The 48,152-nt window shown below is 48.1% G+C and carries 48 protein-coding genes; 43 read left to right on the top strand and 5 right to left on the bottom strand.

The window, feature by feature from the left end:
* Positions 1-70: 70 nt before the first annotated feature.
* The 3 genes from thyA to SPD80_RS06785 form a co-directional block, all read right to left on the bottom strand.
* Positions 71-919, bottom strand: coding sequence for a thymidylate synthase (gene thyA / locus SPD80_RS06795; protein ID WP_320606214.1), 849 nt, complete (start codon positions 917-919; stop codon positions 71-73).
* Positions 920-1,033: 114 nt separating this feature from the next.
* Positions 1,034-1,393, bottom strand: coding sequence for a hypothetical protein (locus SPD80_RS06790; RefSeq protein WP_320606213.1), 360 nt, complete (start codon positions 1,391-1,393; stop codon positions 1,034-1,036).
* Positions 1,394-1,450: 57 nt separating this feature from the next.
* Positions 1,451-1,864 carry a (deoxy)nucleoside triphosphate pyrophosphohydrolase gene (locus SPD80_RS06785; protein WP_320606212.1) on the bottom strand — a complete coding sequence of 138 codons (414 nt, stop codon included), beginning with the start codon at positions 1,862-1,864 and terminating at the stop codon, positions 1,451-1,453.
* Between the two features lie 228 nt (positions 1,865-2,092).
* On the opposite strand from SPD80_RS06785, the gene SPD80_RS06780 reads away from it, so the two are divergent.
* Genes SPD80_RS06780 through SPD80_RS06765 form a run of 4 tightly spaced genes read left to right on the top strand, consistent with a single transcriptional unit; the run spans position 2,093 to position 5,926 of the window.
* Positions 2,093-2,887 (top strand): metallophosphoesterase family protein, encoded by a 795-nt coding sequence (locus SPD80_RS06780; protein WP_320829072.1) that lies wholly within the window; start codon positions 2,093-2,095, stop codon positions 2,885-2,887.
* Complete coding sequence (locus tag SPD80_RS06775) at positions 2,874-3,404, top strand: DNA-deoxyinosine glycosylase (protein WP_320829071.1); 531 nt, start codon at positions 2,874-2,876, stop codon at positions 3,402-3,404. The genes SPD80_RS06780 and SPD80_RS06775 overlap by 14 nt, the downstream gene beginning before the upstream one ends.
* Positions 3,397-4,635: an SGNH/GDSL hydrolase family protein gene (locus SPD80_RS06770; protein WP_320604651.1), complete on the top strand. Its 1,239-nt coding sequence runs from the start codon at positions 3,397-3,399 to the stop codon at positions 4,633-4,635. The genes SPD80_RS06775 and SPD80_RS06770 overlap by 8 nt, the downstream gene beginning before the upstream one ends.
* Before the next feature lie 55 nt (positions 4,636-4,690).
* Positions 4,691-5,926 (top strand): deoxyguanosinetriphosphate triphosphohydrolase family protein, encoded by a 1,236-nt coding sequence (locus SPD80_RS06765; protein WP_320829069.1) that lies wholly within the window; start codon positions 4,691-4,693, stop codon positions 5,924-5,926.
* Between the two features lie 70 nt (positions 5,927-5,996).
* Here SPD80_RS06765 and SPD80_RS06760 read toward each other — a convergent pair whose 3' ends face one another.
* Complete coding sequence (locus SPD80_RS06760; RefSeq protein ID WP_320829067.1) at positions 5,997-7,688, bottom strand: OPT/YSL family transporter; 1,692 nt, start codon at positions 7,686-7,688, stop codon at positions 5,997-5,999.
* A 100-nt stretch (positions 7,689-7,788) separates the two neighbouring features.
* Complete coding sequence (locus SPD80_RS06755; RefSeq protein WP_320604643.1) at positions 7,789-8,538, bottom strand: gamma-glutamyl-gamma-aminobutyrate hydrolase family protein; 750 nt, start codon at positions 8,536-8,538, stop codon at positions 7,789-7,791.
* Between the two features lie 186 nt (positions 8,539-8,724).
* Between SPD80_RS06755 and SPD80_RS06750 the strand changes: the two genes are divergently transcribed.
* The 39 genes from SPD80_RS06750 (at position 8,725) to SPD80_RS06560 (ending at position 47,986) form a co-directional block, all read left to right on the top strand.
* The gene (locus tag SPD80_RS06750) at positions 8,725-10,056 is read left to right on the top strand and encodes a replication-associated recombination protein A (RefSeq protein WP_320829066.1); all 1,332 of its coding nucleotides are present in this window, start codon (positions 8,725-8,727) and stop codon (positions 10,054-10,056) included.
* A 60-nt stretch (positions 10,057-10,116) separates the two neighbouring features.
* Complete coding sequence (locus SPD80_RS06745; protein WP_320604640.1) at positions 10,117-10,770, top strand: DUF948 domain-containing protein; 654 nt, start codon at positions 10,117-10,119, stop codon at positions 10,768-10,770.
* Between the two features lie 59 nt (positions 10,771-10,829).
* A complete protein-coding gene (locus SPD80_RS06740) occupies positions 10,830-11,201 on the top strand; it encodes an ATP-binding protein (RefSeq protein ID WP_320604638.1) in 372 nt (123 codons plus the stop codon).
* Complete coding sequence (locus SPD80_RS06735; protein ID WP_320604636.1) at positions 11,191-11,979, top strand: SigB/SigF/SigG family RNA polymerase sigma factor; 789 nt, start codon at positions 11,191-11,193, stop codon at positions 11,977-11,979. Before SPD80_RS06740 ends, SPD80_RS06735 begins: the two co-directional genes overlap by 11 nt.
* A gap of 12 nt (positions 11,980-11,991) precedes the next feature.
* Complete coding sequence (locus SPD80_RS06730; RefSeq protein ID WP_320829065.1) at positions 11,992-13,449, top strand: AI-2E family transporter; 1,458 nt, start codon at positions 11,992-11,994, stop codon at positions 13,447-13,449.
* The gene (alaS, locus tag SPD80_RS06725; protein ID WP_414429703.1) at positions 13,442-16,087 is read left to right on the top strand and encodes an alanine--tRNA ligase; all 2,646 of its coding nucleotides are present in this window, start codon (positions 13,442-13,444) and stop codon (positions 16,085-16,087) included. Before SPD80_RS06730 ends, alaS begins: the two co-directional genes overlap by 8 nt.
* A complete protein-coding gene (ruvX, locus tag SPD80_RS06720; RefSeq protein WP_320829062.1) occupies positions 16,088-16,507 on the top strand; it encodes a Holliday junction resolvase RuvX in 420 nt (139 codons plus the stop codon). It abuts the gene before it with no gap.
* 11 nt (positions 16,508-16,518) lie between these two features.
* Positions 16,519-17,697, top strand: coding sequence for an endolytic transglycosylase MltG (gene mltG, locus SPD80_RS06715; RefSeq protein ID WP_320829061.1), 1,179 nt, complete (start codon positions 16,519-16,521; stop codon positions 17,695-17,697).
* Positions 17,698-17,724: 27 nt separating this feature from the next.
* Positions 17,725-18,237, top strand: a complete 513-nt coding sequence (locus SPD80_RS06710) for a YqeG family HAD IIIA-type phosphatase (protein ID WP_320829059.1) — start codon at positions 17,725-17,727, stop codon at positions 18,235-18,237.
* Positions 18,237-18,647 carry a prepilin peptidase gene (locus SPD80_RS06705; protein WP_320604653.1) on the top strand — a complete coding sequence of 137 codons (411 nt, stop codon included), beginning with the start codon at positions 18,237-18,239 and terminating at the stop codon, positions 18,645-18,647. The genes SPD80_RS06710 and SPD80_RS06705 overlap by 1 nt, the downstream gene beginning before the upstream one ends.
* Positions 18,648-18,775: 128 nt before the next feature.
* A complete protein-coding gene (locus SPD80_RS06700; protein WP_320829058.1) occupies positions 18,776-19,324 on the top strand; it encodes a shikimate kinase in 549 nt (182 codons plus the stop codon).
* Complete coding sequence (locus tag SPD80_RS06695; protein WP_320829057.1) at positions 19,321-20,448, top strand: hypothetical protein; 1,128 nt, start codon at positions 19,321-19,323, stop codon at positions 20,446-20,448. Before SPD80_RS06700 ends, SPD80_RS06695 begins: the two co-directional genes overlap by 4 nt.
* A 71-nt stretch (positions 20,449-20,519) precedes the next feature.
* Entirely contained in the window at positions 20,520-21,644 is a 1,125-nt protein-coding gene (locus SPD80_RS06690) for an aminopeptidase P family protein (protein ID WP_320829056.1), read from the top strand.
* A 103-nt stretch (positions 21,645-21,747) separates the two neighbouring features.
* Positions 21,748-22,311: an elongation factor P gene (gene efp, locus SPD80_RS06685; RefSeq protein ID WP_320604618.1), complete on the top strand. Its 564-nt coding sequence runs from the start codon at positions 21,748-21,750 to the stop codon at positions 22,309-22,311.
* Positions 22,312-22,361: 50 nt separating this feature from the next.
* Positions 22,362-22,724: an Asp23/Gls24 family envelope stress response protein gene (locus tag SPD80_RS06680; protein ID WP_320604617.1), complete on the top strand. Its 363-nt coding sequence runs from the start codon at positions 22,362-22,364 to the stop codon at positions 22,722-22,724.
* Positions 22,725-22,726: 2 nt separating this feature from the next.
* Positions 22,727-23,248: a transcription antitermination factor NusB gene (gene nusB, locus SPD80_RS06675; protein ID WP_320604616.1), complete on the top strand. Its 522-nt coding sequence runs from the start codon at positions 22,727-22,729 to the stop codon at positions 23,246-23,248.
* Positions 23,249-23,250: 2 nt separating this feature from the next.
* Positions 23,251-23,583 (top strand): exodeoxyribonuclease VII small subunit, encoded by a 333-nt coding sequence (locus SPD80_RS06670; protein ID WP_320829054.1) that lies wholly within the window; start codon positions 23,251-23,253, stop codon positions 23,581-23,583.
* A 5-nt stretch (positions 23,584-23,588) separates the two neighbouring features.
* Positions 23,589-24,374 (top strand): TlyA family RNA methyltransferase, encoded by a 786-nt coding sequence (locus tag SPD80_RS06665; protein WP_320829052.1) that lies wholly within the window; start codon positions 23,589-23,591, stop codon positions 24,372-24,374.
* A gap of 51 nt (positions 24,375-24,425) precedes the next feature.
* The gene (locus SPD80_RS06660; protein WP_320829051.1) at positions 24,426-25,280 is read left to right on the top strand and encodes an NAD(+)/NADH kinase; all 855 of its coding nucleotides are present in this window, start codon (positions 24,426-24,428) and stop codon (positions 25,278-25,280) included.
* Positions 25,281-26,918: a DNA repair protein RecN gene (gene recN / locus SPD80_RS06655; RefSeq protein WP_320829050.1), complete on the top strand. Its 1,638-nt coding sequence runs from the start codon at positions 25,281-25,283 to the stop codon at positions 26,916-26,918.
* Positions 26,919-27,076: 158 nt separating this feature from the next.
* On the top strand, positions 27,077-28,738 hold the full coding sequence (locus SPD80_RS06650; RefSeq protein WP_320829048.1) for a CTP synthase: 1,662 nt from the start codon (positions 27,077-27,079) through the stop codon (positions 28,736-28,738).
* 94 nt (positions 28,739-28,832) lie between these two features.
* A complete protein-coding gene (gene xerD / locus SPD80_RS06645; RefSeq protein ID WP_320829047.1) occupies positions 28,833-29,741 on the top strand; it encodes a site-specific tyrosine recombinase XerD in 909 nt (302 codons plus the stop codon).
* A gap of 357 nt (positions 29,742-30,098) precedes the next feature.
* Positions 30,099-30,530 carry an MraZ family transcriptional regulator gene (locus SPD80_RS06640; RefSeq protein ID WP_320604602.1) on the top strand — a complete coding sequence of 144 codons (432 nt, stop codon included), beginning with the start codon at positions 30,099-30,101 and terminating at the stop codon, positions 30,528-30,530.
* A gap of 14 nt (positions 30,531-30,544) precedes the next feature.
* Complete coding sequence (gene rsmH, locus SPD80_RS06635; RefSeq protein ID WP_320604600.1) at positions 30,545-31,519, top strand: 16S rRNA (cytosine(1402)-N(4))-methyltransferase RsmH; 975 nt, start codon at positions 30,545-30,547, stop codon at positions 31,517-31,519.
* Positions 31,520-31,577: 58 nt separating this feature from the next.
* Positions 31,578-32,141 (top strand): hypothetical protein, encoded by a 564-nt coding sequence (locus SPD80_RS06630; RefSeq protein WP_320829046.1) that lies wholly within the window; start codon positions 31,578-31,580, stop codon positions 32,139-32,141.
* 75 nt (positions 32,142-32,216) lie between these two features.
* Positions 32,217-33,935 carry a penicillin-binding protein 2 gene (locus tag SPD80_RS06625; RefSeq protein ID WP_320829045.1) on the top strand — a complete coding sequence of 573 codons (1,719 nt, stop codon included), beginning with the start codon at positions 32,217-32,219 and terminating at the stop codon, positions 33,933-33,935.
* Positions 33,936-33,951: 16 nt separating this feature from the next.
* Positions 33,952-35,400 carry a UDP-N-acetylmuramoyl-tripeptide--D-alanyl-D-alanine ligase gene (locus SPD80_RS06620; protein ID WP_320829044.1) on the top strand — a complete coding sequence of 483 codons (1,449 nt, stop codon included), beginning with the start codon at positions 33,952-33,954 and terminating at the stop codon, positions 35,398-35,400.
* The gene (gene mraY, locus SPD80_RS06615; protein WP_320829042.1) at positions 35,400-36,431 is read left to right on the top strand and encodes a phospho-N-acetylmuramoyl-pentapeptide-transferase; all 1,032 of its coding nucleotides are present in this window, start codon (positions 35,400-35,402) and stop codon (positions 36,429-36,431) included. Before SPD80_RS06620 ends, mraY begins: the two co-directional genes overlap by 1 nt.
* 58 nt (positions 36,432-36,489) lie before the next feature.
* Positions 36,490-37,908, top strand: a complete 1,419-nt coding sequence (gene murD, locus SPD80_RS06610; protein ID WP_320829041.1) for a UDP-N-acetylmuramoyl-L-alanine--D-glutamate ligase — start codon at positions 36,490-36,492, stop codon at positions 37,906-37,908.
* Positions 37,905-39,497 (top strand): putative lipid II flippase FtsW, encoded by a 1,593-nt coding sequence (gene ftsW, locus SPD80_RS06605; RefSeq protein ID WP_320829039.1) that lies wholly within the window; start codon positions 37,905-37,907, stop codon positions 39,495-39,497. Before murD ends, ftsW begins: the two co-directional genes overlap by 4 nt.
* Positions 39,498-39,502: 5 nt before the next feature.
* On the top strand, positions 39,503-40,642 hold the full coding sequence (murG, locus tag SPD80_RS06600) for an undecaprenyldiphospho-muramoylpentapeptide beta-N-acetylglucosaminyltransferase (protein ID WP_320604586.1): 1,140 nt from the start codon (positions 39,503-39,505) through the stop codon (positions 40,640-40,642).
* Between the two features lie 64 nt (positions 40,643-40,706).
* Positions 40,707-42,128 (top strand): UDP-N-acetylmuramate--L-alanine ligase, encoded by a 1,422-nt coding sequence (gene murC / locus SPD80_RS06595; protein WP_320604585.1) that lies wholly within the window; start codon positions 40,707-40,709, stop codon positions 42,126-42,128.
* A gap of 30 nt (positions 42,129-42,158) precedes the next feature.
* Entirely contained in the window at positions 42,159-43,349 is a 1,191-nt protein-coding gene (locus SPD80_RS06590; protein ID WP_320604583.1) for a cell division protein FtsQ/DivIB, read from the top strand.
* Positions 43,350-43,598: 249 nt separating this feature from the next.
* Complete coding sequence (ftsZ, locus tag SPD80_RS06585) at positions 43,599-44,729, top strand: cell division protein FtsZ (RefSeq protein ID WP_320604581.1); 1,131 nt, start codon at positions 43,599-43,601, stop codon at positions 44,727-44,729.
* Between the two features lie 10 nt (positions 44,730-44,739).
* Complete coding sequence (locus SPD80_RS06580) at positions 44,740-45,546, top strand: polyphenol oxidase family protein (protein WP_320829037.1); 807 nt, start codon at positions 44,740-44,742, stop codon at positions 45,544-45,546.
* Positions 45,547-45,593: 47 nt separating this feature from the next.
* A complete protein-coding gene (locus tag SPD80_RS06575) occupies positions 45,594-46,349 on the top strand; it encodes a YggS family pyridoxal phosphate-dependent enzyme (RefSeq protein WP_320604577.1) in 756 nt (251 codons plus the stop codon).
* On the top strand, positions 46,346-46,975 hold the full coding sequence (gene sepF, locus SPD80_RS06570; protein ID WP_320604575.1) for a cell division protein SepF: 630 nt from the start codon (positions 46,346-46,348) through the stop codon (positions 46,973-46,975). Before SPD80_RS06575 ends, sepF begins: the two co-directional genes overlap by 4 nt.
* 5 nt (positions 46,976-46,980) lie before the next feature.
* Entirely contained in the window at positions 46,981-47,244 is a 264-nt protein-coding gene (locus tag SPD80_RS06565) for a YggT family protein (protein WP_320604574.1), read from the top strand.
* Positions 47,245-47,305: 61 nt separating this feature from the next.
* On the top strand, positions 47,306-47,986 hold the full coding sequence (locus tag SPD80_RS06560) for a DivIVA domain-containing protein (protein ID WP_320829036.1): 681 nt from the start codon (positions 47,306-47,308) through the stop codon (positions 47,984-47,986).
* Positions 47,987-48,152: the final 166 nt, after the last annotated feature.

Below are 48,152 nucleotides of genomic sequence, written 5' to 3'. Positions count from 1 at the left end.
TTGGAAATAAGCAAGCGGCCTTTACAGCCAATGGCCCAGTTGCTTGTAACGGCTACGATTGCGCGCATGATTACACCGCAATAGGAATATTTTTGACCTGTGGGCCGTGCTGGTAGTTCTCCACAATCAAATCGTCCGTGGTGAAGTCATAAAAATTGGTGACGTCAGGGTTAAGACGAACGCTTGGTGCGGGATACGTGGGACGAGAAATAAGCTCTTTGATAATGTCCACATGGCGGTCATAAATATGAGCGTCACTGATGATATGCACTAACTCGCCTGCGAACATGTTAACGGATTGTGCAACCATCATAAGGAGAATGGCATACTGGCAGATATTCCAGTTGTTAGCTGCCAGAATATCTTGACTGCGTTGCATAAGTAACATGTTAAGCGTGGGTTTCTCATCACCTGCGCGATGGGTTACGTTATAGGTGACCGAATAGGCACACGGATAGAGATTCATCTCGGACAAATCTGCAAAGGTGTACATATTAGTCATGATGCGGCGGGAGTAGGGTGTGTGCTTGAGGTCGTACAACACCTTATCCATTTGATCCATATCACCCTGAGGGTAGTGACTCTTTTGCGCAATTTGGTAACCGTAAGCTTTGCCAATAGAGCCGTCCTCATTGGCCCATTCATCCCAAATATGGGAATTGAGGTCATTGATGTTATTGGATTTACGCTGGTAAATCCAGAGAACCTCGTCCATAGCGCTCTTAAGGGCTGTTCTGCGCAGCGTAAGTGCGGGGAACTCGTCGCGTAGATTGTAGCGATTACATACACCAAACTGCTTGATGGTATAGGCAGGTGTGCCGTCTTCCCAATGAGGGCGTACGAGTTGGCCTTCTGTTGTGGTACCGTTTTCTATGATGTTAGAGCACATAGAGATAAACAGATCATCTGCTTTGCTCATGTGAGCTCCTTTCGCATAAGGCATGTAAGTTGTTGTGATTTGCTGTGACTGTCGTAGGACGACTCTGTGCTTAGGTGAGTTACAGGACAGTTGATACCATACTACAGTTGAAAATTAGGTCAGTTGGTAGGAAGTGGTGCTTACATCACTGTCATCCAAGTACTTATCGATAGTCTCGCGATCAAGATAGCTGTTGTAATTGTCTGTATTGGTGTAGCGATGCCTTTTAAGCTTTCTGTTAAGGTTGGCAATGTCTTCCTCAGAAAGGTGATGGCTGACAAAGTATTGGAAATCAAATGCCAGTTTTTCTGCCACGTGGCTTGCGCCAAAGAAAAGCGCAATTACTAGTGCAATAAAAATAAAGTAGACGGTAGGACCAGCGGGTTTTTTTGCATTAGAAGTAGTGGCACTTGCAGATTCAATAACGTTGTCATTCAGGTCTTGAGACTGAACGGTATCTGGTTGCTTAATCATAACGTTTATCCTTGCGCCTGTGGCTGATACGTAGTTAATTCATTCCATTATAGATGCTTATAAATGCTCCGCCCAAAAGAGTTGTTCCCACATAACTCCTAAACCGCGGATAAGTTCTGTGTCTGCAGCAAGCCATGGCACATCCAATAGTTCATTGCGAGAAAGCCAGCGAAGCTCGGAATGGACGCGTGCTGTTGGCGTTTGATTGGTGCCAAGCTGGCAGATAAACACATCCATACTTAGATGAAAATCAGGGTAGTCATACTCAACGGTATCATAGTAAAAAATAGAACCAAGCTCGACATCTAGTTCTTCTTTGACTTCGCGCAGGCATGTTTGCTCGGGTTTCTCATCAGGCTTTACTTTGCCACCCGGAAACTCCCAGCCACTCATGTGTTCATCAGAGCGCTTGCACGCTAGTATTGCATCACCATTATGGATAATAGCTGCGGAAACGTGGACAGTTTTCATATATCCTCCTGCATTTTTCTTTACACAAGACTAGCAGTTTTGTTTGTGTTGGGTCGTTGTATTTGGCTCTCTATACGAGGCTTAATAAAAATCTCAGAGGAGGGATACGAGGGGCGCCTGTGGCAGTGTTTTAGTTTGTATCCGCGCTACGTCAGACGCAAAAACAGGAGCTTTGTGGTAGTCTTTTGCTACATAATTGGTGTTTGTGCAGGATAGGCGGGCAGTGTGATGGCAACATATGTCTTGAGCGACATTCATGGTCGTCTAGCACCGCTAGACCGTGTACTTAACCGCATTTCTCCGTCTGAGGATGATACCTTTTTTGTGTTAGGCGATATGGTTGATCGTGGTCCACATCCAGTGGGTGTTATGCAGCTGTGTCGCACATTGCCTCATGTACAGGTAATTATGGGTAATCATGAGCGGCTTATGCTTGATGCGCTTTATTTTCCTGAGGATGCTACGGCTGCATATAACTGGGGCGCAAATGGTGGAGAGTCCACGCGTGCAGAACTTGCGGCAATGGAGCTTGAGCCTCGGATTGAGATTGTAGAGTGGGTTGCTAACTTGCCTTTGTATGCACATACGTTTGTGGGAGAGCAGCTGTATTTCTTTGTACATGCGGGTATTCGTACGGGTACCGTAGCTGTGCCACATACGTGGACGCATGAGTCTATAGAAGCCTATTTACATGCGCAAAATCCCGATGATTTGCTCTGGATTCGTGAGGATTTTTGGGGCACTCAGACAAATCTTGCAGACAGCAAGGGTGTAGCGCCACGCATTGTTGCAGGGCATACTCCTACGCCTATTGCCTATACCTTGGTGGACGTTGCTGCAAACGAACCGCTTACACCAGAAGGCAAAGCGCTTCTGATGGCGTGCGGCAACACGAATCCTCAGTATGCGGACCGTTTTGCTATTGATTGTGCATGCGCTGCTGGTTCAGAAATGGGACAGGTGCTGGTGTGGCGCTTAGATGATAATCAAACATTCTATGAAGCTGTACATGATGGAGAGTAAGCACGTTCAGTCATTTGACCCCATCATTGACGCTCAGTGTCGCGTGCTTGTGTTAGGCACCATTCCTAGTCCAAAGTCCCGTGATGTACAGCTCAATTATGGTAATCCTCGTAATCGATTTTGGCCTGTTATAGCGCGGCTTTTTGAGGAACCGCTTCCTGCTTCAAATGAAGAGAAAATTGCGTTGGCGCTCCGTCATCATATTGCACTATGGGACGTGTTGAAATGCTGTGACATTGTGGGAGCTCGTGATGCTTCTATTGCTCATCCAGTTCCCAACAATATAAGCTCTGTGCTCGAACAAGCTCCTATTCATACTATTTTTTGTACGGGTTCTACGGCAGCACGCTTATACAAAAAACTTTGTGAACCTGCCTGTGGTATATCGGCTACAGCTCTTCCTTCTACAAGCCCTGCTAATGCTCGATGGAGTTTTGAGCAGCTGGTAGAAGCATATAAGCCAGTACGATGTGCCGCCCAGTCTACCAGCTGTTTAACAGGTGAAACGTATGAGTAGTAATTGGATGTTTGCTCCAGCAGATGTATTTTTGCACGGCTGCCTGAGTATAGAAAAACATGCAGATGGATGGGTTTCTCCACAGCGCTTTTTGCCTGAGCAACGTGCTGTTTTGGAAAGTTGCTTGGCTTGGCATCCTGGGTTATACAAACAAATGGCTGCCTGTACGTCTGGTGTAATCCTTGAGTTTTTAACCGATGCTACCTTAGTTACTATTGACTTACGTTTTGGAGAAGAGCCTGCAGGGACGGCAAGTTCACGTGAGTTAGTAGAAAGGCATATGCTTCAGGACGGTTGCCTAGACCAGGCTCAAGATCAAGCCCAAGCTCAGAATCAGTTGCACATACGTAAGAACTCCCAGGTATTTGATGGCGTATCGTATGAGGTAAATGGTCATCATAAGGGTATGCTTTTTGCTGCCATGCAAGATGGCCAGACAACACAAGTACATATTGCATTGCCTGAGTCAAAAGCTTCCCCTGCTTGTTTGTTTGAGGTAAAGAAGCCAACACGGGTTCGTGTCTATTTGCCAGCTTTGCGTGCTTGTGAGGTGCGCACCATTGGTTGCAATGGAACACTACTTGAACCAAGAAAGAAAAAAGAGTCGCTGCTTGTTTTGGGTGATTCCATCACGCAAGGTTTTGTATGTAGTAATCCAGCGCACGCATGGGCATGTCAGTTGGCACGTCATAAAAAGCTTGATTTGATAAACCAAGGTATTGGTGGACAAGTCTTTTTGCCACAAAGCTTGCAGGGATTCTTTGCATATCCTGAGCTGGTGCCACATACAGTTGTGGTGGCCTTAGGCATTAATTATCGCTATGAGTCATGTAGGGCCCAACAGGTATACGCAGATATTCAGCAGTATTTTGCAACAATTTGTAAACTGTGGCCTACAACACCAATCTATGCGCTTACGCCAGTATGGCATCAAGATGGTCCGTATCCTACGCATAAGAACAGCTGTTTTGAGCAGGTTTCTGAGTTTATACAGCGTGCGGTTGCACCGTATTCCAACATAACGTTGGTGGATGGTGCTACCTTGTTAGATGGTGATACAAGACTTTTGGCAGATGGATTTGAGCATCCTAACAAAGCCGGGCATACTCAGATTGCCGAGCGCTTAGTGGGGTATATGCAGCCTCATAGACATTCTCATAAGCTGCGTCCATCAACCGTGCCTACACTTGAGGTACCTGCGTCTATAGGGCAAATGAGCTTTGATTTGTAATTGTGTCTGAGCGCCATTGTATGCTGGGTGCATACAATCAGACGAAAGGCTTAGTATGAAAACAACGCAACATAACCCCCTTGCTCCACACCTAAAGCTGGAGCTTTCTGCGGCTGATGCTGCACTGGTACAGCAGTACCAAACAGGCGCATTGGTTAACTCGTACCGCTGCAACAATGAGGACGTTATTCGTCGTGAGCAAACGGATCGTGACTCGGCTTCCGTGATGCGTTCATCGTTTGTTCGCGATACAGAAAAAATCATGCATTTGCAGGCGTATAACCGTCTAGCTGGCAAAACGCAGGTATTCTCGTTTAGAGAGCATGATGACCTTACACGTCGTGGCTTGCATGTACAGCTGGTAGCTCGTGTTGCGCGCAACATTGGTCGTGCTTTAGGTCTTAATGAAGACCTGATTGAGGCAATTGCGCTTGGTCATGATATTGGTCACACGCCCTTTGGTCATGCAGGGGAGCGCTTTCTTAATGAGGAATATCATGCGCGCACAACCAAGTATTTCTTCCACAATGTTATGAGTGTGCGTGTGCTAGATACGTTGTATGGCCGCAATCTTAGCCTGCAAATGCTTGATGGCGCTCTTTGCCATAACGGTGAGTTTGAGCAGCAAGTGCTTGAATTAAGCACGCTGTCAAACTTTGCAGAGTTTGATGCCACGGTTCAGAGTTGCTGGGATGATGCACATAATATTATTGGACACCTGCGCCCTATGACGCTTGAAGGCTGCGTAGTGCGCATTTCGGACATCATTGCGTATCTTGGCAAAGATCGTCAGGATGCCATTCGTGCAGGTATTGCTACTGAGAAAACCTTTGATGATGGTATGGGAGGCGCCTACAATGCATGGGCGTTGTCCGCGTTTACAACAGATATTGTGTCTCATAGCCTTGGATCTTCTCGCATTGCTATGAGCGAGGAAAGTTTTGAAGAGCTGCGTCGTGCTAAGCGTGAAAACTACCAAAAGATTTATTTGGCAAGTGAGGTAGCAGAGGATTTTTCTCAAAACATTGCTCAAATGTTTGCCATGGTATATGCCACCTGCCTTGAATGGATGCAGTCTGGTGACGTAACTACGCCCATTTTTACTCATCATATTTTGCCGCTTAAGCGTTCGCTTTCTTACTATGGCAAGCACTATGATTGGCGGCAGGATTTTGATTTGACGGTAGTAGATTACATTTCTGCTATGACGGATGATTACTTTGCCGCGCTTTGCCAGCACATAGATCCTTCTACAGCACTGTTTTTCCCGCAGTATAGTTACTTTGCATAGGCTTGCTGTGCTCTATGAGCGCTACGCACCCTTTGGTATGCGGCATTTCAGATGAACCTAACTGCTGCACTTAACGTATGAATGAGAAAAGCGCAAAAAGGGCAATGAGTACTCCTACAAGGCTTTCTCCGCCTAAGATGCCAGAAACTATACTGTCTGCCCTAGAACCGTGTAGCTTGTTTGTCTTATCCAAAATAAGCTTGATGGCTGCACCAAGTGCGGCGCCACAAGACATAAAGAAGGGCAGATAAACGCCTAAGCCAAGCGTCATAACAGGAAGCCCACCGGCAGCCAAAATGCCTCCTAGGGCAAGGCCAGCCATAAAGGCGGGAATGTGGGAAATGCCACCAGCCATTGCCGCAACGTTAGCGGCTTGTACTGCAACAAAGGTACCCTGAGGACCAAACGCATTGCCACCATATACCTGGTACATGCCCATAAGCAGCAAAGAGGACACAAGTACACCAACAAATGCTCCAACAATCATGCCAATCATTTGTTCTTGAGGGTTGGTGTTAAGACGATCGCCCGCCTTAAGGTCGTTCATAACATCACCGCCAATGCCGCAGGCAACAGCAACCATAGCAGCAATCAAAAAGAGAAGCTTCATACTGGTGATTCTAAACAGGGCTTGAACCAGTAAAAGAACGAGCATGCCAAAGACTTCCATGGGGTTAATGCCGGTGGTGCCGGTAAGCCAGGCAGATAGGTAGATGCAAAACCAGGTTGCAAGAACAACAACCGTAGAGCTCAGAATGCTCAGTTTGCATACCGCACAAATAAGCGCTACTACGATGGCACAAACAAGTGCAATAATGCGGAGGTTTGTACTAAGGCGCCTGGATTGCTCGTCAGGATTATTGGTGTTGGAGGCAACAGAGGTATCTGCTGTTGTAGCTACAGTGGGACTAGATGCATCCTTGGGAGCCATAGCGTCGTCCTTGCTCATTTTTTTATTACGAAGGACAGAGGCAGCAATAGTGCCTGCACCAGAACCGAGCATAAGGCCAAGACCTAAGCTTATGCGGATATCCAAAGCAGTGGCTGTTTCAATAATGCCAGCTGCAGGAAGCATGCCAACAATGCCCAAATGGCCAAGAACAGCGCCAATAAACCAAACAGCTGTAGGAACCACACCTACGGCAAAGCCTATGGCAATACTCATAGGAGAGTTGTACATGCCCAGTGCCACACCAGGAATTGCATTGGATGCAAACAAAACGCTAGGGATAAGATGCAAGACGTCACGCACGGCTGCATAGGCGCCAGATAGGCCGAGTCCCCAAAACAGGGCAGGCGCATCTTGTGCGCCGTTATTTCCTACAGCAGTGAGGGTGTCTGCCGCAGCAGTACCAATGGGGTAAGCCAATTGTTTCTCGCGAATAAAATATGGCTGGAAAGCGGCACAAGCAATCAGACCAATAAGAGTTCCAGCAAATGCGGCGATAAGTACTTCGTAGATGGTCAAATCTTGCCCTAAGCCCATAATCCACAAACCGGGGATGGTAAAGGCAAGACCACCTGCAATCATGGAACCAGCACTCATGGCTGCGTGCATAACATTTGCCTCATGAAGGTTATGGGACTTAAACAATTTAAGTGCTAACACACTAGCGATAGCTGCAAAAGAGATGGGCCAAGGAAGCATGCCCATGCGCAGGGCAATAAACAAGGAGCTTGCCGTAAGAACTGAAGATCCAAGTGCTCCAATGACTAATGCGCGAACGGTCAGTGCTGTGCTTTGTGAATTGCTGGAATGCATGAAGTGCCTTTCGGTATACCTTGCTACCTATGCAAGATAAAAGATGTGTGTACCTGTAAGAAAACGACTGTGACGATAAGACATGTCTGCAAAATGAGGGTTACTTTTTCTTATAGTTAGTTGCAGCGGTAATAAAAGCTTCAAACAGTTCTGGTTGTGTTCCCAAAATCTCTGGATGCCATTGCACACCAACTACAAAGTCCTTCTCGGCACATTCCAATGCTTCTGGCGTGCCATCAGTTGCCCATCCTACAAAACTCACGCCCTTACCAGGCGTGCTAATTGCCTGATGGTGATAGGAGTTTACTCCCAGCAGCGTTGAGCTATAAATATGGGCCAGTTTGCTGTTTGCATCCAAATCAACCGTATGGCATGGCATGTCAAAAGGGGGAGCAACATGTGTTTGGGAACTGGCCACAATATTTGGCTGCTCAGAAACATCACGCACCATACGACCACCGCGAGAAATATTAAGCAGTTGCATACCACGGCAGATTGCCAAGGTGGGAAGGTTACGCTCCCATGCCTCTGCACACAGAGCTTCTTCCATGTTGTCACGGATAGGGTCTGTAAAAAAGATTTCTGCCGTAGCGTACGGCTCGTATACCTTGCCATTAAAGGACTCAGCAGCAATGTCTCCACCACCAGTGAGCAACAGGCCATCTACGAGGTCAAGCAGGCGAGAAACCATAGCGGGACCTTGGGGCGCTAAGGGAAGTACAACAGGAATACCACCTGCGGCAATAATACAATCTGCATATCTCTGATTTATCCAGGTATGTCCATCTTCACCTGGACGAGATGTGATGCCAATAAGAGGTGCCGAGTTGTATGCGGTATCCAATGCCACTCCCTTCTGCTTGTACCTTTAATGCGCCGTCGCTTTTGTCGTGTGCGAAACTTCAATCATAGGGTAAAACGTAGCTCAATGTGCGAAAAATACCGTAAGTTAACGACTTCTTATAGTTATTACGTAAAACTATCGCGTATGGTAGCTGGTGAGAAAACCATTGTTTTGCTGCGCTAAAATGAAACCATGGATACTTTGTTTAGCAGCGCTCAGCGCAGTATTAAAATTAATAATGCTCCGATGGCAGTCAGAATGCGGCCTACTACCTTGGATGAATTTGCTGGCCAAACGGCGGCAGTTGGTCCCAACTCATGGCTGCGTCGTGCCATAGAACATGACGTCGTGTCTTCTATTATTTTGTATGGACCAGCAGGTACCGGTAAAACAACTTTAGCGCGCATTATTGCAAACTCTACTAACGCTGAGTTTGTAGAGGTCTCTGCTATTACGGGTACCGTTAAGGACGTACGTCGAGAAATTGAAGGAGCAGAATCGCGCCTGCTTACTGCTGGCCGCAGGACCATTTTGTTTGTGGACGAGATTCATCGCTTTAATCGCTCTCAGCAAGATGCGTTGCTTCATGCTGTAGAAGACCGCACCGTTGTGCTCATCGGTGCCACAACAGAAAATCCCTACTTTGAAGTTAATCAGGCACTCATCTCGCGTTCGCGCGTGGTGGAACTAACAGCCCTTTCTGACGAGGACATCAGCGCTATTATCAACCGAGCTCTTACGTCTGCTCACGGGCTGGATGGTGCGTTTACACTCACAGATGAGGCACGGGCAGAAATTGTACTTCTGTCTGGCGGAGATGCACGCTGCGCTTTGACCACCTTAGAGTTAGCCAGTCAGCTTGCAACACCGCTTACGTCTGATGAGTCTGCGGGCTCTACAGACCAGCTTGTCATTACACAAAAGCACGTTGTTGATGCTACGCCACACCGCGGTCTGCCGTATGACAAGTCTGGTGATATGCACTATGACATTATTTCTGCGTTTATTAAATCTATGCGCGGCTCAGATCCTGATGCTACCTTGTACTGGCTTGCGCGCATGATTGATGCAGGTGAAGATCCCAAGTTTATTGCACGTCGCATTATGATTGCAGCTTCTGAGGATATTGGCAATGCAGACCCTCAGGCGTTGCTGGTGGCAGAGGCTGCCTTTAAAGCAACCGAGGTTATTGGCTATCCAGAATGTCGCATCAATTTGGCGCAGGCAGCGGTGTACAATGCTTTGGCTCCAAAATCAAACGCCAGTTATGCTGGTCTTAATGCTGCTATGACAGAGATTCATACCGGTCCTTTACGAGAAGTGCCATCGCATTTGCGCGATCGTCATCGACCGGGGGCAGAGAAGTACCAAGACTATTTGTATCCGCATGATAGTGCAAAGGGATGGGTTTCTCAGCAGTATTTGCCTGACGGGCTTTCTAGGGGTGTATTTTTTACGCCGTCTGAGCGGGGCTGGGAAGCATGGCGTTATGAAGCGGCAAATCGTGATCATATGGACGTGTAGCCATGTGGTTCAAAAGGGTAGAATTAAACGGATGTCATGACGTAAGGGAAGGTTGACGCGATGTCACCAATGGAGATTGCACTTATTGTTTTGGTAATAGCTGGTATTTGGGCAGCTATCGAGCTTGCGTTGACCTTGCGCTCTTCGCGCAAGTCCTTGGCAGAGCTTACCAATACCGTTAATGATACCGTGGCAGAAGTTAAACCAGTCGTGCAAAAACTGGATGGTGTGGTGGATGAGTTGCAGCAGTCTTCTAAGCAGCTTGAGCCGCTTTTAGAGAAGACCTCGGTAGCAGTAGATGCTATTACGGTTGATTTGATTCGTGTAGATGACATCTTATCGGATGTGTCTACTGTTACGTCTACAGGTGCAAACCTTTCTAGCGCAGTAAGCAAAGTTACTGCTGGTGCAGCAGATAGCGTAGCTGGTATTGTAGGCAAGCTCACCACTACGGCGAGCAAAACCGTTAGCTCAAAGCTAGGTTTTTCTGTTTCAGAGGCAGCGGCTGCATTGCAGGATGCTGTTCGTAATACGGATGATGAAGCTCAGAGCTCTGGTACATCTGATGAATACAGCAACACAGCTGCAGCACATCAAGACAGTGCAAAACCTCGTAAGCACACAAAGACTGTGTACTTTACGTATCCAGACGCAGTCACTCAGTCTACTAATACAGCTCAGACAGATTCTGATTCAGAGGATGATACTAACTAAGCCGTGCTGCCATGTCGGGTTACTCGGCAGGCTCACTATTGGTACGTAAAAGGAGAGATATGTCCCAACAAGTTGTTTCATTGAGTGTTCCTGCTCAGCCGTTATTTGCTCGTTCAGTGCGCATGATGGCTGCTAATTTAGCCGTAGTGAGCAATATGGACGTGGATGACGTAGAAGACTTGCGTATGGCAGCAGAAGAAGGTTTTGTATATGCCTGTGCAACCAAGCCTGCTGTGTGTGACATTGTGTTTGAACTACATGAGTCGAGCATTGTCATGACCTTTACCTTGGGTGACACTATCTCAGCTGATGATGATGCGTTGCAATATGCCAACCTGCTCCTTTCTGCTATTTGTGATGAGTATGATGCTGATCATGCGAGCAAGACGCTTCGCTTGGTAAAGTTTGCGGATGGTGCAAATGCCAACTAGTACACGACGTTCTTCGGGCAAGCTCGCGTGGGATAAGCAGCGCACTCACGAGCTTTTTCGTAACTATAAAGAGAAGGGCGATGAGGAGGCTCGAGAGCAACTCATTGTTAATCACCTTAATTTAGTGCGCTTCTTAGCTGCTAAGTTTAAAAATCGTGGCGAGCCTTTGGATGACCTCATTCAAGTTGGCACCGTAGGCCTTATCAAGGCAATTGATCGCTTTGATATTGAACGCGGTTTGGAGTTTACTACCTTTGCTACGCCTACCATTTTGGGTGAAATTAAGCGTCACTTCCGTGATAAAGGCTGGTCAGTACGTGTGCCTCGCCGCCTACAAGAACTTTCTGCCAAAGTTAACCAAGCTACAGACACCTTGACGGAGCAGCTTCAGCGAAGCCCTTCCGTAGAAGAAATTGCTGAATATCTGAATACTTCTGTGGATGAGGTTTTGGAGGCTATGGAGTCTTCCAGTGCGTATAGCTCAGTTCCCCTAGAGGGAGGTTCGTCAGATGACGAAGAGGCGCCTTCCGTTATTGATAAATACGCCAGCGAGGATACGGCGCTTTCTACTGCAGATGACCGCATGGTTATTGAAGAGACTATCCGTGATTTTTCTCCGCGGGAGCAAGAGGTTATTCGCATGCGTTTTGTGGAGGGTTTAACACAGGTAGAAATTGCCGATAAACTCGGTGTATCGCAGGTACAGGTTTCTAGATTGCTGCGTCGTACGCTTAAGAAAATTCAAGAAAAGATTGACCCCGAATCTATAACGCACTAGGAAGGTGTCTGGGTGAGCACGTCTTTTAATCAGCAACAAGAGAGCGAGCAAGTAGCATACAGCCGTCGCATGCTTATTAAGGTGTGGGCGGCTATTGGCTGTATCGTACTGCTGTTTTTTGCTCTTCAAGTGTTGGGTAAAGTCTGGCCAGCAGTTCAGCTTATGCTGTGGGGTGTTGTTATTGGTTTTATCTGCAGCCCCATTACAAACTGGTTGGAAGATCATAAAGTTCCTCGCAGTCTTGCAGCATTTTTGTCGTTGCTTTGTATGTTGGGCGTTGTGGCGCTGGTCTTTACCTTATTGTTGCCGCCATTTATTGAGCAAACGCTTAATCTGTTGCGCAGTGTACCAAGTTATATTACGTCTTTACAGGGCGTATTTTCCCAGTTTATGCAGGAGCATCAAACCATTGCGGGTGCAGATGTACAAGCCATCGTATCATCGAGCATAAACTCAGTCTCGGACCTCTTAAGCCGTTTGGCAACGGACATGGCGGGCAAGCTTTCTGGTGGTATTGTCGTTAACATTATGGGCACGCTTTCAGATTTGTTTACCATGTTTTTAGGTTTAGTCATGGCGTATTGGCTTGCCAAGGACTATCCCGTTATTATTCGTGAAATTGCTATTTTGGTTGGCCCTCAACATCGCGAGGGTATGACTATGCTGTTTGCGGTTATGAGTCGTTCTATGGGCGGCTACATGCGCGGTATTGTTATTACCTCGTTTGTTGGCGGCATACTCAGCTATATTGGCTTTACCTGTATTGGTCATCCCTATGCGGGCCTTATGAGCATTACCGTGGGCGTCCTCCACTTTATTCCTGTGATCGGTCCGTGGATTGCGGCTGGGCTTGCTATGTTGTTGGCGTTGTTTACCAGTCCAGCCTTAGCGCTTTTCTCGCTTATTGTGTCTGTGATTGCACAAAACGTTACGGATAATGTGGTTTCGCCTTTGGTCATGCAATCTGCTGTTAAGGTGCATCCTATTATGTCGCTTACAGCAATTATTGTGGGCAATGCTTTGGGCGGTGTGTTGGGCATGGTATTGGCCATTCCTCTTTCCGCAGCGCTTAAGGGCATTTTTGTATATGACTTTGAGACGCGTACCGGTAGGCAAATTGTGTCCTATGAAGGTGCCATTTTTAAATCGACGCCCTTTCATGACAATGAAGGAAACATCCTTCCGTCCTTTGATGCCTTGGATGATGACCGCTTTTTTGAGTACACCAGGCTTGTGCCCCGTGTAAAGAACGTGAATGTTACGGCAGAAACACCCCCAGATTCCGTTCGTCCCACTATCGCAGACGTCGTTCGCAGGTACAATGAGCAACTTGGAACAACAGCGTTTCATATTGGATTGTCGCGCGATGCAAACAACAGTGCACACAATTCAGATGAGACAACCAAAACAAAGCACGTGACATCAGATACACCTACTACCAGCACCGAGGAGCACCATGACAATGTCTGATTACAAGACAATGACCACCGCAGAGATTCGTGAGCATTACCTACGCTTCTTTGAGGCTAAAGGCTGCAAGCTGTACCCCAGCTCATCGCTTATTCCTGACGATCCTTCTTTGCTGTTGGCAAATGCTGGTATGAACCAGTTTAAAGAGTATTACCAAGGCACCAAGACCATGCGAGAGATTGGCGCAACGTCTTGCCAGAAATGCCTGCGTACTAACGATATTGACAATATCGGCGATGCCCGTCACCTCTCGTTCTTTGAGATGTTAGGCAACTTTTCTTTTGGCGGTTACTCTAAGGCAGATGCTATTGCTTGGGCGTATGAGTTTATTACAAGCCCTGAGCACCTTGGTCTTCCTAAGGACCGTCTGTATATGACCGTCTTTGAGGATGATGATGAGGCCATTGAGCTGTGGCATGAGCAAGGCGTAGCGTACGACCACATCTCTCGTTTGGGTGAAGAGGATAACTTCTGGGCTGCTGGTCCCACCGGTCCTTGTGGTCCTTGCTCCGAGATTTATTTTGACCAAGGCCCTGAGTTTGAGGGCGAGAAACCCGGCGATGATGGTGACCGCTACCTTGAGTTTTGGAACCTCGTCTTTACGCAGTATGACCGCCAGGAAGACGGTTCTATGCCCGATTTACCTCACCGCAACATCGATACTGGCATGGGTTTGGAGCGTATTGCTGCCATTATGCAGCATGAGGGCTCCAACTATGAGGGTGATGTATTGCGCTCTCTCATCCATGTAGGCGAGAAGCTTGCTGGCGTTACATATCACAGCTCTGAGGCAGTAGATAAGTCTTTGCGCATCTTGGCAGACCACGCTCGTGCCGTATCTTTTATGATTGGTGACGGCATTCTTCCTTCCAATGAAGGTAGGGGCTATGTTTTGCGTCGTTTGTTGCGTCGCGCTGTCTATCACGGTCGTTTGATGGGTATTAAGGACGCTTTTCTTAACACGTACTTCCATGAGGTACAGGCGCTGTTAGGTGATGTCTACACTGCTCTTATCGACAACCAGGCGCTTATCGAGGGCATTATTGCTGCGGAGGAAGAGCGTTTCTCTGCTACGTTGGATGCGGGCGAGAAAAGCCTCACTGCTGAGTTGGCGTCTTTGGCTGAGGGCGCTGTGCTTCCTGGTAAGGTGGCCTTTAAGCTACATGATACCTATGGTTTCCCCATTGATTTAACGCGTGAAATTGCCGAGAATGCAGGTCACTCCGTAGACATGGATACCTTTGACAAGGAAATGGCTGCTCAGCGTAATCGCGCTCGTGCAGGTGCCCATCGTGATGCCTGGGGTCAGGCAAACAATGTATGGGTTGCTCTTTCTGATGAGCACAAGGCTACGCGTTTTGAGGGCTATACCTCTGATGTGGTAGAGAATGCTAAGGTTGTTGCCTTAGTTATTGATGGCCAGATTGTTGAGTCGGCTCCCGTAGACAGCCAGGTAGAGGTTGTTTTGGATGCCACGCCATTTTATGCAGAGATGGGTGGCCAGGTGGGGGATACTGGCATTATTGCTGGTCCTGCCCTCAGCATTGAGGTATGCGATACCAAGAGCCGTGGTGATGGTCTTATCGCCCATGTAGGTATTGTCCGCGAGGGTACAGTTGGTGTTGGTGCTACCGTTACTGCAACGATTGACCATAATCGTCGCGAGCTTATTCGCCGCAACCATACTGCAACCCATTTGTTGGATGCTGCTCTTAAGCTGGTGCTGGGAGAGCATGTAAGCCAAGCTGGTTCTTTAGTAACTCCTGATCGTTTGCGTTTTGACTTTACTCATTTTGAGGCCCTTACCGCCGATGAAATTGCACGTATTGAAGGCCTTATCAATGCAGAAATCTTTGCCGCTGAGCCTATGGTTACCAACGTAATGAGCTTGGATGAGGCAAAGGCCTCGGGTGCCGTGGCGCTTTTTGGCGAGAAGTACGGCGATACGGTACGTGTTGTCTCTACGGGCGCTTCCGAGAAGCCCTTCTCACGTGAGCTTTGTGGTGGTACACACGCACGCAATACGGCTGACCTTGGCTTCTTTAAGATTGTTTCCGAGGGTTCTGTTGGTTCCAATGCCCGTCGTATTGAGGCTGTTACCAGTGCTGGCGCTCTTGAGTATGTGGACGAGCACCTTCTTGAGCTTGCAGAACTTGCGTCTGAGCTCAAATGTCGTCCGCTTGAGCTTAGGTCTCGCATAGCTCAGTTGCAGCAAGAGCTTCGTGATACCAAGAAGCGCGTAAGTGAGCTTATGAGTGGTGCTGCGTCTGATGTGGTAAGTGATGCCCTGAAGCATGCGGTGGATGCAGGTGGCTATAGCTGTGCACTCGTCAAGCTTGATGGTGTTTCTGCTAAGGAGCTTCGTGGCGTTTGGGATGGTATCCGTGACGGCGCTCATGGTAAGCCTATTGCTTGCGTCTTAGCCTCAGTCACGCCTGAGGGTCAGGTTGGTCTTCTTGCCGCAGGTACGGATGCTGCTGTTGCGGCAGGCTTTGCTGCTGGTGATATTGTGCGCGTCTTGGCTCAAAAACTTGGTGGCCGTGGTGGCGGTCGTCCTAACATGGCTCAGGCTGGCGGTAAAGATGTTGCTGGTATTGATGATGCTTTAGCAGCTGCACGCCAGATGATTGGTGCATAAGTGCGTGCACTTGCCCTTGATATTGGAGAGGTCCGTATAGGTATTGCTGTTTCCGATGCCACAGGGACCGTCGCGTCGCCCGTTAAGGTACTGCCTGCTCAGGAAGTGCTGTTGGGCGCGCGCTCTTTTCGCTATATTTTGGAAGACTATGAACCAGATGTATTGGTATGTGGTCGCCCTAAGACTATGACCGGCGAGGATGGTCCACAGGCGCAGCGCGTGATGGATCAGGCTCAACAGATTGCAAAGGCATGTGGCTTGCCTCTTGAGTTTGCTGACGAGCGCTTATCGTCCAGTGAGGCCAAGCGTATCTTGCGTGAAAAAGGGCTTTCCGAGAAAGACATGCGTGGCAAGGTAGACATGGTTGCTGCTTCGCTCTTTTTGCAATCGTGGCTCGATGCTCAATCTGCAAAGCATTAAAGGAGAAGCTCATGGCTACCCCTCAAAGATCAAACGTGTCTCAACAGGCTTCGCGCGGTGCACATTTTGCTGGTGCGCAAACGACACGCGTGCAAGGGCCTCGTTCGTATAGGCAGTCCAGCCCCCGTACCCCTTCTGGTCCTCCGATAAAAATCATTGCTTTTGCTCTTGCCTTGATAGCGGTGGTGATTGCTGGTTTTGTTATTCATGGCTGTGTAAGTGCAAAGCAAAATGGTGGCTCTGCGGTAGCTACTGGTAAGGAAGTTACCGTAAGTATTGCAGAAGGTTCTGGTGCTCAGGCAGTTGCCAAGTCTTTATTAGATGCTGGTGTCATAACAAGCAGCGAAGACTTTTTAAAGGAACTGACGCTTAAAAAGGCAGATTCCAATCTTAAGCCGGGCACGTATTCGTTTACAACGGGCATGTCTGTAGAGGCTGTTGTTCAGCAGCTGGTAAAGGGCCCTAATACAACAGCAAATAAGCTTTCAATTCCCGAAGGCCTGACGCTTAAGAAAACTGCTGCTTTGGTAGAGAAATCCTTAGGCATTAAGGCTGATGATTTTCTCGCTCAGGCAAAGGCCTCTAACTATGTAAACGAGTTTCCTTTCTTGCAAGGGGTAGCCGATGATTCGCTTGAGGGCTTTATGTGCCCCAAGACCTATGACTTTAGCGGTAAGGAAATAAGTGCCGATAGTGTTATTCGCGCTTTGCTTAACCAATACAAAGCAGAGCATGGCAGCCTTGATTTTGAGTCTGCTCGCGCCAACATTCAAAGCACCTATGGCATCACTATGAGTGACTATCAGATTTTAACGTTGGCTTCCATTATTGAGCGCGAAGCAGTGACGCAAGATGATCGTCCGCTTGTCTCTTCTGTTTTTTATAACCGTCTTAAGCAGGGGATGGCACTTCAGTCAGATGCAACCATGGGATATGTGTTGGACCGAGAGGTTACCGCAGATGACCTTAAAACGCAAAGTCCCTACAATACATACCTTAATAAGGGTTTGACGCCAACTCCCATTTGTACGCCGAGCATTGCCTCGCTTAAGGCTGCAATGGAGCCTGCAAAGACGGACTACCTGTATTTCTTTATTGTAGAAAACGGCAGCTATTCCAATCATAGTTTCTCTAAGACGTATGAAGAGCATCAGCAGGTAATTGAGGCAGCTAAAAAGGCTCAATCGTAGCGTTGTGTTTGCGGTGTAGTGATAACTATGGCTTTGCTACAGGCATCAAAATATGTGGCATCGTTGCCGCTGGTAGATATAGATGAGCTTGTATGCACGGGCGTGCGCTGTGTATTGCTTGATCGCGACAATACCTGCGTACCAAAAGATACAAAGCGTCTACCGCAGGACGTTGTCGCATGGGTTGAGCGAGCAAAACAGGCAGGTCTGCAAATCTGTTTGGTGTCTAATAATTTTTTTGCAACTGAAGTAGAGACAACAGCGCGCCAGCTTGCGGTGTCTAAGATAGATCACGCTATGAAGCCGGCGCCTTTTGCGGTATGGGCCGCTCTTAAACGTATGGGCGTGCAACGCAGCCAAGCGGTGTTAATTGGTGATCAAGTGTTTACTGATGTGCTTGCAGGCAATTTAGCAGGCATTGCCACCATTCTTGTTAGACCGCAGTCAGTCACCGATTTGTTCTATACCAAGTTGTTACGCAGGGTGGAACATAGAGTCCTACGCAGTATTAGATTTGAAGGAGACGATCTGCAACTGTGATGGTGGCTTTTCTTATATCGTTGGCGGCTTCGGTTCAGGATATAAGAACGCGCTCCATTGCAAATGCAGCTTCGTTAGCGCTTGCTCTTTTAGGAGCAGGCTGGCGCTGTATGCATGCACCACAAACACTTGTGTACTATACGGGCTTCTCGGTAGCGATATGTTTGCTTATGGTAGTGGGGGAGCTGCTGTTTCGTAGGGTAAGCGGGCGCATGGCTATTGGTATGGGTGATATTAAGTTTATAGCAGCTTGGAGCCTATGGCTGGGACCTGCTGTGATATTCGGTGTTGGCATAGGTTGCGCGTTTGCAGCGTTGTTTGGGATTATTGCCAAACAAAAAACCATAGCGCTTGTGCCTTGGCTTACAGCAGGTTTTGTGCTTACTGGGGTGGTGTGTCGGTTTATGTAGGACGATTACGTACTGCCGTGACCTGCCATAGGATGATAAAATCTAAAAATTAAAGACTTGTATAAACGGTATGAGTGAAGTATTCGTAACGCTTAGATGCGCCATATGCTATGTCTGCGAGGAGTGTTGTGCAAAAGCTGGAACACGGATATGTTGTACATGAGGGGTGTGACCACGTCTTCTTTGTGGGGTTCCTCGGTGCTGGCAAGTCCACGTTGGCGCGCAACATAGGCCATTTGTTTGGTCGTCCTTTTACCGATACAGATCGTATTGTTGAGCGCATGTATCACTGCTCATTAGCACAAATATATGCAGATGGCGGTGAGCAAGCCATGCGCGTGGCAGAAACCAGCGCACTTCAAAGTTTACAGTCGCAAAAAAGTCTCCTGGTAAGTTGCGGTGGCGGTATTGTAGAAAGTGAGCTTAACTGCCAACTTATGCATGAAATGGGCACTATTGTGTATTTGGAAGGCGAGCTGTCTGACTCACTTAAGCAGATACAGCGTACTGATCGCAGGCCAGATTTGGATTTGTGTTCAAGCCCCGAAGAATTATTTGCACGGCGTCGCCCGCTGTATCAAAAAGTATCTGACTACTCGGTTAGTATTACTAACAAAACATTTGACGAGGTTGCACAAATTACTGCGCAGCTCTTGTGGGAGAAAGGCCTGCTATGAGTCAGGAAGAAGCTCAGCAAACGGTTATTCGTCAGTCAATTACTGTGCCTGGCGGTTCCTGTGATATGCGCATAGGAAACGATGTCCTCTATAACATGGGGCGTGAGCTTCGCCTTTTGGTGGGCAAACCTCGTAAAGCTGCGCTTATCTGCGGAACAGAGGTTTCTGATGCTTTAACAGAAGAGTTGCGCCGCCAGCTGGCAGACGGTGGTTTTTCTGTCGCAGAAGCACGCATTACCAATCAAGACTGTATAACAACAGTAGATATTGCTCATGAATTGTGTATCTTTTTGAGCGATGAAGGCATTACCGCAGATGATGTATTGGTTTTTGCGGGTAATGAGCAGGTAGCGGGTTTGGCTTCGTATCTTGCAAACAGCTGGTGTGGCGGAGTGGAGTATGCGTTTATCCCCACCAGTTCTCTTGCAGCTGTACAGGGCATTACCACCCCTCCTGCTTTGCGTACTACGGCAACTTCTACACCGCTCATAGCTACGAAAGCTCGTCCCCGCATGGCATTTTGTGATTTGAACTTTATGAATCTTTATGAGGGGGAGCAGTTTCAAACTGCATTGGTATACGCCGTTTCTACTGCCGTTTGTGATAACACAGATGCGTTTGGTCGTCTTGCCGAGAAAACCCAGAAGCTTATGGAACACGATGAGCAGACTATCGTAGATCAGTTGGTTGATACCATTAAATGCCGTGGTCGTATTGAGGCTTCTACTTCATTGGCAATTCGTCAGGGTAATTCCTATGGCTTTATCTTTGAGGCTGCGTTAGACCGTTTGTTTGATGGCATTCCGCGAGCCCTTAAAATTGCAGAAGGCTTACGGGTAAATGCTCGTCTTGCTGTTGGTCTTGAAGAAGCGGATATGGATTTGATGTACAGTCAAGACGCACTTCTCGCAAGCCTTGGTATTGGTCAGATTGCCTGTGATGTACAAGCGCACGAGTTTATAGATGCTCTTAAGTCCGTATGCTTTGCGCGTACAAATCGTTTTTTGTTGCCTCTTCCTTTGGCACTTGGTCGTGTGCGCTATACGGCAGTGCCAGATGAGTTACTCCAAGAGCATTTGCAGGCCTGGTGTACGTTGCATAAGCAGTTGCTCGTGCATGAGTAGGCATTATAAGAAGCATATCAAGTATGTCATTGAGTATATGAGTGGTATATCATCGGAAAGGATGTTTAAATATGGCAGATGCACAGGCATGCGCAGCACGTGTTGACCGCTTGCGTGAGGTAATGGCTCAGCGTGGTTATGATGCTGTCATTTTAAGAAATAACGCGGACTTGCGTTGGCTTACCGGCTCTGAGCGCACGTTTGATGATGAGATTACTCATACGGCGTTTATTACGGCTACTGGTCAGTGGTTGCATACGGATTCCCGTTACTACAACACGTTTATAACGCGCATGGGTACTAATACCGCTTGGGTTATAGATATGGAGCTGGTAGACCCTGCAATGTGGGCAGCTCAACGTATTGCTCAGACACACAGTCGTATGGTTGCTCTTGAGGATACCTGTGATTTAGCCTTCTATGATGATCTTAAAGCTTGCATACACCAATGTTCTGGTGCTTGTCTGCTGCCACGCTTACATGGAGATATTGCTTCTTTGCGCATGGTGAAGGATGCAGAAGAGTTGGAGCTTATGCAGCATGCTCAAGATATTACCGATGCTGCCTTTGAGTACATCTGTACCTATATTAAGCCCGGTCTTACGGAGCAGGATATCCGTGTAGAACTAGAAAACTATATGCTTACGCATGGTGCTGATGCCCTGTCGTTTGACACAATCATTGCAACTGGAGCAAACGGTGCAAATCCCCATGCACAGCCTGGTTCTACCGTAGTGCAGCAGGGAGATTTTATCGTTATGGATTATGGTGCTGGGTACCATGACTATCACTCTGATATGACTCGCACGGTGTGCGTAGGTACACCTTCTGAAGAACAAAAAAAGGTGTATGACATTGTTCGCTTAGCACATGAGACCTGTGCGCAGTATGCAAAACCTGGTGTGATTGGCAAGGATGTTCATAACCTTGCAGTTAAGGTTATTACGGATGCAGGCTATGGTGAGTATTTCATGCATGGATTAGGCCACGGTGTTGGTTTGGAGATTCACGAGAAGCCCAACTTTGGTCGTCTGTATGACCTTCCTATTCCCGAGGGTTCAGTGGTCACTATTGAGCCTGGTATTTATTTGCCTGGTAAGTTTGGCGTTCGTTTGGAAGATTTTGGTGTGGTTACCGCAGATGGGTATAAGCCATTTACTCAGTCTTCCCATGAACTTGTTTGTATCTCCTGTTAAGTCTGCATGGCTTTTCTCGTTATATGGGCATACAACGGTATACTAGAATGCATCTGTGAATACTTTGCCTATCTGGCAGAGGTCAAATAGAAAGTGAGTTGTTGTGGCAAGCATTAGCACCGCAGATTTTAAGAACGGCATGGGTCTTAAGATTGATAACAAGTATTACACCATCGTAGAGTTCCAGCATGTAAAACCTGGTAAGGGCGGCGCATTTGTTCGCTACAAGATTAAGGATTTGCGTGATGGCCGCACCATTGATCAGACTTGCAACGCTGGTTCTAAGTTTGAGAGCGTACAGCTGATTACCAAAGAGATGCAGTATCTTTATAACGATGGTGACGCGTACAACTTCATGGATATGGAGACCTACGATCAGATTCCTGTATCCGATGACTACATTGGCGATAACGCCAAGTGGCTCAAAGAGAATGATATATGCCAGCTGCTCTATGCGGATACTGAGCTGTTGGGTGTTAATCCTCCTATGTTTATTGAGGTAGAGGTTACAGAGACTGACCCTGGTTTTAAGGGTGATACCGTACAGGGTGGCACCAAGCCTGCTGTTATTGAGACGGGCGCAACCATTCAGGTTCCTATGTATCTTAACCAAGGCGAGCGCGTAAAGGTTGACACCCGCACCGGTAAGTTTGTGCAGCGCGTCTAGAAGCGCGTTGTCTGCATGTGAGTGTGGCTCGTAGCGTGAAAGGAACTCCTATGGAACAGACCGAGATTTTAATCTCTGGCATTGGCATTTCTAAGAGTGTTATTGGCACCGTTGTTACGTCTGCCGTAAATAAGGTAGAGGGCGTTGCTCGTGTAGGTGGCAACGATATTACGTCGAGCCTCATCTCTGTATTTACGAGCAAGACTGTGCAGTCTGGTCGTGCGGTAGAGTGCGAGTCTGACGAGAATGGCCTGATTGTGACGGTTCATTTGGCAGTCTTCTTTGGCTATACCTTTACTAAGTTGGCTGAACAAGTCCGCATTGCCGCATCTCAGGCTATTACAGAGCAAATTGGTGTCAAAGTAAGTGCTGTTAATGTTTGCATTGATAGCCTCGTATTTCCCAAGGAGTAAGTTTGAGCACTCCCGCGTATCAAACTCGTAGACTTGCGCGTAGTCAGGCACTGCAAATTTTATTTCAAGCTGAGGCCACTGGTCGCAGTGTTGAAGATGTGCTGTCGGGTGACTATGCCTTATCTGATGGCCCTCTTAATCCGTATGCAGAGACACTCGCTTTAGCAACAAGCAATAAGATTCCTGCGCTTGATGGTATTATTACTCGCTTTTCTAAGCGCTGGGAAGTTATGCGCATGCCTGCCGTAGATCGCAATCTCTTGCGTCTGAGTATTTGTGAAATGCTCTGTCTTAATGAAGCAGATCCTGCTGTTTGCATCAATGAATCGGTGGAGCTTGCACGTGCCTATGGCACCGATGAGTCTTCTCGTTTTATTAACGGCGTTCTTGGTGCAATTATTACGGCTACCCAAGCAGGTGAGGATTTGTTTGATACAACGCAGCCGCTTGAAGTAGCTGCTCAAGGAGCCGTTCATAAGGCTGCTTCTGGAGCGCAATCTGATGTAGAGGCGGCAGGGGAATAGCCATGGCACGAGTAGATACCTCTGCATATACATCTTTTGATGACATTGTTGGTCGTCTTGATGAGATTGTGGGTGTTGTACGCGATAAAGACACCTCGCTTGAGCGTTCTTTGGATTTGTTTGAAGAGGCCATTGGTTTGGGGTCTAAAGCGGTAGACATGGTAGACAAAGTAGACTTTACGGCTCATGAGTTAGCTCGTATGGAAGAGGCTCAGGCTCAGTCTGAGGCTCATGAGGCTGCTCAAGAACAGCCAGTACAACCTGAGGATGCTACGCCTACTGAGGATACAGCTTCCAAAAACGTCACCGAGTCTGTATCATCTGAGTCTGAGTAGTACGTATGGCTCGCGTTCGTCTTGATGTAGAGCTGGTAAATCAAGGTTTTTTTGCTACTACCAGCGATGCCATGCGTGCTGTTATGGCGGGCAATGTATCTACCACTAATCGCAAGCTTACCAGCGCAGGTGAACAAGTTAAACCAGGAATAGAACTTCATGTTCGTGGGGGCAATCCCTATGTAAGCCGCGGCGGGTTAAAACTCGAGCGCGGCTTATCTGCCTGTAACGTGAATCCTCGTGGCTGTGCCTGTGTGGATGTAGGGTGTTCTACGGGCGGTTTTACCGACTGTTTGTTACGCCATGGTGCTACGTCGGTTTTATCGGTAGATGTGGGATATGCGCAGTTTGATTGGTCTTTACGTAACGATACACGCGTCACGCTGTTAGAGCGTACCAATATTGTAGATGTTGCAACGCCTGAGCGTAGAGGCACCATAGATTTGGCCGTGTGCGATGTCTCTTTTACCTCGGTCACTACCGTAGCTGGTGCAGTTTGGGATTTGCTTCGCGAGAAGGGCCTGTTTCTTACCTTGGTAAAGCCTCAGTTTGAGGCTGCTCGTGACCAGGTGGGCGAGGGCGGTATAGTGCGAGACCCTGCCGTGTGGCTTGCTTGTTTGGAAATGGTTAGCAAAGACCTTTCGCACAAAGGGTTTGCTGTGCGTGATGTGTGTGCGAGTCCTCTTGTGGGGCATAAAGGAAATCATGAGTTTTTGCTGCTGGCGTCCAAAGGTGGCAGGTCAGCTGCTGTAGATTTTTCCAAGGCGATTGCTCAAATTACCACTTCGTAGTGCGCGGTGATACACTTTTTACAATCTATCGTGTAGCTGAGGAGGAGCCTTATGAAGGTCCTTTTGGTACCAAATTATTCTCGTCCTGTTGCCGTAGAAGCCGCTACGGAACTATCTCAGTGGCTGGAAATGCAAGATGTAGAGGTTGTATGGGCTCACGATAAGAAAAAGTATCCCAACAAGCTTACCTCTGCAAAAGGAAGCAGCTTAGTGGTTTCACTTGGTGGAGACGGCACCCTGTTACGTGCGGCAAAGATTGTTGGATATACAGAGATTCCGCTGCTTGGTCTGTCTTTTGGGCACCTTGGATTTTTAACAGCTGGTGATTCAGAGCAGGTGGTGGGCAGTGTTGCTTCTGCTTTAGCTGGAGAAATGCACGTTTCTCGCCGTACATCCTTAGATGTTGAGCTCCATATGACAGATAAAGAAACCAATCAACCTGAAGTAGCACATCATTTTGCTTTGAATGAACTTGCGGTTACTCGTGGTGCCGATGGAGACATGATTGAGTTTGATGTGGGGGTTTCTGGCAATCATATTGATCGCTTGCGTGGTGATGGCGTCGTTGTTTCTACTGCTACGGGATCTACGGGCTATGCTCTTGCCGCAGGGGGACCTATTGTACATCCAGACTTTAAAGGCATGCTTATAACTCCCATTGCACCTCATACTATTTCGGCTCGTTCCTTTATGACAGGTGCTTCTGATGTGGTAGAGATTGCTACGTCATATGACCGCCCAGCAGACCGTTCTGCTTTTGTAGATGGTCAACTGGTAAGTAGGGATAAGACAGTGGAGCTTGCCTGTGTGCGTCGTGGGCTTGGTGATATAGTTTTGTTGGACGGCGGTCCTTCAAGTTTTTACAATTCTGTCTCCCGTGTGTTTTACGGAAGGGCAAGGCACTAGATGATTGATCAGCTCCACGTTCAAAATGTGGCACTTATTAAAGAGGCAACTCTTGAGTTTTCCGAAGGCCTTACGGTGCTTACGGGAGAGACGGGTACGGGTAAAACAGCCTTATTGAGTGCGCTTAAGTTGCTTATTGGTGAGCGTGCAGATAGTTCTTCCGTGCGTGAAGGTGCCAATGAACTGCTGGTAGAAGGTCAGTTTTTCTCGTCAGATACTCCTGATGAGCATGTAATCCGTCGTCGTGTGAACACATCAGGTCGTGGTCGTATAGACATTGATGGACACATGGCCTCCGTTCGTGAACTGGCAGAAGGCATTGGCGCCACCGTAGATTTGTGTGGTCAGCACGAGCACCAACAGCTTCTTTCTTTAGCAGCTCATATGGAATTGTTGGATGGATGGGCAGCGCAGAGCATCAATCCAGCTAAAGAGCGGTTTTGCGAGGCATTGGTTGCGACGCGTAAAGCTGCACAGGAGCTTGAGCGCGTGCAAACAGCGTTGCAAGAAAGTGCGAGCCGTTTGGATGAGGCACAATTTGTATTGACTCGTATTGATGAAGTGGCACCTCAAGACGGCGAGCTTAATCAGCTGCAGGCTACGTTGGATATTGCTGAGCATGCAGAGTCTTTGTTTACAAACGTAGAAGCTGCCTATGAGAAGCTTTCTGGTGATGATGCGGCGCTTGATTTGCTGGCAGAAGCTCTTACCAGTTTGGAAGCGGCTGCGCGTTATGACACATCTTTAACAAGTAAGATTGCCGTCATTAAAAGTTCCCTTTTGGACCTAGAGGATAGCGCTCATGATTTGCGCGAGTATCGTTCATCCATGGAGTTTGATCCAGCGCAGCTTAATGCTATGCAGATGCGCATGGCTCGCCTGCAGGGTTTGCTGCGCAGCTATGGTCCTAGCATGGAGCAAGTGTTTGAGCGTCGCGCGTGGGCCGCAGGAATTGTTGAAGCTTCCGGCGATGGTGGCCAAGCACTCAAAGATGCTCAGGACACCCTTACTGCTGCCGAGAAAGCCCTTGCACTTGCAGCAGATGAGCTGGACGCGGTACGTAAGGCTGCGGCTCCTGTATTAGCTGCACGTATTACAGAGCAGATGCATCGTTTAGAAATGGGAACAGCAGAGCTACACATTGACGTAACGCGTCTTGAACGCGGCCAGTGGACCAGTGCGGGTCCCAGTAGGGTGGAGTTGTTGTATAAGCCCGCTGCAACTATGAGTGCTCGTCCCTTGCGTCGTATTGCTTCTGGCGGTGAAGTGAGCCGTGTTATGCTTGCCTGTAAAGTGGTCTTGGGTGAAGCAGACGCGGTAGATACCCTTGTCTTTGATGAGGTAGATGCAGGTGTTGGTGGCGCTACGGCAGTGGCTTTGGCGACGGTGTTATCAGATTTGGCGCGCACTCATCAGGTGATAGTAGTTACTCACTTGGCACAGGTTGCTGTTGCGGCTACACGTCATTATGTGGTGCGCAAGACTGAGGGCAATGCGCAGGATGGCGTTCCACAAACTCATATTGATGAAGTTGTGGGAGAAGACCGTGTAGCAGAAGTAGCTCGTTTACTATCTGGAGATATGAGCACTCCTTCCTTGGAGCATGCGCGTGCCTTGCTTGATGGGGTTTCTGGATAAGGGATGCTGTGGGGGGCGTATGCGGCGCCAAGCTGAGCAAGATACGTCCAATAAAATGTTTTGCTCATGTGAAGTTAGCGGTTTTGCTTACAAAGAGCTCCTTGATAGGATTACTATTAAATCCCGTAGAAATGTTTTGCATGAATACGGGAGGCCTTATGACCAAGCACATTTTTGTTACTGGCGGCGTTGTTTCTTCACTGGGAAAGGGCATTACAGCCGCAGCGCTTGGTCGGTTGCTTAAATCACGTGGTTACAAAGTAATGATGCAAAAGGCAGATCCCTATCTGAATGTGGATCCTGGCACCATGAGTCCTTTCCAACATGGTGAGGTTTTTGTTACAGAAGACGGTAAAGAAACCGACCTTGACCTGGGCCATTACGAACGCTTTATCGACGAGAATCTTACGCGTAATTCTAATTTCACTACGGGCGCAATTTATCAGTCGCTTATTACGCGTGAGCGTGCGGGTGATTTTCTTGGTGGCACCGTGCAGGTTATTCCTCATGTAACCAATGCTATTAAGGATCGCTTTTTGCGCATTGAGGAGCAGACGGGCGTCGATGTGGTTATCACGGAGCTGGGCGGCACCATTGGTGATATTGAGAGCCAGCCGTTTGTAGAAGCTATTCGCCAATTCCGTAAAGAGAAGGGTGCAGGAAACACGCTGCTTATCCACGTGAGTTTGGTGCCCTATATTGCTGCTGCTCACGAGGTTAAAACCAAGCCCACTCAACACTCCGTTAAAGAGCTGCGTTCTATGGGTCTTCAGCCTGATTTTATTGTGTGTCGCTCTGACCACGAGGTGCCGGCAGATATTCGTGACAAAATTGCATCGTTTTGCGATGTGGACAATGATTGCGTGTTTGAAAATTCAGATTGTAAGTCTATTTATGACGTGCCTGAACACCTTGCTCAACAGGGCTTTGATCAAAAGGCATGTGAAAAACTTGGTTTGGAGCCCCGCTGTTCTGATATGAAGCGCTGGTACTCGTTTACCAAACTCATGCATGAGTCCAATGCGCGCGAGGATGTGGTTACCATTGCAGTAGTGGGTAAGTACACGCAACTGCCTGATGCCTACCTATCAGTCATTGAGGCACTGCATCACTCTGGCGTGTATTTTGGCCGCAACGTAAACATCGAGCTTATCGATGGTGAAGCACTTAACGAGAATAACGTGGATGACGTATTAGCCAACGCAGATGGCATTTTGGTGCCTGGCGGTTTTGGCTTGCGTGGTATTGAGGGCAAGATTAGCGCTATTTATCGTGCTCGTACGCATAAGATTCCGTTTTTGGGTATTTGTTTGGGCATGCAGGTGGCTGTCTGTGAATTTGCGCGCAACGTGGGCAACATTGTGGATGCACACTCTGCTGAGTTTATGCCAGATTGCGAGAATCCCGTTATCCATATCATGCCTGATCAGGAGGATATTACCGATAAGGGTGGTACTATGCGCTTGGGTGCTTACCCCTGCAAGGTAGCTCAGGATACCTTGGCTTATGAGGCATATGGCGAGGAGCTGGTCTATGAGCGCCATCGCCACCGCTTTGAGGTTAATAACGCCTATCGTGACCGTTTAGCAGACAAGGGCTTGGTTTTCTCGGGTGTATCGCCAGATAATCGCTTAGTAGAAATGATTGAGTTGCCTCAATCCATACATCCGTGGTTTGTAGCTGCTCAGTTCCATCCTGAGTTTAAGAGTCGTCCCACCAATCCGCAGCCCTTGTTCCGCGAGTTTGTGCGTGCCGCAATTGCTGCACATGAAGGCGTCAAACGTCATGAGGTACAATCTGCATTGGAAGACGTGCTGTAGTAGCCTGCAAGACGCTGCTAAAATGCAGCGCGTTGCATTGTGCGCACCTAGGCATAGGCTATAACCAAGCACTTGGTTCAATAAGGATAAACAGATGGATCTTGCTCGTGCCCTCAAAGAGTATGTAGCCTACCTTGCGGTGGAGCGGGGAAGCGCCGCCAATACCGTGGAGGCGTACGGGCGAGATCTTGCGCGCTATACTACGTATTTAGCCCAACAAGGCATTACACAACCAGCACAGGTAACGCGTGCAGATATTGAGCAATACCTCCAGGCGCTGAGCTCTATAGAGCTGGCGTCCTCGTCTATTGAGCGTGCTACCTCTGCTATTAAAGGCTTTCATCGCTTTATGGTCGCTGAGCATCTGTGTACGTCTCACCCTGCGCTCGATATTCCACTGCCTAAAAAGCTCGATCGTTTACCTGATGTTATTTCTTTGGAGCAGGCGGCAGCATTATTGGATCAACCTTTCTTACAGACCGCTGCATCCCAGCGAGACCGCACCATATTAGAAGTACTTTACGGCTGTGGCTTGCGCGTTTCAGAGCTTTGTGGCTTAGACCTGCAACAGGTATTGCTGGCCGATGAGGTACTGCGCGTATATGGTAAAGGTTCCAAGGAACGTATTGTGCCCATTATGGGAACGGCTGCTCAAACCTTGCACGAATACCTAGAGCTGTGGCGTGGTGGATTGGTACATCCAAACGCGTCTCATGCAAGTGCTTCTGCTGTGTTTTTAAATGCGCGCGGTGGACGCATTTCTCGGCAGTCTGTTCATAGCATTGTAGAGAAGTACGGGCGTGTAGCTGGTCTTACGGGACTGCATCCTCATACCTTACGCCATAGTTTTGCTACGCATATGCTGCAGGGTGGGGCAGATTTACGCGTGGTTCAGGAATTGTTGGGCCATTCCGATATTTCCACTACACAGCTCTATACGCATGTGGATCGCACCCATGTGCGCATGGTATATATGGGAGCTCACCCCCGGGCTCACTCATAAGGTATGCCATGGATAGTGCCACCATGCGCTCTTTTGCTGGCGCACAAATGTTTTCCCAACCTATCCAACCCATTGAGTTGCCTATTGAGTCACCTACATAGTTACACCATTAAAAAAATTATTACCTCACCCACCACCTGACCCACTACACACCCCATATGGGTAGTGGGTCTTTTGCTGTGACACCACAATATATGGTAGCTGGACAAAAGAGGCTCCTTTTGTCTTATCGGTGAGTGGGAAATTGGGGGATAAAGTGGGAGAAAGTGTTGAGAAATGTTGCAAAAGCACGTATAGTTATGTATACGCAACGTGGACACGACTCCACGCAGACCGCAAAGCGAAAGGAGGGTGAGCATGTATTTGACCGACCACTACAATCGAAACCTAGACGTCAAGTCTCGTCTCACCCTTCCTGCGGATTTCCGCAAGCAGTTTGCTAACAAGGTTTGTTTGGTTCCTTTTCACGGTGCGTTGTGTGGGTTTACCCCTGAAGGACATCAGGAGTGGATGCAGAGTTTTTTCCCCGAGGGTTTTGATCCAAAGGATAAAGCTCAGGACGCTATCCGTCGTAGGCTTTCGGCTCTTACCACCACGGTTGATATTGATACTGCTGGTCGTATTGCCCTAAGCAAAGTCTCGGAACAAATTCGCGAGAAGTTTGGACTCGGTCGCGAACTCGAGATTGTGGGTAACGTAGATCACTTCGAAATCTTCAGCGCCTCCAAGTGGGAGCAAATGCAAGCAAGCTTCTTGGATGATGATTTTGATTCACTGCTGTTTGGCTAGTAAAGGGGAGCGCTTTGACAGAAGAATATTGGCACGTACCCGTAATGCTTACTGAGGTCCTTCAAGCGTTGGACCCTCAAAAGGGAGACGTCGTGTGTGACTGCACTCTGGGCGGAGCTGGCCATACCATTGAGATGGCAAAGCTTATAGCTCCAGAGGGCTTATCGATAGGAATCGATCAAGACGATATGGCTTTGGCAGCAGCAACACAACGTTTTAAGAAGGAAGTTCCAGGCGCTCAGCATTGTTTTCTTAAGGGAAACTTTGGAGACCTGGATAATCTGCTCTTGCAAGCTCACGTTTCTGGTGTAGATTGCTTCCTTTTTGACCTTGGCGTCTCTTCTCCGCAGCTTGATATTCCTATGAGGGGTTTTTCGTATCACGAGGATGCCCCACTCGACATGCGTATGGATCCGAGTAACAACACTCTAACCGCAGCAGAGGTCGTAAACACCTATAACGAAGCAGATCTCGCTCGGATTCTTCGCGTATATGGGGATGAGCGCTACGCAAAAAGCATTGCTAAGCACATGGTACGCCGCAGGGCAAAAGCGCCCATTACTACGACGTTGGAGTTGGTAGAAGTTATCAAAGCAGGTATTCCTGCAGCTGCTCGTCGTCATGGGGGACATCCTGCTCGCAAGAGTTTTCAGGCGTTGCGCATTGAGGTTAATCATGAGCTTGAGATGCTTGAGCAGGGTCTTCGCGCAGCTGTGCGCTGGGCGCATGTTGGCGCTCGGATTTGCGTAATAAGCTATCACTCGCTGGAAGATCGTATCGTTAAGCATGTATTTACAGAGCTTTCGCAAGGCTGCACATGTCCTCCAGAGCTTCCGGTTTGCAGCTGTGGCAAGGTGCCAATACTCGACGTTAAAACGCGTAAACCACTTGTTGCAACGCGGCAAGAGATTGAGGATAATCCTCGAGCTCGCAGCGCAAAGACACGCGTAGCAGTAAAGCTTTTTGCTCCGCGCACTAACAGGCTCTAACACACTATAAACGCAGCACCATCAGATTTGTACTACACCAATAAGGAGCACCAATATCATGGCCTATCCACTTACACAGGCGCAGAGCCTCGGGGCACAGGAGAGCAGGCGCACGACTGCGCGTCAGACTCGTCCAGCCTTTGAGATTGTAGAGGGCGCCGGCCTTGATGCTCGTGTACGCCAAGGTGTTTCCAATGTATTTTTATCTCGTGTTCGTATGGCAGTTCTTGCAATTGTGGTTTTTGCAGTGCTCGCCATCACACGTGTAACGCTCTATGCTGCTACAGCTAGTGCTCTTCAGGCAAATGCTGAGCTTCGTGGGCAAATCAAGACAGCTCAGAGTTTGGAAAATGACCTTAAGGTAACAGCGTCTACACTGTCTAACAGCTCGCGTATTGATCGCATTGCTACACAAAACTATGGCATGGTGCGCGCTTCTCAGACTGAGGTCATTACCTTAGGTGGTAGCGCAGAAGATAGCTACACTGCTGCTACCGGCGATAATGATAAGCAGATTGAGGGCAGCAAGAAGTCAAAAAATGCTGCCGCTCATGACCAGGCCTCTTCTGCTCAGCAGACTCATACATCCGATAAGGCCGCTGCCTCTACAAGCACAAAGTAGTACACTTTCTTTGTTGTGGTTGGCTCAAATCGACAGAACAGTAAACGACGTGTTCGCGGTTCCTCCTATGATGAGGTGCCGCGCACTTCTCATAGAGGTTCGGGGTCTGGAGGTTCTTCTGGCTCACCCCTTGCACTCAATCAATTTGGTTGGGTGCCCTTTATTTTTGCGGGACTTTTTCTTATTGTTATTTTGCGCTTGCTGTATTTGCAAGCTATTGATGCACCGCGTTTGGCTGCAAAAGCTCATGCCAATCATACCAACGTTATTACCATTTCTTCTAAGCGCGGTACGATTTATGATCGTAATGGTAATGTGCTGGCTACCAGTGAAGAATGCCAAACCATCTACGTTAACCCTAAAGAGGTTGCAGATGTAGAAAGCACGTCTAAGATTCTTGCACAGGATTTAGGTGGTAAACAGGATGATTACAAGACCGTTTTGAGTAAAAACACCACCTTTGCCTATATCCAGCGCAAGGTGGATATGTCTGTTGCTAAGCAACTCAAAGACGATCTTAAAAAGGCAAAACAAACCGGCATCTATTATCTGGCAGATACAAAGCGCGTGTATCCATACGGTGCACTTGCTGGACAAATCTTAGGTGTGGTAGGTACTGATGGCAATGGCCTTACCGGTCTTGAGCTGTATTATGACAAAATCCTTTCTGGCACTGATGGACAAATGACCATGGAAGTGGGTGCTGATGGCACGCCTATTGCAGGTGGCGCCAGTCAGATTACCGAAGCAAAAAACGGTCAAGATATCGTACTGTCCTTGGATGCGGATATTCAGCAAGTGGCAGAGAACAAGATTACCGAAGCAGTTCAGACCTACGGTGCAGAGTCCGGTATGGTTATGGTTACCGATCCAAAATCCGGAGAGATTCTTGCCGCGTGTTCTACGCCGCTTCTTAACATTACCGATCCCGCATCCTATACCAATGATCAGCTGGCCTTCAAGATGGTTTCCAGCTCCTATGAGCCTGGTTCTATGTTTAAGGTATTGACTATGGCCATTGCTATAGACAATGACATTCTTACTCCCGATTCCGTGCTCACCGTTCCTGCGGGAGTAAAGGTTGGTGACGACATCGTTAAGGATGACGATGGTCGTGATTACACAATGGACATGTCGCTTACAGAGATTTTGCGGCGCTCTTCCAACACGGGAGCCATCTTGGTGGGCCGTGCGGATGGTGCCGATAAGTTCGCGGAGGGTGTAGAGAAGTTTGGCATTGGCTCTAAAACTGGTATAGATTTCCCCGGTGAAGTGGCTGGCTTAGTGACTAAGCGCTCTGAGTACACAGGCACCACGCTGGGTGCCATGTCGTTTGGTCAGGGCACCGCAATGCCCATGATTCAAATTGTGCGCGCTATAGGCGTAGTTGCAAACAAAGGCGTGCTTACCACGCCGCACTTCCTCATTTCTAAGGCGGGCGAGAAGGTCGATTGGTCTGGCAACAATAAGCAGGTCATTTCTGAAGACACTGCTCAAAAGATGACAAAGATGATGCAGGTTGTTGTGGATGAAGGTACCGGTGCTGCCGGTAAGGTTGATGGCTATGCGGTTGCAGGCAAGACTGGTACGGGCGAGCAAGCTGGCGAAAATGGCTACAAAGAAAACGTCTATCTCAGTTCTTTAATTGGCTTTGCAAATGCTCAAGACCCCTCTGTCATGGTCTATGTTGGTCTTAATGGTACGAGTTATTTGGCTTCTAGTTCTGCTGCACCGGTATTCTCGTCAATTATGAGTGAGGCGCTCAGTGATATGGGTGTTCAGCCCGTCTCCTAAGCGTAGAGAGGACAGTATGTTTTCGTTGGATGTTGCTTCTATTTGCGCAGTTACTGGCAGTACGCTGCTAGCCGGAGATGGCGCTCGCATAGCAAAAGATGTAGCAATTGATTCCCGTGACGTTGTTACTGATGGCCTGTTTGTAGCCTTTTGTGGTGAGCGCGTAGATGGCAATGCCTATGCTCCTGCAGCCATTCACAATGGTGCTGCCTGTGTGGTGCTTACCGCAGATCCTACCGATGAATTGCTTGATACAGCTGCAAAGAATACCTGTGCTGTTGTGCGTGCACAGGATGATGACGGCGAAGAGTTTATGCTGCGTCTTGCACAAGCATGGCGAGAAATGCATGCAGATTGGTTTGTGGTTGGCGTGACGGGCTCGGTAGGTAAAACTACCACGAAGGATATGCTGGCAGCAGCCATTTCTGCTCAGTATAAGACACATGCTACCAAGGGAAACTTTAATAATCTGATTGGTTTGCCGCTTACGATACTTTCTGCTCCTGAAGATACGCAAGTCATTGTGGCAGAAATGGGCATGAACCACCCTGGCGAGATTGCACGTCTTGCAGCTGCAGCACATCCAACACTGGCAGTTATTACTAACGTTGGAACAAGTCATATTGGCCTGTTAGGTTCACGTGAAAACATTGCAAAAGCAAAAGCAGAAATCGTTTCTGGCATGGTTCAAGATTCACTTGAAGGTATGCAAATTAAGCCTTGTCTGTATCTGGTAAGTTCTGATGACTTTAGCACCTATATTGCTACCAAGTACGCACAAGCTTCTGCAGTAGCTACCTCATATGTTGGTACATCTACGCATGATAATTTGAGTGCTCGTAACATTAAGCTTACAGATGAAGGTTATGTTTGTTGTAATGTATATTATGAAGATGGCGATATTCAGCCTGTGCAACTTCCAATTCCTGGAAAACACCTGGTAAATGATTATCTTTTAGCACTTGCAGTTGCAGATAAACTTGCTATTAACCATAAAGCTAGCATTGAAGGTATACAACATATGCCTCAGACACATATGCGTTTAGAAATTGTTGGCGGTACAGATAAGCCACGCATCATTGATGACAGCTACAACGCAAGTCCCAGCTCTATGGCAGCAGCATTAGATGTACTTGCCTCCCTTCCGTGCCGTGGTAAGCGCATTGCAGTTTTGGGTGAAATGGGTGAAATGGGTAAGATGGCACGCGAGCTCCACAACTATGTTGGTGCTTACGCTGCCGCTAAACCTTTGGACATGCTCGTTCTTATCGGAAGTGAATTTGTGGGTGGGATGCGCGAAGCAGCTATCACAATGGGTATGTCTGACGATAAAATTGAAATGTTTGAATCTGTAGACGCTGCGGTTGCTGCGCTCAAGCCAATCTTGGAGCCTCATGATGTTGTGCTGGCTAAAGCTTCAAGGGCAAGTGCGCTTGACCAATTTGTAAAGGGGGTGCTCGCATAGTGTTTGGTAAACCAAGCTATCCGAGCTATCAAGTCTTTTTGGCAATTGGGCTTTCTGCCATTATCGTTTTGATTTTGATGCCGCTGTTTATTAAGCTCATGCGTCGTGAGGGCGTCGGCCAGCAAATTCGTGCCGATGGTCCTCAGCGTCATCTTATTAAGCAGGGGACTCCCACTATGGGTGGCGTTATCATTTTGGTTGCCATGACCATTACCTGTGTGCTGTTGGCACGTTGGACACCCAATCTTATGATTGGTTTTGGCGCAACTATTATTACGGCATTGCTTGGTATTGCAGATGATATAGAGTCTGTTGCGCATGGTCGTTCGCTTGGTTTAACTCCTAAGCAAAAGATGATTGGCCTGTTTATTATCTCTGTTACCTTTGGTTTGCTTGCGGTAAATCTCTGTGACATTGCTCCGGTATTGCGTTTCCCTGGCGGGCTTGACATCAATCTGGGGATTCTTAGCAGCACCTTTGTGGTTAATGGCATGACCATTGCAGTACCTTGGCTGTATATTGTCTTTGTATTCCTTCTTATGGCTGGCATGTCTAACGCCGTTAATCTTACCGACGGTCTTGATGGTTTGTCTGGTGGAACAGTGTTAGTAGTCATGCTTATGATGGCTGCTGTTGCATTTAGCTATTCCGAGGTTAACCTTGCAGTATTTGCAGCTTCTATTGCTGGTGGCCTTATCGGCTTTTTATGGTTTAACTGCTATCCTGCATCTATTTTTATGGGTGATACGGGCTCTTTGGCCTTTGGCTCTGCGTTTGCGGCACTTGCCGTGCTTACCAAGACTGAGGTAGTTTCGGTGGTTATGGGCGGCCTTTTTGTGGTTGAGGCACTGTCCGTTATGATTCAAGTCTGTAGCTTCAAACTTACTGGCAAGCGCGTCTTTTTAATGGCGCCCATTCATCATCATTTTGAGAAGCTCGGTTGGAGTGAGACCAAGGTTGTGATTCGCTTCTGGATTATTTCCGCAGCGTGTGCGGCTATTGGTTTTGCACTGTACTTCCAACTAAAGTAAAAGCGCCTTGAGGGTAGAACTACCTTACTATACGAATTATTACACGTTAGGTTTTAGCATGGCTGCAAGAAACTTAGGAAATGTGCTCGTACTCGGACTGGGTAAAACCGGGTTTGCCGTTTGCGACTATCTCGTAAGTCTTGGCACCAGCCGTGTGAGCTCCATTACCGTATATGGTGGAGCAGCCTCTACAGCTACCAAGAAAACCGCGGAGCTCGAAGCTCAAGGTATACGGGTAGTTGTGGGAACTGATACCGTTGAAGGCAGCTATGACCTTGCTATCTCTTCACCTGGCATCTCTGAGTTTTGTGACTTCTTTTGTAGTGCCAAAGCACATTGTGCTCAAATCATAGGTGAACCTGAGTTTGCTTTTCGTGAAAGTCCAGCACACTGGATTGGTATTACCGGCACAAACGGTAAAACCACCACTACCATGCTTACCTGCACGCTTTTGCAGCAAGCAGGCATGGCTGCACAGGCTGTAGGCAATATTGGTACGCTGAGCATTAGTAAAGTCTCTGCTCGTCAAACAGACGAGTGGTTTGTAGCGGAGCTTTCGAGTTTTCAGCTGGCTGGCACATCCACCATGCATCCGCGTGTTGCTGTGTTGCTTAACATAACACCTGATCATCTTGCATGGCATACCACTTTTAAGAACTATAGGGACGCTAAAGAGCGTATCTTTGCCAATCTAGGCACTGGTGACCTTGCGATAGCTTCTGCTGATGACAACCTAGCTTCTATCGTACAGTGTCTTGCCGCACGTAAGATTCGTACCTGTATTGTGGATGTCACCGCAGATCCTCAAACACCAAACGCGGCTTTTGTTCATAACAACATGCTGGTAGTGCGTTTGGATGGTACAGAATACAAGCTTATTTCTGTGGACGAGTTGTCCATTAAAGGCGAGCACAACATACAAAACGCTTTGGCATCTGCTGCAACAGCACTGGAGTTGGGTGTATCGGCAACCTGTGTTGCTCAAACACTTGCAAGTTTTAGTCCGCTGGAGCATCGTATTGAACCTGTGGGTCAGCTTAACGGCGTTACGTTTGTAAATGATTCCAAGGCAACTAACACAGATGCTGTAATCAAGGCTCTTACGGCATTTGCTCCCAAACGCATTGTGCTTATGGTTGGCGGTCATGATAAGGGCACTGATCTTGAGGACTTTTGTCAAGCGGTACTTGCAAGCTGCAAGGCCGTGGTGTGCTTTGGCGAGGCGGGCAAGCGCTTCCAATCTGAGTTAGCTGCTGCAGCCGCTGCAACTGCTGCTCAGAGTTGCACTCAATTGGAAATTGTACGCGCACAGCATTTAGCAGATGCATTGGATTGTGCCTGTGAACTTGCTGTCCCCAAAGATACCGTTTTGCTGTCGCCAGCATGTTCATCGTTTGATGAGTTTTCCGGCTATGAAGAGCGAGGACGTGTCTTTAAACAGTTGGTTGCGGCTAAAATGCAGGAGCGCTCAGTATGACACTTTCTACACGTGGCACTTCTCGACAATCTGGGCGCGATAGGCGTACTGTGCGTACAACAGGCTCTCAAGCATCTGGCCAAGGTACTGCTCGCGTAGATGCAACTACCAAGCGCACAAAAAATAAAAAACCGTTTTTGGAGCGTATAACAGCGGGAGTTCCTGCTCGCTTTATGGAGCCGCGTCTCATCTTGTCACTCATCGTGGCGGCGCTCGTGGTATTTGGCTTGGTGATGATTTACTCAGCCAGTTCCGTTAAGGCTTTGCAGTCTACCGGAGACCCTGCCTATTTCTTTAAACGACAGCTCATATATGCAACGGCTGGTACCATCGTTGCGGTGGTATTGAGCATGGTAAACTACCATACCTTACGTAAAGGTCTTTCCTTTGCCTGGGCGGCATCGATAGCACTGTTGCTTATGACAGCTGCTTTGGGTGTTGTTACCAAGGGTGCTGTACGCTGGCTCAACATAGCAGGTTTTTCTTTCCAGCCTTCTGAATTTGTAAAGGTTGTTGTTATTCTGTATGCCGCAGATATTTTGTATAGGTATTTTGCAGAGCAAACAATTACCTTCCGCAATCTTTGCAAAGAAGCTGTCTTGTTTGTTGGAGCTCCAATTATTCTTATCTTAGTGCAGCCGGATAAAGGTACTACGCTTATTTTGGTTGTCACGATTGCGGTGATGGCATACCTTGCTGGTGCTCCCATGCGCCTCTTGTTAGGTGGTGGCACACTCGTTGTTCTTTTTATTGTGGTACTGGTTTTGGCGGATGATTATTCACGCGCGCGCGTTATTACTATGTTTAACCCTGAAGCAGACCCGTATGGTGCTGGCTATCAGATACTTCAGGGGTTTTATGCCTTTGGCAGCGGAGGCTTTATGGGTGCCGGCATTGGTATGTCGCGCCAAAAGTATTCGTATTTGCCTGAGGCTCACAATGATTTTATTTTTGCTGTGGTTGGCGAGGAAACCGGTCTTATTGGTACTGTTGCAGTTATCCTTGGCTTTTGTGCGTTCCTTTATTATGGCTATCGCATCGCCAAAAATGCACCTGACTTGTGCGGCAAGCTTATTGCGGCTGGTTGTACCTCACTCATTATTATCCAGCTGTTCGTTAACGTTATGGGTATTTTAGGTCTTGCTCCCATGACTGGTAAGCCGCTGCCCTTTTTATCGTACGGTGGCTCATCCATCATGTCCACTTTGGCGCTTGTAGGTCTTATCTTGTCCGTTTCCAAGCAAAGCGTTTTGCCTGAGACTGAGTTTGATCGCCGTCGCAGTCAAATTAGCTTGGCTGATGCTCAGACAGATAGTACGTATCCAGACACACATGGCTCTGGTGTGATTGCTGTCCAGCCGCGCAGTGCTTCTAGGCGGTCCGTACATCATGAACCAAGTAGTTCTGACGCTGGCGCACAAAAAGATTCAAAAGCAGGCGTGTTTTTCTTTCGTCCTGCAACTGAGCGCCTCAATACGTCTCGTTCACGGCGCACAGGGCGTGCACAACGTATAGACTTGGGACCCAGTCCTGCAGAGCGCTTGCGCTCGCGCCGCTCGGATTCGTCAAAGGATAATCGCAGGAGGTAATCCAATTGACAGACGCTACTACAAAACTTGAAGTTGCTCTTGCTGCCGGTGGCACTGCTGGGCACGTTAATCCTGCTCTTGCATTAGCAGAGGAACTTGTTGCGCGTGGCCATCATGTTACGTTTTATGGTCAGCCTAATCGTCTAGAGGCAAAACTTGTGCCTGAAGCTGGTTACGATTTTGTACCTTTGCAGGTAACGGGCTTCGATCGTTCTCGTCCCTGGACATTAGCAACTGCATTATGGCGTATTCATAAGGCAAAGGCAGAGCTTGGGCGCCGTTTTGCTGCTACGGGCGCACCTGATGTTGCAGTGGGGTTTGGTGCCTATGTAGAGCTACCACTTGTTAAGTGGTGTGCTTCTCACAAGGTGCCTGTGGTACTACACGAGCAAAACTCCGTTCCTGGTTTGGCAAACAAAAACTCTGCAAAAAAAGCTGCTGCGGTATGCGTGGCATTTCCTGCGGCGGTAGACGCTTTTCAAAAAGTTTTAGGCTCTGATGAGCGCATTAAAGTGACTGGCAATCCTGTCCGTAAAGACGTGGTGCAATCTACACGCTTTGCTGGTAGAGAAGCCATAGGAGTTCCCCAAGATGCCCGCTTACTGGTAGTGTTTGGGGGCAGCTTGGGCGCCAAACATCTTAATGCTGCACTTGCCTCACATAAGTCAGAGCTGCTGTCGAGACAAGATTTGTACGTTATCCACTCCACGGGAACTGCAGACTATGACCAGACAGTACGTGAGCTGAACCTTAGTCCAGAAGAGCAGCAGCGCTATCACGTTATGCCTTACATTTCTAATATGGGAGATATGCTGGCTGCTGCAGATCTTGTTATTTCTCGCGCAGGAGCATCCTCTATTGCAGAGATTGCAGCGCTTTTGGTGCCGTCCATTTTAGTGCCGTATCCTTTTGCAACAGCAGATCATCAAACTACCAATGCACATTTGCTGGTAGATTGCGGTGCTGCTCGCTTAGTTTTAGACGATGAGCTGGATAAGAAACGCTTCTCGCAGACGCTTTTCTCGCTCATTGATAGTCCTGCAGAGCTGGCTACCATGCGTGCCGCAGCACAGGGCTTGGGCTCGGCAACCGCTGCCGCTTTGCTTGCTAACGAAGTGGAGAGCGTGTCAAAGGCGCGCGCGTAGGCGTCTTGCTACCCTCAAGATAGGGTAGAGTTATATCGTCCTTTACTATTCCATAGGAGATACTATGTCCCAAACCACAGCTGCCTTACCGTTTTCGAGCGCCCACTTTGTAGGTATTGGTGGCGCTGGTATGAGCGGCATTGCCTTGGTATTACATCAGCGTGGAGCTCAGGTAAGCGGCTCAGATCTTAAGCAATCCCACTATGTGCGCGAGCTCGTGGGAGCTGGCATTGAAGTGCGTGTGGGTCATGAGGCAAAAAATATTGATGATCTCATGCCAGACGTAGTTGTTATTTCCTCTGCCATTCCAGAGACCAACCCCGAGGTCATTCGTGCCCGTGAGCTGGGCATTCAGATTTGGCCTCGTGCCAAGATGTTGGCGGCATTAGGTCGCGGTCGTACCGAGATTGCCGTTGCTGGTACCCATGGCAAAACTACTACGTCCTCTATGATTTCTTCCATGCTTGACCACATGGGTAAAGATCCCGCATTTTTGATTGGCGGTATTGTAGAAGAGTACGGCACGAATGGTCGCGATGGCAAGGGCGGCTATTTTGTGTGCGAGGCAGATGAGTCCGATGGCTCCTTTTTGTATCTTGAGCCGTCTATTGCGGTTATCACCAACGTTGAGGCCGATCACCTGGACCACTATGGCACTATCGAAAATGTCGAGAAAACCTTCTGCCAGTTTATGGATTTGGTGGGGGAGACGGGCTGCGTAGTTATCAACGGTGACGACCCTCACTTTGTAGAGTTGGCACAATCTACGGGCCGTACCTTTGTGACCTATGGCTTTAATGATTCCAATGATTACGTAGTGAGCGCTGGTGAGCGCGGAGCTGGCATTACAAGCAACTTAAGTGTAACCACTCCTGCAGGCACTACTGTTTTTGTAACGCTTAGCGCTAACCCTGGCCGTCACAACATGGCAAATGCTACTGCTGCTCTTGCTGTAGCAGATGTGCTTGGCTTGGATGTTACAGAGGCTGCTGCAGCGCTGTCTTGTTTTGGTGGCGCACATCGTCGTTTTACTCATGTGGGTACCGTAGCTGGTATTACGGTTGTAGATGACTACGGGCATCATCCAACCGAGGTTGCTGCTACGTTAGCTGCTGCCAAGCCTTTGGGATTTAAGCGTATTATTGTGTGTTTCCAACCTCATCGCTATTCTCGCACGCAGGCTTTGGCAGATCAATTTGGCACAGCATTTAACGATGCAGACGTGCTGTTTGTTACAGATGTCTTTTCTGCTGGTGAGATGCCTATTCCTGGTGTTTCTGGCAAGACTATATCCCATGCGGTAAGCAAGCTTGGAAGCGTGCCTGAAGTAGCTTTTGTGCCTGTGCACCATGGTTTGGTAGAAAAGTTATGTGAGGTATGCCAAGAAGGCGATTTGCTCATTACACAAGGTGCTGGTGATGTAACCTTGCTGGGGCCCCAATTTATTGAGGCTATGCAGGCACGTCTTGATGGCGTAGCGCAATAAATCCTTACACCAACGAATAGTTAGCGTACTATGGCAGCCGATTCGGGTCGCAAGAGCTTAAAGCCTACACCCCGTAAAAAACCAACAAAGCGAGAAGAGAAGCGCGTCGCCAAGCAACTCAAGAAGCGTGGCGCGAGCCCCGCACGTATTGCTGCTAAGCAGTCTATGCAGGCACGCATTCAAAACGTAAACAAGCGCGATGGCGCAGCGGGTGTTAGCGCTGGCGTTTCCAAAGATGGTACACGCTCCAAGGGTTTCTCGCTCAGCTTGCCGCGGCTGTCATTTTCTCCGTTGCGTGTGTTGATTGGTATTGCAGCTACGGCAATCTCTTTAGTGCTGTTGTTGCTTGTTTTGTCTCAGTTGCCCGTGTTTGTGATTGAGTCTATTGATGCAGATCCAACGCAGCATATGGATGCAGAGTCCATTGCTAAACTAGCTGCTGTACCTGCAGGAACTACGCTGCTTAACGTAAATACGTCAGAGATTGCTCAGAATATTCAAAAGAATCCCTGGGCGGGAGACGTACAAATTAGACGCGTGTTTCCCAACAAACTTAAGGTACATGTAGAGGAGCGTAAGGCTTCTGCTATTGTGCTTATGAGTTCAGGTGATATTGCCTGGTACATTGGCAATGATGGGGTATGGATTGAGCCTTTTAAGATTACGGCTTCAACGGATGAGTCTGCAACGGATGTGGCTTTGCGTCAAGCCAATCAGTTAGGTTGCTTGCTCCTTACTAATGTACCGTCTTCCGTTACTCCTAAAGCTGCTAGCAAGACAACTGATTCTACTGTACTGGCAGTACTTAAGTATATTAATGGGTTTAGCGGGGACTTCTCTAAGAATATTGTGAGTTATTCTGCTGCCAGCACTGAGTCCATTTCCTGCGTGCTTTCTAGCGGGGTAGAGGTGTCTTTGGGTAGTGCTACTGATATTTCTACAAAGGAACGTGTGGTTACGCAGCTCCTTACGCAATATCCTAACCAGATTACGTATATCAACGTACGTATACCGTCTAAGCCAAGCTATCGCAAGGTAGGATCAGAGTCAGTCAATCCTGGTTCTGGTGGGCGTGTGGTAACTGATGCTAACACCAATCCACCTTCGGATGCAGATGAGGCTGCTGCAAAGGCAAAGCAAGAGGCTGAAGCTCAGCAATCCAAAGATTCTAAAGACTCCACGTCTACTGACGCTCAAAAATCTGACTCTCAATCCAATTAGGCTCAAGTAGAGGGTTAAGACTTCGTATATGTGCTGTATCAATGCCCAAAGCTTGAGGTAATCCTTTAGGGTTGAGAATAGCAAACATCAAACAATGTACCTGCGGTTTTCACCTTTTGCACAAATGGGTTGCATCTGGAGCGCAGCTATGTAACTATTACGCGCTTTACCTTGTGCTTTGAGTTTAAGTTGAACTTTAAGGTTTGCATACTTCATGGTGTGCGCAAGCTAAATGAACGAGGAGGAACCATGGCAGACGTAGATACTCCAAACAACTACCTTGCGGTTATCAAGGTTGTTGGCGTAGGCGGTGGCGGTACTAACGCTGTTAACCGCATGATTGAAGAAGGCATCCGTGGTGTTGAGTTTGTAGCAGTAAATACCGATGCTCAGGCTCTTGCTATTTCTGAGGCTGACATCAAGGTGCATATTGGTACAGATATTACCAAGGGCCTTGGTGCAGGTGCTAATCCTGAGGTTGGTGCAGAGGCAGCCGAGGAAAGCCGTGATGAGATTAAGCGTGCTCTTGCTGGCGCAGACATGGTATTTATTACCGCAGGTGAGGGTGGTGGCACCGGTACTGGTGCTGCTCCCATTGTTGCAAACATTGCAAAAAATGATGTGGGCGCGCTAACTGTTGCTGTTGTAACTAAACCCTTTACCTTTGAGGGTCGTAAACGCGCTGGCTCTGCTGTAGAAGGCATCAAGAATCTTGCAGAAGCAGTAGATACGCTTATTGTTATTCCTAACGATCGTCTTCTTACTATTTCCGAGAAGAAAACTACCATGTTGGAGGCTTTCCGCATGGCAGATGATGTTTTGTGTCAGGGTACCCAGGGCATCACAGATCTTATTACCGTCCCTGGTCTGATTAACCTTGACTTTGCGGATGTTTGTACCGTTATGCGCGGTGCTGGATCTGCAATGATGGGCATTGGTCTTGCTTCTGGTGACAACCGTGCAGCAGATGCTGCACAGCAGGCAATCTCGAGTCCCTTGCTGGAGAGCTCTATTGATGGTGCAACACGCGTGTTGTTGTCTGTTGCTGGTAACAAAGACCTTGGCATTCAAGAGATTAATGAGGCAGCAGATCTTGTTGCTTCTAATGTTGATCCTGAGGCAAATATCATCTTTGGTACCGTTGTTGACGAGTCATTGGGTGACCAAGTTCGTGTTACGGTCATTGCAACGGGCTTTAATGATGCCAATGCAACTCAGATGCCTGATTTGCTCAGCCGCATGCCACAAAGCCGTCCTGCAACACCCGCGCCTCTGTCAACACCTCGTTCTACCGCACCTCAGCGTCCCGGTCGTCCTGCCAATGACTTTGGCAACCAGGCTTTTGACATCCCTGAGTTCCTCAGGAACAGCCGCGCGTAAGGGGAGTAGCGTGGTTCCTCGCGTGAGCGAATATACAGCGTGTGGCGTGACTCTGCTGGGCGATACTTCTTGTCCAGCTGGGGTCACGCTTGCTTTTACGCAGCGTACGGGTGGTTACTCAGCATATCCCTATACGTCTCTTAATGTGGGTTCTCATGTAGGAGATGACCCTATAGCTGTTAAGAAGAACCGTGCGCTTGTGCTTGAGGCCATGGGCCATAGGGAGTTTGCTTCCAATCTGGTAGTGCCTCATCAGGTGCATGGAAGCAACGTATGCTCTATTTCTAGCCTTGAGCAGCTCCCCACTTTTCGCGAGCGCATTGCACAGGGCTGCGATGCTATTGTGTGTACCTGCGCTCACGTGCCCGTATTGCTGTGCTATGCAGACTGTACACCTGTCATTCTTGTGGCAACAGACGGCGCGGTGCCTGGTTTTGCTGTCATTCATTCTGGTTGGCGTGGAACAATTGCACGTATTTCTGCGTTGGCGTTGCAAGAGTTATGCGCGCAAACGGGTGGTACTGCCCAACATGTGTTGGCGTACGTTGGCCCACATATTGCTGCTGCAGACTACGAGGTATCGTTTGAGCTTATTCGGAAGTTTACAAACGAGTTTGGTGAGTTTGTTCGGATGGGCGAGCGTAACCTTGATATGAGTGCTGCTGTTAAGACTTCACTGGTAGACGTGGGTTTGCAACCACAGCATTTTGTGGACTGTAAGCGTTCAACGGCTCATGAGGTTGATAGGTTCTTTTCGTACCGTGCAGAACAAGGTATGTGTGGTCGTCATGGCGCCGTTGCGTTTTTACGTGAGTAACTGTTTTATTGCTGCTTAACTAAGGTTTTTGTAATAAGAGGGGAGGTATGTTGGAGTATTCAGAGTTTATTGCTGCGCGCCGCGCACAGATTATGGCAGAGGTAGAAGCTGCTTGTGCTGTTGCTGGCCGTAATCCTTATGAAGTTACCGTGGTTGCTGTTTCTAAAACGGTAGATATTCCCGAGGTTCAGGCGGCTGTACGTGCAGGCTGGGACTGCTTTGCAGAAAACCGTCCTCAGGAGCTTGTTCGCAAGACAAAAGCTTTGCCTACGGTGCATTTTGACATGATTGGTAACTTACAAACCAACAAGATTAATCAAGTGCTTGACCGTGCTCAGCTCATCCATTCCGTCTCGTCGTTTAATCTTGCTGCAGCTATCAATAAGCGCGTATTGGCACAGCGCGATGGTTTGTCTATGTTGGCTCCAGATACTTCTCACACAAGTGCAAAACATCCACAGCCAGTGCTGCTTGAAGTTAATGTGTCTGGCGAGCAAAGCAAACAGGGGTTTAGCCCTCGTGAGCTTTGCCAGGTTGCACAACAAGTAGCGGCTCTGGAGGGCATAGATTGGCGCGGTCTTATGACCATGGCTCCAGCAAATGACCCTGAAGCAGCAAAACGTACCTTTGAGGGTTTGCGAGAATTGCGTGATGAGCTGCAAATACAAATTGGTCATGAATTGCCTGTATTGTCGTGCGGAATGAGTGATGATTTTAAGATTGCTATTGCGCAAGGTTCAACACTTATTAGGCTGGGTAGGATTGTGTTTGATCCAAAGTATGCAAAGGGAGTAACACGATGAGTTTTTTGGATACCATTAAGGACAAGCTCCACATAGGTCCCCAAGACGAGTATTACGATAACGTCTATGACGAGCAAGATTACGATGACACTCCTGATGCATATGATCAGCCTCGTGATGTAGCTACAAGTTCGGGGAATGGTCTGCTGGGTAATACCCCTCGTCCTGAGGCAGACAGTGTATCTGTGTATACGCGTTCTGGTCGTCCTTTGGGCGGCAATAGTGGCTCTGTTCCTGCAACTACGTACACTCGTGATGATGAGTATGACACGGCTCCTCGTCCTAGCTACGCTCGTTCTACGCCCATCTCTGAGCGTGCTGCTGCTATTCCTCGCTCTGGTAGTCAGCTTCCCGCCTATGTGTTAACCCCTCAGTCGTACGATGACTGTCAGACGGTTGTTCGTCGTGTTCGTACCAATCAGCCTGTTGTTTTATTATTTCGCAACACTAATATGGATGCAGCAAAGCGCATTTTTGACTTCTGCGCAGGTTTAGCATGTGGGGTAGGCGGCCAGATTCAGGAACTGGGCGTCCAATGTTTTGTTGTTCTTCCTGCCGGCAAGGAGCTCTCGCAAAACGAGGTTGATAAGCTTATTGCAGATGGCACGATTGTTCGCAAGGATTAAAACGTATGTTCGCAAATGGCATTGCAGCCCTTTTTAGGTTTTACGAGTTCATGATTATTGCATGGTGTATTTTTTCATGGTTCCCTCAGCGTAATGAGTGGCTCCAAGATTTATATGCTGTTTTAGACAAACTCGTTGCTCCTTATATGAATATGTTTAGACGATTTATCCCTCCTATGGGTGGTCTTGATTTTTCACCAATTGTAGGAATTATTGTCTTGCATTTTATTGCACGTTTGGTAGTCCGTTTCTTTGCAGGTATACTTTAAAAAGCACAGCTATCTTTGCGTAGTCGCGCAGTTAGTCGCGCTCACATGAAAGGAACTAACAATGGCTATTACTCCAGCAGATATCGATCAGCTTACCTTCTCGCCATCCAAGCATGGTTATGACACAGAAGAGGTAGATGCTTTTCTTGAGCAGCTCTCTGGCGAGCTTGATGCAATGCTCCAAAAGATTGCAGATCTTAAGGGTCGTCTTAACAGCTCTGAGCAGCAGCTCGCTGCAGCTCAAGAGCAGGTGGCACAGCTCACCGAGCAGGCAGCAGAGGCATCTAGCTATATGACTCCCGAGGCAGCAGCCGTTGTTGCTCCTGCAGCGCCTGATACCAGTGCATCTGAGGCTCAGATTTCCCGTGTTCTTATTATTGCTCAGCAGTCTGCAGATCAAATTGTTGCAGATGCTAAGGAGTCCGCTGATAAAATCCGTACTGAGGCAGATCAGCGTGCTCGTGAGGTTATTCGCGCCGCCTTGGCCGAGAAGCAAAATGAGCTGGATGAGATTGATCGTCTTAAGGCTTCTCGCGAGGAGTTCCGCTCCGAGTACAAGACACTGCTGCAGCACTTTATGGATGATGCGGATGCGGCATTCCCTAATCAAGTGCTTTCTACCTCCACATCCTCTGAATACCATGCAGTTGCTCCATCTGTAAGCGTTCCTACTGCTATGGACGCGGCATCTATCTCTGTACCCGAGCAGACGCCTGCTATTAGTTTGGATGACTTAGACTAAGCTCATAGCACGGGTATAGTTTTAAGCTAGTATAAAATATAACGTATATATCTAAGCAACCTTAGTAATCCCTACAGTTCAATCAGGCTGTAGGGATTTTTCTATAGGTACAGGTCGAGTCCAGGTCAATCAAATGCCTCCTTTTAAAAATAAAATAGCAGTTTTT

The organism is Atopobium sp. (genome assembly GCF_034113385.1).
In the GTDB taxonomy this organism is placed as follows: Bacteria; Actinomycetota; Coriobacteriia; order Coriobacteriales; family Atopobiaceae; genus Atopobium.
This window is presented reverse-complemented; position numbering and strand designations above follow the sequence as displayed.

Bases quoted from the DNA above. Each gene is read 5' to 3' on its own strand.
- thyA (WP_320606214.1), bottom strand. From the start codon at position 919: ATGAGCAAAGCAGATGATCTGTTTATCTCTATGTGCTCTAACATCATA.
- SPD80_RS06790 (WP_320606213.1), bottom strand. From the start codon at position 1,393: ATGATTAAGCAACCAGATACCGTTCAGTCTCAAGACCTGAATGACAAC.
- SPD80_RS06785 (WP_320606212.1), bottom strand. From the start codon at position 1,864: ATGAAAACTGTCCACGTTTCCGCAGCTATTATCCATAATGGTGATGCA.
- SPD80_RS06780 (WP_320829072.1), top strand. From the start codon at position 2,093: ATGGCAACATATGTCTTGAGCGACATTCATGGTCGTCTAGCACCGCTA.
- SPD80_RS06775 (WP_320829071.1), top strand. From the start codon at position 2,874: ATGATGGAGAGTAAGCACGTTCAGTCATTTGACCCCATCATTGACGCT.
- SPD80_RS06770 (WP_320604651.1), top strand. From the start codon at position 3,397: ATGAGTAGTAATTGGATGTTTGCTCCAGCAGATGTATTTTTGCACGGC.
- SPD80_RS06765 (WP_320829069.1), top strand. From the start codon at position 4,691: ATGAAAACAACGCAACATAACCCCCTTGCTCCACACCTAAAGCTGGAG.
- SPD80_RS06760 (WP_320829067.1), bottom strand. From the start codon at position 7,688: ATGCATTCCAGCAATTCACAAAGCACAGCACTGACCGTTCGCGCATTA.
- SPD80_RS06750 (WP_320829066.1), top strand. From the start codon at position 8,725: ATGGATACTTTGTTTAGCAGCGCTCAGCGCAGTATTAAAATTAATAAT.
- SPD80_RS06745 (WP_320604640.1), top strand. From the start codon at position 10,117: ATGTCACCAATGGAGATTGCACTTATTGTTTTGGTAATAGCTGGTATT.
- SPD80_RS06740 (WP_320604638.1), top strand. From the start codon at position 10,830: ATGTCCCAACAAGTTGTTTCATTGAGTGTTCCTGCTCAGCCGTTATTT.
- SPD80_RS06735 (WP_320604636.1), top strand. From the start codon at position 11,191: ATGCCAACTAGTACACGACGTTCTTCGGGCAAGCTCGCGTGGGATAAG.
- alaS (WP_414429703.1), top strand. From the start codon at position 13,442: ATGTCTGATTACAAGACAATGACCACCGCAGAGATTCGTGAGCATTAC.
- mltG (WP_320829061.1), top strand. From the start codon at position 16,519: ATGGCTACCCCTCAAAGATCAAACGTGTCTCAACAGGCTTCGCGCGGT.
- SPD80_RS06710 (WP_320829059.1), top strand. From the start codon at position 17,725: ATGGCTTTGCTACAGGCATCAAAATATGTGGCATCGTTGCCGCTGGTA.
- SPD80_RS06705 (WP_320604653.1), top strand. From the start codon at position 18,237: ATGGTGGCTTTTCTTATATCGTTGGCGGCTTCGGTTCAGGATATAAGA.
- SPD80_RS06695 (WP_320829057.1), top strand. From the start codon at position 19,321: ATGAGTCAGGAAGAAGCTCAGCAAACGGTTATTCGTCAGTCAATTACT.
- SPD80_RS06690 (WP_320829056.1), top strand. From the start codon at position 20,520: ATGGCAGATGCACAGGCATGCGCAGCACGTGTTGACCGCTTGCGTGAG.
- SPD80_RS06680 (WP_320604617.1), top strand. From the start codon at position 22,362: ATGGAACAGACCGAGATTTTAATCTCTGGCATTGGCATTTCTAAGAGT.
- SPD80_RS06670 (WP_320829054.1), top strand. From the start codon at position 23,251: ATGGCACGAGTAGATACCTCTGCATATACATCTTTTGATGACATTGTT.
- SPD80_RS06665 (WP_320829052.1), top strand. From the start codon at position 23,589: ATGGCTCGCGTTCGTCTTGATGTAGAGCTGGTAAATCAAGGTTTTTTT.
- SPD80_RS06660 (WP_320829051.1), top strand. From the start codon at position 24,426: ATGAAGGTCCTTTTGGTACCAAATTATTCTCGTCCTGTTGCCGTAGAA.
- recN (WP_320829050.1), top strand. From the start codon at position 25,281: ATGATTGATCAGCTCCACGTTCAAAATGTGGCACTTATTAAAGAGGCA.
- SPD80_RS06650 (WP_320829048.1), top strand. From the start codon at position 27,077: ATGACCAAGCACATTTTTGTTACTGGCGGCGTTGTTTCTTCACTGGGA.
- xerD (WP_320829047.1), top strand. From the start codon at position 28,833: ATGGATCTTGCTCGTGCCCTCAAAGAGTATGTAGCCTACCTTGCGGTG.
- SPD80_RS06640 (WP_320604602.1), top strand. From the start codon at position 30,099: ATGTATTTGACCGACCACTACAATCGAAACCTAGACGTCAAGTCTCGT.
- SPD80_RS06630 (WP_320829046.1), top strand. From the start codon at position 31,578: ATGGCCTATCCACTTACACAGGCGCAGAGCCTCGGGGCACAGGAGAGC.
- SPD80_RS06620 (WP_320829044.1), top strand. From the start codon at position 33,952: ATGTTTTCGTTGGATGTTGCTTCTATTTGCGCAGTTACTGGCAGTACG.
- murD (WP_320829041.1), top strand. From the start codon at position 36,490: ATGGCTGCAAGAAACTTAGGAAATGTGCTCGTACTCGGACTGGGTAAA.
- ftsW (WP_320829039.1), top strand. From the start codon at position 37,905: ATGACACTTTCTACACGTGGCACTTCTCGACAATCTGGGCGCGATAGG.
- murC (WP_320604585.1), top strand. From the start codon at position 40,707: ATGTCCCAAACCACAGCTGCCTTACCGTTTTCGAGCGCCCACTTTGTA.
- SPD80_RS06590 (WP_320604583.1), top strand. From the start codon at position 42,159: ATGGCAGCCGATTCGGGTCGCAAGAGCTTAAAGCCTACACCCCGTAAA.
- ftsZ (WP_320604581.1), top strand. From the start codon at position 43,599: ATGGCAGACGTAGATACTCCAAACAACTACCTTGCGGTTATCAAGGTT.
- SPD80_RS06575 (WP_320604577.1), top strand. From the start codon at position 45,594: ATGTTGGAGTATTCAGAGTTTATTGCTGCGCGCCGCGCACAGATTATG.
- sepF (WP_320604575.1), top strand. From the start codon at position 46,346: ATGAGTTTTTTGGATACCATTAAGGACAAGCTCCACATAGGTCCCCAA.
- SPD80_RS06565 (WP_320604574.1), top strand. From the start codon at position 46,981: ATGTTCGCAAATGGCATTGCAGCCCTTTTTAGGTTTTACGAGTTCATG.
- SPD80_RS06560 (WP_320829036.1), top strand. From the start codon at position 47,306: ATGGCTATTACTCCAGCAGATATCGATCAGCTTACCTTCTCGCCATCC.